Below are 57,671 nucleotides of genomic sequence, written 5' to 3'. Positions count from 1 at the left end.
GACGATGCATGGATTAACTACACCTATAATGATTTTGGTTGGTTAAACAATCAAAACACACTGTATTACCTTTCAGAACAGTCGGGATATAGCCAACTTTACATTAAGCCGCTCAAGGGTAAAGCAAAGGCAATGACCACCGGAAAGTTTGTGGTATCAGAGCCAACCCTTACCGCTGACAATAAATTCGTTTACTACAAAGCTAACAAAGAGCACCCAGGTTTATATGAAATCTATCGTGTAAATCTGGAGACAGGAAAAGACGAGCAAATCACAGATTTAGATGGCCTTACTGATTATCAACTAAGTCCTGATGAACAAAAGCTTTTGCTAACTCATTCGAAGATCATGATGCCACCTGAGCTTTATGTTGCAGATGCAACACCAAAGTCGTCGGTATCGCGTTTAACAAATACGGTTTCCGATGCATTTTTAAATAAAAAGCTGATCGCCCCTAAAATAGTGGCTGTGCCTTCAAGTCATCAAGGTGAGCCTGTCTATGCTAAGGTATACTATCCTGCGGATTATCAAGAAGGGGAAACGGGTAAAAACCGCAAAGCCGTTATTTTTAATCATGGTGCAGGCTACCTACAAAACTCGCACCTTGGTTGGTCTAACTACTTTAGGGAGTTTATGTTCCACTCATTACTGGCCAGCGAAGGTTATGTGGTGATGGACATGGATTACCGCGGCTCAAAAGGTTACGGTCGAGATTGGAGAACGGCTATTTATCGTCATATGGGCAAGCCAGAAATCGAAGATTTAGCCGATGGTGTAGAATGGATGGTCAATAACGTGAATGTTAACCGCGACGCAGTAGGAACCTACGGTGGCTCGTATGGCGGCTTTATGACATTTATGGCACTGTTTACACAACCCGACTTGTTCCAAGCTGGAGCTGCACTACGCCCGGTAACAGATTGGGCTTATTATAATGACCCGTACACCTCGAATATTCTAAACCGTCCAGATATTGACCCTATTGCATATCAGCGTAGTTCGCCGATTTACCATGCACAAGGATTGAAAAACAAGCTACTTATTAACGCCCCTATGGTGGATGATAACGTGTTTTTCCAAGATGTTGTGCGTCTTGTGCAACGCTTAATTGAGCTTGAAAAGGAAGACTTTGAAACGGCTATTTATCCTGTTGAACCTCATGGATTTAGACAGCCTTCAAGCTGGTTAGATGAATACCGTCGTATATACAAGTTGTTTAAAGAAAACTTGTAATGAACTAACCGACATAAAGCCAGCATTATGCTGGCTTTTTTTGTTTAATACTCATGTAAATCAAAGCTAAAATTATGCCGCCAATAGCACCATAAAGGTGTGCTTCAATTGCTACTCTAGAGTCAATGAGTCGGGCGACTTCCTCACTGGCCCCACTGTATTGTTCCCACGCCACTTTTGCCCAAACACCAACAAACAACAAGTAACCTGTCGTCACCTTACGTTTTATGTCTTCAATAGCGCCCCATACAATCAGGCCGTGTAATAAGCCACTTAAACCTGTATATACAACTATATTTGGTGCAAACTGAAAGATCATTCCCCCAGTAAACAGCCCTAAAAACACCACGTTTATCCAGTACTTTTTGGGAGCTGTGTATTCGGCATGTAACAGCCAAATAAATAGGATCCCAAGCAGGTTTAACAGTAAATGATACCAATTACTGTGCGTAAATTGGCCGCTCAGTATGCGCCAAAACTCACCATCGTTAATAGCTGCTCTGTCAAAGTCAAAGAAATAGCCAAGATTAAACAGCATTAAAACCGCAGATAATATAGCCAATGATAAGGGACCTATTAAGTATTCTTTGTTAGTTGGGAGATCAAACATACGATTTCACATTATTATTTTTGCATATTGTGCCTAATTGCTTTTATGATGCCAAATATTAGTAGTAAGCAAAGTGGGTATTATGAAACATACACTTGCATCACTGACCGTGATGGCCGCATTCAGCTTTTCAACAAACACCTTAGCTGAACAACAAACAATCGAGATTAGAGAGCCCGAAGCCGCGACTGGCTTTCAGTCAAAAGAGGCGCGCACTGCCCAAAAGTATATGGTCGTGGCCGCAAACCCGTACGCCAGTAAAGCAGGGCAGTTAATGCTGTCAAAAGGGGGCAGTGCTGTCGATGCAATGATAGCAACCCAGCTGGTTTTGACTTTAGTTGAACCACAGTCCTCGGGAATAGGCGGTGGAGCTTTCATATTACATTACGATAAAGAAACCAATGAACTCATTAGCTTTGATGGTAGAGAAACAGCACCTAAAGGGGCGAGCCCAGAACTTTTCCTTGATCAATCTGGTCATGCTGTAAGATGGATTGAGGCTGTTGTAGGGGGACGTTCAGTCGGCGTTCCTGGCATTTTGCATGCATTTAAGTCAGCCCATGACAAATATGGAAAGTTACCTTGGCAGACCCTTTTTAAGCCAGCAATTGAACTCGCCCGTGAAGGGTTTATCGTCTCTCCACGCTTAAACATGTTGCTTGAGAAGAAGTTAAACCCAGGTTTAACAAAACTAAGCCCGGCAAAAGAATACTTCTATCCCGATGGAAAAGCGTTGAAACCGGGCACACTGAAAAAGAATTTGCCTCTTGCCAACCTGTATTTCAAATTAGCAACACAAGGTATACAGGCTTTTTATGAAGGGCAAAATGCCACTCAACTGGTTGAAGCTGTGCAAAAATCTGAAATTGCACCTGGTAAATTGGCATTAAACGATTTAGCAAACTACAAAAGCAAAACAAGACAAGCAATTTGTACCAGTTACCGGGTCTATAAAGTGTGCTCGATGGCACCACCAAGTAGCGGCGGTATCGCTGTTTTACAAATGATGAAATTGCTCGAACCGTTTGATTTAGGTAAATACAAAGCCAATGACCCTGAAGCGCTACATCTGTTTACGCAAGCTTCAAGGTTAGCATTTGCAGACCGAGATTTTTACGTAGCTGATCCAGACTTTGTTGCAGTACCAACGCGTGAGCTATTGGATGAACAATACTTATCAAGCAGAAGTAAGCTAATAGGCGATATGGATAATCCTCATTTTCCTGTGGGCGACCCAACCGTTGGGAAGCTAGCCTACGCTATGGACGACAGCTACGAATTACCCTCAACGAGCCATGTCTCGATAGTCGATGCCGACGGTAACGCCATTTCTATGACCAGCTCAATTGAAATGGCCTTTGGGTCTACCGTGATGGTAAATGGCTATTTGCTCAATAACCAATTAACTGACTTCGCGCTTTCTCCTAAAGTGGGAGATAAATTGGTAGCAAACAGAGTAGAGGCAAATAAACGCCCCAGAAGCTCAATGGCCCCCGTAATGGTGTTTAATCAAGATGGTTCACTTAAGCTGATTGTCGGCTCTCCAGGCGGAAGTCGGATAATTAACTACGTTGCGCAAACTTTGGTAGGCGTACTGGACTGGGGACTTTCTCCTCAAGCCGCCATAGACTTGCCAAAAATTACTAACCGTAACAAATACACTACGCTTGAAAAAGGAACTGAGCTTGTAGAACAAGTGCCGTTTTTTGAAAAGAAAGGCCATGAAGTGCAAGTGCGCGACTTAAACTCGGGCCTGCATGCCATTGAGCTGAAAGATGGTCACTTGGTAGGAGGCGCAGACCCACGAAGAGAAGGTGTTGCACTTGGTGAAAGTAGTGAATAAGCCATAGTTAAATCAGTGCTTTTAGGCTATAATTTCGCGTTCCAGAAAAATACTTTTTAATGCGCTCTGGAGCGCGTTGATATTGGTCTGATGAGCACTAAATTCATTGTAATTTAATCCTTTTCGACAATAATGAACCCTTAGACTAAAAAAATTAGTGTCAAGCTTGTAAATATGACTAAACAAACCGATCCAAATTATCTCTACATTCCATACTCAGGTCCCACGCTGCTCGAAACGCCGCTACTCAACAAAGGCAGCGCATTTTCACAACATGAGCGTGAAAACTTTAATTTAGCAGGACTACTTCCGCCTCGCTACGAAACCATTGAAGAGCAAGTTGAGCGTTGTTATCAACAGTATTCAAGCTTTAGTGACAATCTAAACAAGCATATTTATCTGCGTGCCATTCAGGATAATAATGAAACCTTGTATTACCGATTAGTACGCGATCATCTAGAAGAAATGATGCCGATCATTTACACACCAACGGTAGGCGATGCGTGTGAGAAATTTTCTGATATTTACCGTAGCTCTCGCGGATTGTTTATTTCTTATGAAGATCGCTATCAAATTGACGACATACTTCGCAATGCAACTAAAGGCAAGGTAAAAGTTATCGTAGTCACTGACGGTGAGCGTATCTTAGGCCTTGGCGACCAAGGCATAGGCGGTATGGGGATCCCGATTGGTAAATTAGCGCTTTACACTGTGTGTGGCGGTATTAGTCCGGCTTACACACTTCCAGTAATGTTAGACGTGGGCACTAATAACGAAAAACTGCTAAATGATCCTATGTACATGGGTGCGAGACACCCACGTATTGGCCAAGAAGAGTATGACGAATTCCTTGATCTCTTTATCAAGGCGGTGAAGCGACGTTGGCCAAATGTGTTGTTGCAATTTGAAGACTTTGCGCAGCCAAACGCCATGCCTTTACTTAAGCGCTACCGTGATGAAATTTGTAGCTTTAACGATGATATTCAAGGTACAGCAGCAGTTACTGTAGGTTCATTGCTTGCAGCTTGCCGTGTTAAAGGGGCGAAACTATCTGAGCAAAAAGTAGTGTTTGTTGGTGCCGGCTCAGCAGGTTGTGGTATCGCCGAGCAGATCATCAGCCAGATGGTATCTGAAGGGATAACTGATGAACAAGCGAGAAGTCAGGTGTTCATGGTTGACCGCTTTGGTCTACTAACTGAAGGGATGGAAGGGTTACGAGACTTCCAAGCAGCCCTTGTGCAGCAACAAGCAAATTTACAAGACTGGACTTACAGCGGCGAATTTGCATCTTTGCTAGACGTGATGCATTGTGCGAAACCAGATATTTTGATTGGTGTATCAGGTCAAGCTGGTCTTTTTACTGAGCAAGTGATCAGAGCAATGCATAGTGGGTGTGAGCAACCTATTATTTTCCCTTTGAGCAATCCGTCACGCCAAGTTGAAGCGCATCCAAAAGATGTGATTGAATGGACAGATGGTCAAGCTATTGTCGCGACCGGAAGCCCATTTGAGCCAGTTGTGCATGGCGAAGAGACAATTATTATACCTCAATGTAATAATAGCTATATCTTCCCAGGTATTGGACTTGGCGTACTGGCCGCCAAAGCCACGCGTATTACAGACAGTATGTTGATGGTATCAAGTGAAATGCTTGCTGAGTCTTCGCCACGAGCCAATACTGGTAAAGGAAGCCTTTTACCTGCGCTTACTGAAATCGAGCCGCTAAGTAAACGCATTGCATTTGCAGTAGCGAAGAAAGCGATGGAAGAGGGCGTTGCTCTTGAAATGGATGACGAAGCGATTTGGACTGCTATCGATAAAAATTATTGGTTACCAAAATATCGCAATTACAAACGCTGTAGTATTTAGTCGCTGACTAACTAACGGATTATTCGTATCTCAACTTGCCCCGCAGCAGTAGGGGCAAGTTTATGTCACTGTTATTGTTCCAACTTAGCTCAACATCCCCACCAAAACTCGGTCTTTAAATTGTTAAAGTTTGTTATCCTGAATTACAATTCAGTAGTTGTTAATTCAAATATGCTTGAATATAGCCGTATCACATTTTAGGAGCAAAAGATGCGAATTATTACTGGCTTACTGGCACTATGTTTATCCGGCTTCAGCTTTGCAGGTGCATTGCCTGATTCTCCACACCTATACGTGAAAGGTACAGCATTTATTCAGGTTCAGCCTGACGTTGCGACCATTCGTGTCGCTATTACTGAAAAACACAAGTCACTACCAAAGGCGAAAGAAACGGTTGACCAGATCATGGCAAAAGCCATTTCAATTGCGAAGCGCTTTGATATTACAGAAGATGATATTCATGCGGATCAACTTAACGTGTACAGACAAACACATTATAACCGTCAAACTAACGAAGAAGAATTTGATGGCTTTCGTGTCAGTCGCAGTTTGACTGTGAAACTGAAAGACATCAAAAAATATCCAGAGTTACTACAAGAGTTTGTAGATAGTGGTATCAACCAGTTTAACAACACCGAGTTTGGCGTTGAAAATGAAGGCAAATATATGCAAAGCCTTAAGAAGGCCGCGATAAAAGATGCAAAAAAAGCAGCAAAAGAGCTGGCTGGCGAATTTGACGTAGAACTTGCAAAATTATACTCAGTGTCATTTCAACCTATGCAGACCCCCATCCAACCCTATGTCCGCTCAGCAGCAATGGCGATGGAGGCCGATCAAGGTTCATATAAAAATGCATATAACACCGGTGCTATTAAGCTAAATGCAGAAGTTTATGCGGTGTACTTAATTGAGTAATACTGGTCGTTGATTAGTTTAACCTATACACTAAACCCTCCTATTGGAGGGTTTTTTAATGATCACTGGATTGTATGGCGCAATACTTACGCTGTTTTACATAAAGCTTAGCTTCAACATTATCGGCTTGAGGCATAAACACAAAGTCTCACTTGGAGACGGGGGCGTTGATACACTGCAAAGTGCCATTCGCATCCATGCTAATTTTATTGAATACACACCGCTTGTGTTACTAATGATGTTCCTACTTGAAACGCAACAGCTTAACCCTCTTGTGCTTCATGCCCTAGGTGCGGCTTTTTTGTTTTCACGAGTGGCTCATTACGTAGCGCTAGGTAAAACTAACTTTGCGATAAGAAAAGTGGCAATGGCAACAACTTATGGAGTACTGCTTATTTTGGCTTTGGCTAATATAGGCTTTTATTTTATTTAAGCGATGACAAAACAAAAAATATTAGTAACCGGCTTACCACGAACCGGAACAACAAGTCTATGCATCACAGCGCTCACTCTTGGCTATAAAACGGCACATACAGCCTATACAAGACAAGCTTTAGATGAAGCTGAATTTATTGCCGACACCCCAGTGTTCGCAGACTTTGAGAAACTATACGCTTTGTATCCCAACGTTAAGATTATTCACTTAACACGCCAATTTGATAACTGGTTACCATCCATTAAAAGGCTAATGTCGGCGATGCAAGCTAACTTGTTATCTCAGCAAGGCGGATTCAATGACACCATAAAGCGCTGTTATCTCGAAACTTTTAGTGACTTTGAGCAGCATTTTGACGATGACAGCTATTGGCACGCTTGCTACCAACGTCATCTGGAAAAAGTGATTAACTTCAGCCAGGCTAATGATATTCCATTTCTTTCTATTGATATAGCAGAGCCCAGTGTAGCATGTAAACTAGCAGAGTTTTTGGCTGTAGAATGTCAGCAAATTGAGATCCCACACGTCAATATAGGTGGTAAAGTTACTGCGTGGAAATGGTTTGCTCACGTCAATAAAGTTGAGTCAACCAGGCAAGGTAAAGCTGATAAAGATGCGATTCTTTATGAACGCCAAATTCAATCTGTAGTTTGAGTTTGCTATACTCAAACTAAGCTGTATATACAAGATAAGATTATGTTTGAACTGAAATTTCACACACCATTTAGTTGGACTGAAAAAGTCCTAGAAGACTTTGATACCTTTTTACAAGATCACGCTGCGGCGGAAAAGAAAGCTGCGGGTATGGCAATGGCTATGCTTGGTCATTACCCTGATCGGATCAAGTTGGTAAAGGCTATGGCAGACCTCGCCATAGAGGAGATGATCCACTTTAAACAAGTTCTTAAGCTGTTAACTGAACGTGGCACTTTGTTGGGTAACGACCAAAAAGATCCTTACATTAAGCAAATGAGAGCACTATTTCGCCAAGGTAGTGATGAGTACTTGATTGATAGGCTACTCATTGGTGCCGTCATAGAGGCGAGGGGACATGAACGTTTTTCTTTGGTCGCAGAGGCGTTACCAGAAGGTAAAGAAAAAGACTTTTATGTCACCATAGCTAAATCTGAAGAAAAGCATAAAAACCTATTTGTAGAGCTGGGATACGAGTACTTTGATAAACAAATAATTGATAAACGACTAGAAGAAATTTTAGTTGCTGAAGGTGAAATTTGTAAGGGTATTCCGTTTACCGCTGCACTGCATTAACAGTCTAAAAACAGGAAAAAATAATAATAATAGGGAGTTTAGCTATATGAACCTAAAAACAAAACTTTATCTGGCCGGTTTTTTTATAAGCTCGGCAGCCTGCGGCAATGAAGCTTTTCAGCCTGCAAAGGCATGGCAAGAACTTAACTCAAATTTGGTTACCCATTACGCGTATCTTGGAGATTTTGAAGGGTATCAGCAGAGCAAGCAACTGTTCGCAGCTAAACTAGAGAATATAAAGACAAAACAGGGCTTTATAGACTTGAGCCAAGCCTATTTACGGCACTTCACAGATCCACATCTGAATATGGGCCCGCTGAACGAAGATGACTATATCGTCTATCCCACGGGTGCCGACTTATATGCTGAGTTTGTAGGCGGCATCGCAGTGATCCAAGATGTTAAGCGTGATAGTGCAGCAGATATTGCTGGTTTGAGACCAGGAAACACGGTCGCGAGTATAAATAATCAAACAGTTACGGCCGCAGTTGAAGATGTAATGCAAGTGCCGTTTAGCTCACTAAGTCATCAACAACGTAATTATGCACTTAATGTTGCGTTAGGTGGAAAGCGCTACCAGCCACGTACAATCGAGCTTATAAAACAGGGAGAAATAACTAAGGTCACACTCGCTGCGAGCTATGATGCCATTAATGCACTCAGTGACGGACCAAAGGTGTCTTTTAACAAGCTCGGAGACTTCGGCTACATTAGATTCAATAATGCCATGGGTAATGAGCAAACGGTCGTTGAGTTTACAAAGGCGTTGCAAGCTTTGGGAAAAGTTACGGGGTATATTTTAGATTTACGTAATACTCCAAGTGGCGGCAATACCGGTGTTGCAGAACCAATCCTTGGTCATTTCACCGATTCCAAAGCTGTATATCAACAATACCGAACACAGACACCGGCAACCAACTATCAATCCGCGGTTCTTGAGCAGGCATTCGCCACGCCTCAGCAACCACAAGTTACTGTGCCATTTGTTGTGCTTGCAGGACGTTGGACAGGTAGCATAGGAGAAGGCATGACGATTGGCTTCGATGCACTCGGGGCAAAAGCAATTATTGGTGCACCAATGGCGGATTTACTTGGTGGTATAAAACGACTTTCGTTAAATGATAGCGGCGCTTGGGTCGAGGTTGGATTTGAACGGCTTTATCATGCCGATGGTAGTTTTCGTGAAGCGTTCGAGCCTGATATGTTAAGACGAGGAGACATGGATAAAAACGGCAATGACGTCGCGCTCGAGACTGCAATAAAAGTTTTAGGCCAAAATATTCAGTAGGATGCAAGAAGCAACTGAATTAACAGTAAATATAATAAGAGGATAACGCGTGTTGTTCTCTTATTTATTCTATTTAACATAATATAAATTATAGGATGTTAAGTATGGTTTGTTATAGCTACACATTTGCCCTCGTTCATCACTATAATATGTCCAATACTAGACGGTATCGGACATTATTAAAAAGTTTACGACTTTTTCTATTGAGCTATGGATTTGGTTTTTATAGTATGTGGTTGAATTTGTAATTTGAAGTATCGACATATGGAATTTGTAAGACCGCTAGAACCAATCTTGATAATAGATGACGCTGTTGAGATTAGAGATTTTCTGACACAGATTTTGGAAAACCTAGGGTTTGAAGAAGTTTATGGCTGTGAAGACTTTGATTCTGCAAAACCGCTCTTAAAACATAAACAACCCAGCGTGGTGTTTTTGGACATTGAGCTTCCTGACACAGATGGCACTGAGATCCTTTCCTACATAAATGAAAACTTTCCTGCTGCACACGTGATTATGTGTTCTGGTCACAACAGCATGGAAAATGTACAAAATACTTGGGAGCTTGGTGCTAAAGGATTTATCGCTAAGCCTTTCAATGCGCATAAAGTAGATTCTGTAATGAAGCGTTTAGAGCTGGTTACATGAATGAAGAAATAAAGAAAATCATAGATGCGCTGTCCAATGTCATATTAGAAAAGCCCGAGCAAATAAAGCTCGCAATTTGTAGTTTGCTTTGTCGGGGTCACCTTTTGATTGAAGATTTACCCGGTATGGGCAAAACGACGCTGTCTCATTCACTTGCCGATGTCTTGGGGTTAACCTATCGCCGTGTGCAGTTTACCAGCGATTTACTACCATCAGATATTACAGGTACGTCGATATTCAATCGCGACCAACAATCTTTTGAGTTTCATCCCGGTCCCATATTTACTCAGGTTTTACTCGCAGATGAAATAAATCGAGCAAGTCCGAAAACGCAAAGTGCGTTACTTGAAGCCATGGAAGAACATCAAGTAACTATTGACGGTGTAAGCCACGAGCTCCCTAGCCCATTTTTTGTTATCGCAACTCAAAACCCCCAACATCAATCCGGTACACATCCGTTACCTGAATCTCAGCTAGACCGCTTTTTTATGCGAATTAGTTTAGGCTATCCCTCAACCGTTGCAGAAGCTCAATTGATAAAGTTTGCAGGAAACGTGCGTAAACAGATCCAAGTTGCTCAGGTTATTGATAGCGAAGCCCTATTACGATATCAAAGCGCAGTTCCTAATATTGTATTGAGTGATGCTATCATTGATTATATTCTTCGTTTGGTGACTCACACTAGGCAGTCAGGACAATTTAGCGATCCCTTATCACCCCGAGCTAGCATAGCCCTTGCAGCTGCAAGTCGTGCTTATGCTTTTATTAGTGGCAGAGAATTTGTGATCCCAGACGACGTTCAAGCTGTGTTTACTTCAGTCTGCGCCCATCGACTTGGAATTCCAACCACAAATGAAGAAGAAGTAGAGACTCAGATTTTTGAGCATGTTCCGGTGCATTGAGCATGATCAAAGGCCTGAAACAGAAAGTTAAGCAGCATATTGTTAAAAGGCATCAGAGTTCTGATATTTGCTTATCTCATAACAATATTTATATATTGCCCTCCAAGGATGGCGGATTTTTTATTGCGGTTGCGCTGCTTAATTTTATTTTAGGGATAAATTATCAAAACAACTTAATCCTCGCGGTCTCTTATTTGATGGTTGTGATGATGATCGCAGCTCTGTTCTTGGGTTTCTTTAATTTAAACAAAACAAATGTCCGATACTTGGGGGTCCACGCAAATTTCAGCCCATATAGTGCCAATATCAAGCTCAAGGTAGCTTCTAATACTGAGATCCAATCTCTGCGTTTATTGAGTCAGTATGATACTTCAGCAATGCACATTCAAACCATCTCTGGTGAAAAAGTGGTTGAGTTAAAAGCGGTGAATTTATCGAGGGGCGTCTATGAAATTGGAGAGATCAAGATACAAAGCTATTTTCCTTTTGGTCTTATACGCACATGGTCATATATAAAACCAGATGACCAATTTCACATCTACCCTACTCCGATCCCAGCTGGTGATCAGCAGCATAATTATGGTCAATCCAATAATAGTGAACAAGGTGCAATAAATAATACACTTTCACCTGAGTTTGATCACTTGTCAGCGTACCAAAACGGCATGAGTTTGAGCCGAGTTTCATGGAAGCACTATGCCAAAACTGAGCAAATGCTTGTGAAACAAAACGCGCCTGAGTCTGCAGATTTAGATGAAGTGATACTCGATTATTCAGCGCTTTCGGGTGGCAAGGAGGAACGCCTCAGTAAACTCTGTACTATGGTACTAGATGCAGATAAACAGCAGGCAAAATATGCTCTCTTGTTGCAGCAGTATCGGATACCGTTTGGTAAAGGTGATGCTCATAAGCTAAGTTGCTTGGAGGCGTTGAGTGAATTTTAGCCCTCCTAAGTGGTACTACAGCACTTCGCTATTCTTATGCTTATTAAGCATTATTCTGATGGATGATTTTGGTCTTGGGTTTGTTGGTCTATGTACTTTACTCACCTGTTGGCAAGGCATTCGCTTGATCAGCAAACCTAATATTATTAGCGTACGACTGATTAATCTCATCACCATATTAGGCGCTATCGCCACAGCAGCGTTGATTGGCATGAAAAACAGCGTAAACGTATTTGTTGCACTGATGCTCATTGCGTCATTATTAAAGCAGCTGCATGCCACACAACCTCGTCAGTTTACACAGGTTTGTATTCTTAACTTTTTTACTTATCCTTGCTTATTTTTGTTTACACAAAGCCTTTTTACCGCACTGCTAGTATTAATGATGCTGGTGGTAAATCTGGCTATCATGGTTAATTTGGAACAACGTTTACGATTAAAAACCGCATTAACAATCAGCGTTAAAAGCCTCGTTATCGTGTTGCCGGCGGCTGCATTAATGGTTGTTTTTTTCCCTAAACTTCCTGCATTTTGGCAGTTGCCTGCGCCACAAAGCCAAGCAAAAACTGGACTTTCAGAAAATGTTGACCCGTTTAATATCGCCAACCTATCGCAATCAAGTGACTTGGTTTTTAGAGCTTCATTTAACAACAGCGAGCAAGTAGGCCCATTTTATTGGCGTGCAATCATTCATGATGAATTTGATGGTAGGCAATGGAAAGTATCAGAGTTTCAAGGCACCAATATAAGTCGCTTTTCCACTGCAATAAATGGCACGGCGACCATTATTGCGCAGCCAAGCCACCTGCCGTGGCTTTATGGTTTTGGGTTCTCAACATCAGACAATCAACAATTAAATACCAATGTCTTTGGCACCGTTTATTTAAAGAACCTGACAGCAAAGCCAATAGAATATCAAATAGAATATCGCAGTTTCGAACCTCAATCTGGGTTAAAAACTTGGCTTTACCGACGCAACACCGCCTTACCCGATAACATAAATAAAAAAGCACGGCTGCTGGCTCAATCATGGGCAAGTCAATCGACCACAGAGCTTGAGTTCATTGAGCAAATGAAGCGATATTTTTTAGAGAATGGATTCGTTTACACCTTAACCCCGAGCCCCACACAATCCACAGACAGAATTGATGACTTCCTATTTCGTTCATTTAATGGATTCTGTGGACATTATGCGTCTGCCGCTGCGTTTTTATTGAGAAGTGCTGGTATTCCAGCACGTTTGGTATCGGGCTATCTAGGCGGAGAAAAAAGCCAGGACCAACAATACTATAGTGTCTATCAATATGATGCTCATGCTTGGGTCGAATATTTTGCACCAGGCAAAGGGTGGCAACGTCTAGATCCAACAGCTTGGATAGCTCCAGAGCGGATGACGGGTAGTCTTTCACAATTCGAACAATTAGCAACCGAATTTAAAAGTGGCTTAGGTTATAGCCTTATTGGGTTATCCAATTGGCAATCGATCAATTGGCTAAGATTGAAGTTGGAGGCGCTTGATTACCAATGGACTCGTATCGTTATAAATTTTGACAAAGACAAGCAGCGCTCTCTTTTTAACGATTTATTCGGTAAATATGGCCAACTATGGGCCGGAGCCTTCTCGCTGTTATTGCTGATTTTGGTATCAATTGCGTTGTTTTACCTCGCTCAGCGATATGCGCGGGACAAACGCCCTATCGAACTTGTCTATTACAGTGCTATAGTGTCCCATTTCAACGGCCAACTATCGGGCACCACGGTCAGACAAAATATAGTGGCCTTAGTTGAATTATTTCCTGAAGTATCAGCGCCACTTTGGCGATTTTATGGACTGATTGAAAAATCACAGTATCAACAAGAACCACTCTCTCAGGCTGAACTTAGAGAGTTGAAGGCGTTGTACAAAGTAATAAAAAGAAAGGCAAGAAAATAATATGAATGCAGTTATTTTGGGCGTCTTGCTCATGCTGGGGTTGACCCTCTTTCGAATTAACGTGATCGTCGCCATGACGGTAAGTGCCATGGCAGCTGGCTTAGTGTCGGGGTTGGATTTAAAAACCACGTTAAATGCTTTCAATGATGGCTTATCTGGAGGCGCAGAAATAGCATTAAGCTATGCCATGCTTGGTGGTTTTGCTGTGGCAATTTCTAAGTCTGGATTAACGCAAATCTTAGCACAAAAACTACTCAAATTGGTAAATGCAAACGATGCGCAAGGGTCAACATTTTTAAGCATGTTTATCATGGTTATTATATTGGCCTGTTCAATTGCGTCTCAAAACCTAGTGCCAGTGCACATCGCGTTTATCCCTATTCTGATCCCTCCTCTTTTGGTTGTATTGAATAAGCTCACGATTGACCGCCGTGCGATCGCTTGTATATTGACATTCGGTTTAGCGACAAGCTACATGGTCCTTCCATACGGCTTTGGGGGCATTTACCTCTATTCGATTTTGCATAAGAACCTGGTAGATAATGGCTTAGCACTCGCGAAGCTTGATGTACCACATGCGATGATTATTCCGGCACTTGGCATGTTAATAGGTTTACTTGTTGCAGTATTTATCACTTATCGAAAGAAACGCACTTATGAAGTCAGTCATCAAATGCAGTCACAAACAACGACCTTACCAGAAGGCAAAGAAGCAACTAAGGTAATGATTGTTGGTGGCGCTGCGGTGTTGGCATCACTTATCGCACAGAATATCAGTGGTTCAATGATCCTAGGTGGCCTCGTCGGTGTGATGATTTTTAGCCTATTCGGAATAGTAAAATGGGAGCAAAACTCTGATGTATTTAGTAAAGGCGTAGCCATGATGGCCATGATCGGCTTTATCATGATCTCAGCCCAAGGCTTTGCTGCTGTGATGAAAGCGACTGGTGATGTTGCAAGCCTAGTTGCAAGTTGTGCCGATTTTGTTGGAGATAATAAACCGCTTGCCGCAGCCATGATTCTACTTGTTGGTTTACTCATCACTATGGGTATTGGCAGCTCCTTCTCTACCGTACCAATCATTGCTACACTGTTTGTACCTTTATCTCTTGAAGTTGGCTTTTCTGCAATGGCAACTGCAGCCCTAGTTGGCACCGCGGGAGCCTTAGGTGATGCAGGCTCTCCAGCTTCAGATTCTACACTTGGGCCGACTTCAGGCCTAAACGCTGATGGCCAGCATGACCATATTTGGGATTCCGTTGTCCCAACCTTCATCCATTTTAATATTCCACTTTTGGGCTTTGGATGGATAGCCGCTATGGTGCTGTAGCCCAATCTGAGGCATCAACCCGAAATTTGGTTTGTTGCCTCTCCTTATTGTACTAACAATTTCCCTCTTTCACATCGCTTTTTCTTCCACTCTTTATTCAGCTTACCTTTCTCTTAAAAATTTAATTTATTGATATTGATATATTTTATCTGCAACTAACAAAAAATAAAAAGTAAGCTAAACTGGAGAAAGGATAACTTTTAAACCAAGCTCACTTGGCTAAGTAAAGTTACAGATAGAAAAATGATGAGTGCAAAGGAATTACGATGCGTTATTTAATCACGTAGCCGCAATGTTTATATCAAACTTTGCTCCTTACAATCTCTTGAGTTTGTTTTCTATCCAAAAATATGAGAGCTAATCAGTAAAACCATGTCATTTTACTGTTTTATGAATAGATAAATGCGCTGATACAGGGGTTGCTATGAATGCACCTATCATGTTGGTTGATGATGAAATCGATATACTAAAATCCTTAAAACGGACATTAAAGCTCCGAGGCTATGATGTGGTTTATACGGAAGACCCACAGCATGCCATAGATCTAATAAATGAACACCAGCCACATGTACTTATTACTGACTTCAGAATGCCAAGCATGAATGGTCAGCAATTAATACAAGAGGTAAAAAGACATAATCCAAATATTGAGTGTATCGTACTCAGTGGACAGGCGGATTATGATGATATGAAAGCACTTATTAACGCGAACAATACGTTCAAGTTCATATCAAAACCTTGGGATAACGAAGAGCTATATGCCACCATAGAGGCAGCACTAACGAACTTTCACAAAAATGAATTAAAAGCCCAAATCTTACGTAGTAATAATGCTCCATTAGTAGAGATAAATACACTTGGCAATGTGATAGATTGCAATTACGCCTATACTGAACTCGTTGTCAATGAGGGCAATAAAGGAAACTTCTTTCAGCTCTTTAATTTTGAGAATAGTAAAAAAATCGAGGACTTTGCCGAGCGCAGTATAGCTACCCTAAACAGTTCTGGTACGCTTTGCCAAGTCGAACTCAAATTAAAAACCGAGTCTAGTTACCTGCTTATTATAAAGCCGCTTTTGAGTGAGCAAGATCAATACCCAAACTTCTATCAAAGTAAACAGCGGTTTATCGAGCATATAAAACCCAGCCATAACGCTGTGATGATTTGCCTTAAGATCCGAGATTTACTCGTTAAGAACATTATTTCGAATACTCCAATATACTCTGAGACATTCAAAAAGGTGATTGACCATGCAACTTTTAAAGCAAGTAGTCGCTTTTCAATGTTAGAAATAAGCTTCGATCAAGCGATTTTTTACTTAGATTCAGTGCAAAATGAGATTGAAGTGCATAAGTTTTTAGATGAGGTGATACACTCAATTCGCCAGTTTTTTATACGAAAAAACATTCAAATAAAATTTTCCGTTTCCTACACTATGATTGAGCCACAGCAGCAACTCTCCGAAGTGATTGATAGTTTAGTGATCTACACGCAATTTGTCAGTGAATCACGTACCGACTTTTATATGCGTTATTCACCCTCTTTACTATCAGAAAAGCTGAATGAGCACAAAGTATCAGAAGCGTTGTTTAACGCTGTAGATAACGATGAATTCTACCTACGGTTTCAACCTAAACTCAGTTTACCCAAGCAATCAATTGACAGCTGCGAAGTTTTAATAAGATGGAAAAACACGGAGTTTGGGGCAAACTCCCCCGATTATTTCATTCCCATCGCCGAAAAAGACGGACAGATAGTCAAAATAGGGACTTGGGTGATAGCACAATCTTGTATAGCGCTATGTGAATGGCGAAATAAAGGACTTGAAGTAAATAAAGTGGCTATTAATGTCTCCCCCTACCAACTAGCAGACCCTAATTTTGTTGAAGTCATGTGTAGTATTTTAAATGAACATAATGTTAGGCCTGAGCAGTTTGAATTAGAGATCACAGAAAACTTTGTATTGGAAAACTTAGAGCAGGCCAGAAGTAAAATTTTGCATCTAAAAGAACTTGGGTTCTCTATTGCGATCGATGATTTTGGTACTGGCTACTCATCCCTTGGTTATATTTCTAAACTACCTGTAGACGTAATAAAAATTGATAAAAGCCTAGTTGAAAACATTGATAGCTCAAAGTCAGCGCGAGACCTAATTCAAAATGTCGTACGCTTAGTTCATGACTTAGACTTAAAAGTGGTTGCTGAAGGCATTGAGACGGTTGAACAGTTGGAGGTTTTAGAGAAGTTAAAATGTGATCAAGTGCAAGGTTACTTAATAGGAAAACCTGTGTCATTAGAGGAGTTTATGCATTATGTCTATTAACAGCACGGCGCCTCGGATTGTACTCGTAGACGACGATGAGTTAATGCTAAAATCTCTGCTACGCTATTTTAAAATCACCATGGCTGATGCTGAAATATCGACTTATTCGTCGCCAAAACAGTTTATAGAAGCGTTAGAAAGCACAGAGCGTATTGATATTTTTGTGACCGACTATTTGATGCCATCGGTAAATGGTACAGAGCTAATTAATACGGTCAGACGTCGTTACTCGCAGGTCATTACAGTTTTATTGAGCGGCGACACAACAGGTCAGATCCTTTCGAAGTCATCAATTTCTGCAACTTTTATTGTTGCCAAGCCATTTCATAAAGCTGAGCTTGATGAGGTGATAGCCGCATATGAGCGGATCAATGCACTACCACTTAGTGACACAATTAAGCGAGCATTAAATGAAACCTTTATTGAGAATGAGCTGCCTATTCTGCTGAGTAAAATTGAAGATATTGACCTTGATTTTCATAAGCTTGAAGCAATGCTGGAGCAAGAGGTACTAATTCAAGCAAAACTATTTCATTTGTGCAACAGCGCTTATGTTGGCTTGCCTACCAAACAATATACACTCACCACCGCATTAAAAACATTAGGGGTGGATTTAGTATCGGCCATCATTGTTTCTGTCTGCTACCACAATATGGTTGCTGCACGTTACGACATTAGTAACTGCGAGACATTAAGTGAAATTAACTTTAGAAAAGTGAAGTTACTAAAAGAGCTAGCGCACAAGCTACATGACCCATCCGTAAACACTGAACGTTTAGTCTTCATTCAATCTTTATTGTTCTTGGGCGAACTTGGTTTTGAGATTGGCCAGCTCATTACCACTAAACATCGGTCATCACCAAAACGCGACTACATAGAAAAGTTGCAAATCGCATTATATACCGCCACTTTAATCGGATATGAACCTGCAATTACAGAGCAACTGTATGAACTAACTACAGCGCTTGAAGAGGATAAGCCAACCAACAGTGCAACAAGGTTGCTCTTATTAGTCGACACAGTTACCAACAATGATATGAACTTTTGGGTGACAAAAACATTTTTTGATTCAGACAATCAACATTGGTTGGAGCATTTCAATGAACTTAGAAGTAAGTACTTCAGCTAGATACAAGGTACTCATTTTAGATGATGAGGTATCTATACTAAACGCGTTAAAGCGCGTATTCCAGCAAAGCGAGCTTGATGTAGCGTGTTTTGACGACCCTTTTGCCGCATTAGAATTTCTAGATAATCATGCGGTTCAGGTTATTATCTCTGACTTTAGAATGCCAAAGATGGATGGTGGTGAGTTTCTAAAGCAAGCGAAAAAGCGCAACCCCGCTGCAGTCGGTTTGATACTCAGCGGTTACACTGATTCAGAGATGCTCATCAATATGATCAACACTAAGGTGGCCCATCGATTTTTGTGTAAACCATGGCAAAATGAACAGTTATTGCAAGAAGTTTATAGCGCAATTGATACTTATAAGGCCCACTATTTTCAAAATGTAATCCAGGCGCAATTAAAAAAGCATGATTGCCCACGCGTTCTTATCAACAGTGATGGTCAAGTATTGGAACATAACTTAAATAAAGATATAGCGCCTCAGATAGTCGAGGAATTTTCCGTTTGCTTTAGTGGCAATGGTGTTTTTGCTACACCGTTTGGCACGTTAAGATGCGATATCGCAAATAGTCCTGAGGCTCCAGAGCTTTATCTTATCACCATTAATAAAGTTGAGGTGGCAAATAGCATAGATCTCTACCAGACGATAAACGAACTGTTATTATGCTATACAATCAATCCAGAAATTGCGCGCTTTACGATTGCAAATAAAGAAACTATGCTGCCAAAACTCACTGTCGCTGCCCAACAGGTATTCCGACATTTTCAAATACTCCCCTCGTCCACACAGTATTATCTTTTTGTTTTAGACAAGATTGAACAAGCGCAGCTACAACGAAAATTAATTGAGCTCGAGATTCAGGTAGAGAAAATGGTTGAAGGCACCCTATCTAATGAAATCACTTGCAACCAAGAGTCTCTTTCTAGTTTTTTTGACTCAGGTGCCTAATAATAGAATTATAAATGAGCACAGAGCTAGCTCAGGCTTTACAATGGGCAGCTCCTACTCAGTGAGAAAATAAATCAAACTAGCTAGCTCTAAATCAGCATCGACTGTCTCAGTGACGAGAATAAACTGAGCGACTGGTTAAATACAATGAATGGAATACACCTATGAAAAAGCTTTTACTGTATGCGGCCGTTTCTGGGCTCTTTATCACTTCTGCATATGCTGACGACTATACGGCTGAGTTAGAAATTGATCGAATGCAGGACACACCGTTTAAACAATGTAGCGACTTCACTTTCCGTCAAGTAATGAAGAACTTTTTTACCAAAGCCTCTTGGTATTATTTTACTAGTGACTGGGGGAGAAACTACATAAATATTGATGGCTATGTAGAAGAAGAAGGCGAGCAGTTTGATTTTATTCTTCAATACGAAGTAAAGTCAGATGGAACATTTGAGCTCAACGCAATGGAGTTTATGGGAGAAGCCAAAGATGACTCGTTTATTATCATGATGCTAGAAAGCATTTGCTATCGTTCGACCGGTGACTAATACCAAACTGTATGTTATCGGACACCGGATTAAAGAAGTGAACAGGTTACTTAAAAGAGCAAGTGAGCGGTTTCGAACCATAACCCCAAATTAATTCAGCGTTATCATGCTTTTTTAGCCTAAGCTGATAATCACCACTGCGATAGCTAGGAGTTTCAGCTTTCTCAATAAACATTATCTTTTCGCTATTGTTAAAATCAGCAACTAGGGTTTGTGGTTGAGTGTCATAGTAGGCAATATTGAGCGCTTGATTACCACATTGATATTGAACTTGCTTAGGGCTCTTTACCAAGGCAAAACGCGCTTGTAGCTCTGCAATGCGTTGAATATAGGATTGTTTTAAGCACTTGGGTTTATCAGACGACTTCCAACATTCATTACGCCCTTTGATCCACCCTCTTTGCTGCGCTTTGAATAATTTTGGATGTGGCTCAGCAATTATTTGTCTATAGATTGCATCAAGCTCTTTGTCTAAGCTTGAAAGCTCGTTACTTCCACAAATAATCGACTCCATACTACCAATTTTAACATCATCGCAGGAAAATGACGGTGAGTTGCTCACTTTGCGGCTGAGGTGCTTATCTATATAGCCACACCAAGCCGTAGAGTTAAGAGCGGGTTTATCTTTATTGTTTCTTATTCCTAGCTTGAACTCTATAACCGACTGCCACTCTGTACTTCCAAGGTCAGGACCATGCCCTTGTCCGTCACCACTGTTTAACACTGTATCGACCTCTTTTACCCATGCACTTCCACAGTGCAATTTTCCAGAATTCTGAGCTACTGGATGTGAAAATTGCTCACTACTATGGGTTGAGCATCCAGATATCAGCAAAACGAACAACATTAATGAAAAGGTAATAGACACGGGTTTCACTTTGGCTTACCTGATAAGTGTATGAAAGTATATGTACTTCAGTCTAATTAGCTCGAACACAAAAAGCAATTATGGGCTTTACTATAGATATTTGTTGAACCTATATTTAGCTAGCCTTTAAAGCTTTGATAAAACAAGAAATAAGTCATCAGTAGCATCAAGATTTAACAGGTGGTGTTGATGCCGAGTTATTAGGTTAAAATTTGTATGATGTGTTCTTTAGGTGTGATTTAATATAGGGCTGAGCCCTATATTAAATTTTCTGTCTGATATCCACTTTACAAGTAAAGCTTTTTTTATACCTAGCTGTCAAAGCCATTTAACATCTTGTCGCATACCACAGGTGTTGGTCTGTGATTGTCATCGACAGCTACAAAGGTGAAGCTACCCGTAATTGCTAAGTGCTTGTCATCTTTATGCATTCTCTCTAGGTAGATTTCAACATCGACCTTTAAGCTGGTATTACCAACATGCACAACCTTAGATACCAACTCTGCAAACGTCCCTGCAGGAATCGCTTCTTTAAAATCAACTCTATCAGAAGAAATCGTTACTAGAGGTTTACGACAAAAACGCGTTGCCGCGATAAAAGCAACTTCATCCATCCATGCTAACGCATCACCACCAAATAAAGTGTTGTGGTGGTTAGTACGGCCAGGAAATACGGTCTTTGTTACGTGTGTAATTGAGCTTTTAATACGTTGCTCAATAATGGCTTGTCTTTGTTCGTCTGTCATTTTGTTACTGCTTTATCCGCTAATGTATCTTTCATAAGAAGAGCTGGGTCAAGTCTTTCCCCAAACCAGTTGAAGCGCCAATCTAGGTGTGGGCCTGTAACCCGACCTGTAGCGCCAATTTCTGCAATTTTGTCGCCTGTTTTTACCGCATCGCCCACTTTAACATCCAACTTACTGAGGTGGATATAAGTCGAAGTTATGCCATGTCCATGATCAAGAATAAGCGTGCCACCACTGTAGTACAAATCAGGATCCGCGAATACAACCTTACCAGATACCGGTGCCAAAACAGGCTCCCCCGTTTTATTCGCTATATCAAGACCAAAGTGGGGTCTTCTCGGTTCGCCATTAAAATATCTTTGACTACCGTAAACGCCCGATATCCTGCCTTTCGCAGGCCTAAATACCGGATCTTTGAAAAATTGCAGCTCAGAGTTTCCTTGCCGCGCTTTAGAAACTGCTTGTGCTTCTTTACGGATACGCTTAAGAACTGATTCAGGCGGCGACACATATTTTTTCGCCACGCCAGTGATCTTGTCGATGTCATAGTCTCTTTTTGTAATCACAAGAGGCTGAGTATGCGCTTTCCCATCTTTAGAGATCCAGCTCAAGGTATGAGTCAATTTCGCGTCGCGACCAAATCCAAATACAAAATATCCGTCTTTTGAACGTTTCAATGCTTTATTATTCAGCTTAATCTCTGTTGCACCTGCAAGTTTTCCAACAATTAGGCCGCCTTGCGTTAAATTGCCCTTAAGCTCCAATGCATTGGCAAAAAGAGAGCTCGTTGCCAGCAAGGTAATTACAAAACGTTTAAGCATAGGCGATAGCTCCTTTCCCTACTCCTTCGTATGCACGAACTTCAACTTTGTCATTCGGGTACTGTCGTTTTATTTGCCCAAGCAAATAGTCAGCAATACATTCAACGGTTGTATCGCAAGGCAATAAATCGCATCGAGATTGGCTAATCGCCAGCTCAAAATAGCCTTGAGACGAAGTATACGCGAACGCATAGTCATCGGCTTTCGCAGCAATATATTTAAGTTCAGTTGCAGGGATAATATCTTCTTCGCTGCCAAGGTAAATGTCTTGCCATTTATCTGCCCACTGTTTTTGTAGTCTTGGCATACTGATATCGTTAAGCTTAATCCCGATTAAGGAGCGATGGCCGTGGATAATACGTTGACAATTGCCATCATGCTTTTTTAAACCATGGCTATAATGATAGTAAAAGCCAGTCGCAGCTTCTGGGCGCAAGGTAATATCCAAATCTTTAACGTTGTCTGGCATATGTGGCATTATCACGGATTTGAGGTAGGCGATGGCATTTTCAGTATTGATTTCATTCCCCTCAATAACACACACAGCTTCTTCCGGCGCACTCATTGCAATGTGGTTATCGCCAAATTGCATGTCAAACTCAAAACGACCTTCTTTTAAGTGGGCATTGCAATTAAGAGAACTGGGCACAGCCAATTTATGATCTAGCTTTTCGTCAATAATTCGTTTTATTTGCTTTTTAACCTTGGCAAAGTCTAACACCATCGACTCTTCGTTCAGTTCGCCATGTAACACAATATCGGTTATCCAGCTTTCACCAACAGCACCACGTCGAGGGCAAAGGTATGAAAAATCAATTACGGTTAGAGAGTCAACAAAAAGGATCATATATTACCTAAATTAGCCTGCTTAAAAATCAACTCCAATTATAGAGATTTTCACCGTATAAATCGCCCCTAATTAGAACTGATTTGCATTTAATCCCTTAAATTTTTTGAAATTTAATTAAATAGACATATCTTTAGCGTAAATTTCACAAACCTACGTACGCTTTTTAACTGTTCGGAGTTGTTTAGCGTACATCTGTACGCTAAAGTAGCGTCAATTTGCAAGTTAAGAAGAAGATTTATGGAACCGAAGAACAGCTATACAAAAGAAGAACTTATTTTATGTGGTCGTGGTGAAATGTTTGGTGAAGGCAACTGTCGTCTTCCAAGTGACAACATGTTAATGATGGATCGCATCGTACAAATTAACGATGATGGCGGTGAACATGGCAAAGGCCAAATCATTGCTGAGCTCGATATCAATCCAGATCTTTGGTTCTTCGATTGTCATTTTAAAGGTGACCCGGTGATGCCTGGATGTTTAGGGTTAGACGCAATGTGGCAACTGGTTGGCTTTTTCCTTGGTTGGTCTGGTGGTCCTGGGCTTGGCCGTGCACTGGGGGTGGGTGAAGTTAAATTTACCGGTCAGATCCTTCCTACTGCTAAGAAAGTAACCTATCGAATTGAAATGAAGCGCGTTATCAAGCGTAAATTATTCATGGGCCTTGCTGATGGTATCGTTGAAGTAGACGGCCGTGTAATTTATGAAGCGAAAGACTTAAAAGTTGGTCTTTTCCAAGACACCAGCACATTCTAATACCAATTTGCTTAATTAAGTGAGCTATTTTGAGGCGAGAAAACCATGTCGATAACACCGCTACCGCATTCTGCTCACGACAGGTAGTGACATCCATATCGGCAAGGCAAAAATTTTGCTATTTAACCTGAGGTTTGGATAAGAAATGAGCTAACTCATTATTTTTAAAATCATATTAAATTATTTCCTTGTCTAGCCAGAGAGTTTTGGGGATAGCTAGGCGAATTTACGCACTAATAGCTGGCTATTGGAAGTGAATTCAACGCAGGTAGCGCTAAAACTGGCTGCTAGAAAGGCATTAATTATCCGAAGCTCAGGTTATTTAGTTTTTCTAAATAAAAATTTTTACCGTAGTTAGCGTCTTATTTGCGCTCTCAAATTGACTAAGTATCTAAACAAAACGTTATAAGCTTTGTGCTTGTCACGTTTTTTTAGCTAAAAAACACACAAAGCCCCATATGGGGCTTTGCTCTCCTAAAAATTCGGTATCAGGTTTTAAAGATGTTGCGATTATCCATCGCTTCTCGCCATCCGCCTAACCATTCTGATCTGTGTTCTACTTGTTGATAGGGACAATTTTCTTTCGACCGCCCGGCTAATCCAGCCTTGAATCCTTGTGAATGTGCTCTTTCTAAACGGTCTCTTTTCTGTCTCTTCATAGGTAATATCCTCACCTTTTTCTCTATCGGTATTAGAATTTTGCTAATACCGCGTAGTTCAAACTTGATTCAAGCAATCTCCAATAAAAACAGCTTACGCTGAAATTAGAAATGCTTTTTACTAAAACACTAAAACTAAGATTTTATTGAGAAAAGTTAAACACTAGCAGCGCCATAATATGATCCGGCGTGCTACGTACCGATGAGATTTGGCCAAACCCATACCTTCAATAAATCACATCTGAGGGAGTCATGCAACGATCATAAATGTAATTATTGTGGCAAGCCAACTAGAAAACATATAAATTTCAATATAATTATTTATATTGCATTTTTAATTTAACGAAGTCAGATTTTTTGTCTTATAACAAAAGAAAGGATTGTAAAAAAACATTCATAATTTAGTCATAAAAAGAGGCTGGACGAATCCAACCTCTTTTCAATAACTTGGGTTTTTCGTTAGCCCAAGGGCCAATCAAGCAACGCAGTATTAGCCTGCTTTGATCACTTCAACGCCACCCATGTATGGCTTTAATGCATCAGGAACAATAATTGAACCATCAGCCTGTTGGTAGTTCTCTAAAATCGCCACTAACGTACGACCGACTGCTAAACCAGAACCATTGAGTGTATGAAGTAGCTCGGGCTTCTTCTCACCGCTACGACGGAAACGTGCTTGCATACGGCGTGCTTGGAAGTCCCACATATTTGAGCAAGACGAAATCTCTCTGTAAGTATTTTGCGCAGGCAACCACACTTCCAAATCGTACGTTTTCGTTGCGCCAAAGCCCATATCCCCAGTACAAAGCACAACCTTTCTGTAAGGTAAGCCAAGTAGCTGCAAAATTTGCTCAGCATGACCGGTTAGTTCTTCTAACGCTGCCATTGAATCTTCAGGTTTCACAAGCTGGACTAATTCCACTTTATCAAACTGATGCTGACGGATCAGGCCACGTGTATCACGGCCATAGCTTCCAGCCTCGCTTCTAAAACACGGCGTATGTGCCGTCATTTTAATTGGTAGCTCTTTTTCATCATAAATCACGTCACGAGCGCAGTTTGTTAACGGTACTTCAGCCGTTGGAATTAAGCTGAAGCCATCTTGATCTTCAGATAGCGCTTCGGTGTGAAATAAGTCTTCAGCAAACTTAGGAAGCTGACCCGTGCCAAACAGACTGGCTTTGTTCACAAGGTATGGCACATACATTTCTGTATAACCGTTTTGCTCTGTATGGGTATTCAGCATAAGCTGAACCAGAGCACGGTGCATACGAGCGATACCGCCACGCATAACGGTAAAACGTGAGCCGCTTAATTTAACACCCGTTTCAAAGTCTAAACCTTTATCTAGTGCCTCACCCAGATCAACATGATCTTTCACTTCAAAATCGAACTGCTTTGGCTCACCCCAAGTGCTGATCTCGACATTTTCAGATTCATCTGCACCCGCCGGAACATCTTCTGCAGGTAAGTTTGGCAAAGACATGGCGTAGTCGTTAAGCTCTGCAAGCACTTTATCTTGCTCTTCTTTTGCTGCGCTCAGTTGGTCGCCCAAGTTAGCAACAGCATCTAGTAAAGGTTGAACGTCTTCCCCTTTCGCTTTAGCTTGACCAATCGCTTTGGAGGAACTGTTACGCTCACTTTGTAATTCCTGAGTCTTGGTTTGTAGCGCCTTGCGCTTTTCTTCTAATTCGGTGATCTTAGCGACATCAAGTTCAAAACCACGCTTTTTCAGGCGCGCAGCAGCTTCCTCGATGTCTTGACGAAAGTATTTAGAATCTAACATTGTTTTTTTAACCTTTTTGCATGATGAGGCAGAGACCAACCCAGGCCATAAAGATACACGCCACCACATTCAGTGTGACGTTAAACGCCATTTTCACATATTGCCCTTGTTGAAGTAACAGCAAGGAATCCATTGAGAATGTAGAAAAAGTAGTCAGCGCACCTAAAAAGCCAATACCTATCAACGTTTTAGATGGTGAAATTGCAATAACTTCTTTTTCAATTAAACCGTAAAGCACACCCATCAATAATGAACCAAGAATATTAACGATCAACGTCCCAAAAGGGAATCCCTTACCTAAGAGTTTTATCGACATATCGCTGATAAAAAACCGTAACATGGCACCAAATGCTCCTCCAAGGGCTATCGTGAGATAATTAATGAGCATTTTTATTTATACCTTTTATTGAGGCTTTGCTGATCTTGTGTTCTCAAATAGTTCAGTTTCTCTGCTATTTGTTTTTCAAGCCCTCTGTCAGATGGCTGATAGTATTGACGGTCTTGAATGGCTTCAGGGAAATAGTTTTCACCTGCAGCAAATGCGCCAGGTTCATTATGAGCATAGCGATACTCTTCCCCAAACCCCATTTCCTTCATTAATTTAGTCGGAGCGTTTCTGAGATGTTCTGGTACAGGATAATTTGGATCAGTCGCGGCGTCCTGCTTTGCTTGATTAAATGCCATATATACGGCGTTGCTTTTCGGTGCACTTGCCAGGTACAAGGTGGCTTGTGCAATCGCACGCTCACCTTCACTAGGCCCTACTCGATGGAAGATATCCCAAGCATTAAGCGCAACTTGCATTGCTCTTGGGTCAGCATTACCGATATCCTCCGTAGCAATTGCAAGCAACCTCCTTGCTACGTATAGCGGATCACCACCGCCGGCTAGGATTTTGCAGTACCAGTACAGTGCTGCATCCGGCGAACTGCCGCGTACCGACTTATGAAAAGCCGAGATCAAATCATAGTAAAGGTCGCCTTTGTTGTCGTAATTTGACAACTGACTTGGAAGTACTTGCTTAAGTACAGCTTGATTAACAACATACTGATTAGCGTCGGGGTCAAACCCTAAGTCTATCGCTTGCTCAAGCAGATTGAGCGCTTTTCTGGCATCCCCAGATGCAGCTTTGGCTATTAGCGTCAATGCGTGAGCCTCTATTTCAATAGCAAGCTTTGTAAGTTGAGTATCGCGGGCCAAGGCATCTTTTTGTACCTCAACTAACTCTGCCTCATTTAGGGGCTGCAATGTGTATACCCGTGCGCGAGATAAAATGGCGTTGTTTAGTGCAAAAGAAGGATTTTCTGTCGTCGCGCCAATAAACGTAAAAGTGCCATCCTCAATATGGGGCAAAAAACCATCCTGCTGTGACTTATTAAATCTATGTACTTCATCGACAAACAAGAGCGTGCGCTTGCCTGATTGAGCGAGACGATTTTTCGCATCAATAACTGCTTCACGCACTTCTTTTATGCCTGCGCTTACCGCTGAAAGCTTAACAAGCTCAGCATCTGCATAGTGAGCAATAATTTGTGCAAGCGTCGTTTTACCTACACCTGGCGGTCCCCAGAGAATAAGGCTATGACAGCGGCCCGATTCTATCGCCCGATACAGCACAGAGCCTGTTGATAAAATATGGCTTTGACCAACGTAATGCGCTAACGAGGTTGCCGCATTCTTGCGGCCAACGGTCTAACATCTGGGGTAAAATCGAAGCCCAAACTAGTCACTGCCTCTTTGGTCGTCAACGACCACTCCTTCAGGAATGACAAATTCAAACATACTGTCTTTAACCGGTACGTTCACTTTGCTTTGCTTAAAACTAAATGTGGAAACTTGGCCAGAGATGTCATTAACCGTTAACTTTGCTAACCCTTCATTGTTGGCATCAAAGCTCAGTGTTAATTGCTCTACCTGAGAATCCACCTTGTTTTTCGGAGTAATTAGATACTGATGACGGTCAAGTTCAACGTTATATTTTGACCATTGACCACTCTCTTGCGTGGTAAGTAACACAAAAGGCGTCGTGTCGATTAGTTTCGTGGTATCTAAAACCGTCACCTGTTCAGCAAATGTATCGTAGTAATACGTAGTCTCGCCACTAGATACAAATAACGTATCATCCGGCATTTCTTGCTGCCAACGAATTTTTAATGGTTGCGCTAAGGTAATACTCCCAGAACCCGTCTGTAATTCATTTCCTTCTTGATCATGAACCACTTGCTCAAATTGACCTTGAAAGCTAGTTAGTTGCGCTAACTTGCCTTTTAAGCTTTGCATTGCCGCTTCATCAGCCCAAACAGGCTGACTAACTAAACTTGATAACATTGCAAGCAAAGCAACTTTATTAACTGTCTTCATTAATTGGCTCCACCTTTTACCAATACTTCTCTCGCGCCGTTGTGACCCGGTGCACTCACTACTCCAGACATCTCCATTTGCTCTACTAATCGAGCTGCTCGGTTATAGCCCACACGTAACTTACGCTGAACACTAGACACTGAAACTTTGCCTGTCTCAATAACAAAACCTACTGCTTCGTCATATAAAGGATCTGATTCATCATCTCCTCCTTCAGGCGCTTCACCCGGAAGTAAAATATCCTCCGTCGCCTCCCCACATAGAATTTCCTCTACATAGTTAGGCTTTCCTCTAGCTTTCCAATCACTGACCACAGCATGAACTTCATGGTCGTCTACAAATGCACCGTGAACACGTACAGGTACACTTGTACCGGGTGGTAAATAGAGCATATCACCCATCCCCAGTAGGTTTTCCGCACCTTGCTGGTCCAATATGGTTCGTGAGTCAATTTTACTCGAGACTTGGAAAGCCATTCGTGTTGGGATGTTTGCCTTGATAAGTCCCGTAATAACATCAACTGATGGACGTTGCGTCGCAAGTACCAAGTGAATACCAGCTGCACGTGCCTTTTGTGCTATACGAGCAATCAACTCTTCAACTTTTTTACCAACAATCATCATCATGTCAGCAAATTCATCTATGACTACAACGATACTCGGTAATTTATCTAGCGCTTCAGGCTCATCTGCCATGCCATCAGTATCTTTAAATAGGGGATCAAGAATGGGGTGTCCCGCCTCTTTTGCCTCTTTAATCTTTTGGTTATAGCCTTTTAAATTCCTCACGCCGAGGGCAGACATCAGTTTATACCGACGCTCCATCTCACCAACACACCAGCGTAGTGCATTGGCCGCTTCTTTCATGTCGGTAACAACCTCACACAATAAATGTGGGATACCTTCATAGACAGAAAGTTCAAGCATTTTTGGGTCTATCATGATCATTCGCACATCTTCCGGCGGAGACTTGTATAACAAGCTTAAAATCATGACATTAACGCCAACTGACTTACCAGACCCCGTTGTACCTGCCACCAGCAAGTGCGGCATTTTTGCTAAATCAGCGACAACAGGTTGGCCAGCGATGTCTTTTCCGAGCACCATAGTCAACGGTGATGGATTCTGCTCAAATTTAGGCGCGTCGATAACCTCTGATAGGCGCACGATTTCGCGATGTTTGTTCGGTAACTCTAGGCCAACATATGTCTTACCAGGGATCACTTCAACAACGCGAACACTAACCGCTGAGAGTGAACGCGCTAGGTCCTTAGCAAGACCCGTGATTTTAGCGACTTTAATACCCGGAGCAAGATCAAGTTCAAATCGAGTAACAACGGGTCCTGGATATACGCCAACAACCTTAGCTTGGACGTTAAAGTCCAATAATTTTGTTTCTACCAAACGAGAAACCTGCTCAAGCTCTTCTTGCGAAATTGGGTTCTTCGCTTTATCTGGTCTATCCAATAAATCAAGCGACGGCAGTGGATCAGTTGGCGGCTCAGCTTCTAGTAGTGCTTCAAATTGTTCTTTTGCACTTGGCGGCGGCTGATACCCATTAGCTGCTGGTTTTTCAGTGGGCTTTGATTTGAGAGGCCTAGCTGGGGAAACCACCTTAGTTTCATGTACTGGCGCTTCGTCTAGAGCATTAAGCGCAGCAACCGTATCGAGTGGCTCATCTTCAATTGCAGAAAAGTTGATTTCTTGCTCTAGAATATCATCAAGCTCATCAAAAACAGACGGCCCATTTGACGGTGCCACTTGAGCATCATTATCTGTCGCAGCTTTTGCAACGCTGGCATCATTTGATTTTTTGAATAACTTATCCTTGAGTTTTCCAAGGCCACTTGGCGTTTCCTCGTCGTCTTCTACTACTGAGTTATCCTTGTTACCTTCACCGTCGTCACTTTCTGCTCGCTCGGTAATAGCCACAGTTTCTTCTTGGACAACACGTAACACGGGTTCTTCTGAGTCAACCTGTTCACTAGCTGTAACAGCGGGCTCAGACTGCTTCGCGTTTACAGGCTCTTGAGGGTCATCTCCTTTGGCTGAAATTTTATCACGCAGCCACCTGAATCCAGCGAGCACCTGCTCCCCTAAATAATCAACAAACTCAACCCAAGACACGCCTGTAAGCAGTGTAAGCCCCGCAAAGAAGAAACAAAGGAGTAATATAGAAGTACCTGTAAAATTAAAGGCAGGCATCATGGCCCCTGCAACTACATCCCCTACTACCCCACCTGACGAAAAGTTATAAATATCGTCAAAATTTATACTGCTGATAGCGCTTGCTGACGTAATAAAGAGTGTGGCACCAATTAAGCGTAAACCTAATGTGGTGTAATCCAGTTGCAGCAATTTGTGCGGTTTTTTAAATATAAGATAACCAAGAAATTGCAGTGCAGCAGGGATCAGAAAAGCTAACCAGCCAAAGCTGAGGAGCATAATATCTGCCAGCCATGCGCCTGCAGCACCCGTTATATTGTTAACTTTTACGTATTCACCGGATTGAGTCCAAGCAGGGTCCGCTGGGTCGAAGCTTATCAACGCACACAACATAAATATTGCCGCTGCCGTGCTTACAATCAAACCTGTCTCTAAGAGGCGTTGCACACCATTTAAGCGCATTGTAATTAAACCTTTTTTCTGTTTCTTTTCTGGGCTAATTAAGCCCAAAACGTCAGCAAATTAGTGATTTGCGTTAGTATTGCTGTATATACTTACACCTTACCAAGAAATACCTCAAGGTGCACAAGGTTTTATTACTTCTCCTTCTTCACCTTTTACCTCTTCCATTACAACAAATGTACGGCTTTCACTTATATTTGGCAGCTTGAGTAATATTTCGCCTAGTACACCTCGGTATTCTGACATATCAGTCACTCGTGTTTTGAGTAAGTAGTCGAAGCTACCCGAGACAAGGTGACATTCTATAATTTCGTCGTGCTGCTTGACGGCTTGGTTGAATCTATCAAATACATCAGGCGAATTTTTATTCACTGTGACTTCTACAAACACCAAAAGCCCTTGCCCAAGCTTAGCAGGATCGACTACCGCTTTATAACCGCGAATAAATCCTTCGCGCTCTAGTTTTTTCACCCGCTCTAAGCAAGGCGTAGCGCTTAATCCGATGCGTTTCGCTAATTCAACATTAGAAATTCTGCCATCCTTCTGAAGTTCTACTAAAATCTTTCTGTCGATTCTGTCTAGTTGTTGATACATAAGTGTAGTTTTTTATCCTGAACGATTCGTTAATTTAGAGTATATCACTACACTTTAATATTAAAACAGTGAGACACACTGGCTATAGGTAAATATAATAGTCAAAAATTTTACCCCGTTCTTATTTTGAGGCGAATATTATGATTATTGGTGTACCTAAAGAGATAAAAAACCACGAATACCGCGTTGGTATGGTTCCTGCGAGCGTTCGTGAACTAATCAATCACGGTCACGAAGTCGTTGTTGAAACAAATGCAGGTATTGGCATTGGCTTCACTGACGAAGATTATGTTCAAGTTGGAGCTAAAGTATTAGACACAGCAGCAGACGTATTTGCTACAGCAGATATGATTGTTAAAGTTAAAGAGCCTCAAGCTGTTGAACGTGCAATGCTACGTGAAGATCAAATTCTATTCACTTACCTTCACCTAGCACCAGATCTTCCACAAACTGAAGATCTAGTGAAAAGTGGCTCTATCTGTATTGCATACGAAACGGTAACTGATGCTCGCGGTGGTCTGCCACTACTAGCACCAATGTCTGAAGTAGCTGGTCGTATGTCAATTCAAGCTGGTGCTCAGGCCCTTGAGAAGTCACGCGAAGGTCGTGGTATGCTACTAGGTGGTGTACCAGGCGTTGAGCCAGCTAAAGTTGTTGTGATCGGTGGTGGTATGGTTGGTCGTAACGCTGCACAAATGGCTGTTGGTCTTGGTGCTGACGTTACTATTCTTGACCGTAACATTGACGTACTACGTTCATTAAACGCTCAGTTTGGTAGCCAAGCTAAAGTAATCTACTCTACTGCTGATGCGCTTGAGAAGCACGTACTAGAAGCAGATCTAGTGATCGGCGGTGTACTTATCCCAGGTGCTGCTGCGCCTAAATTAGTGACTGCTGAACACATCAAAGCAATGAAGCCAGGTGCCGCTATCGTTGACGTTGCAATCGACCAAGGTGGTTGTATTGCAACTTCTAAAGCAACGACACACGCAGAGCCAACTTACATTGTTGATGAAGTAGTTCACTATTGTGTTGCTAACATGCCAGGTGCGGTTCCACGCACTTCAACATTTGCACTAAATAATGCAACGCTGCCTTACATTATCAAGCTTGCTAATTTAGGCTACAAAGAAGCACTTCTTAGCGATAAACACTTTATGGACGGCTTAAACGTTCTTAAAGGTCAAATCACATGTAAAGAAGTAGCTGAAGGTTTCAACATGGAATATGTTGACCCTCGCGCAGCACTAGAAAACGCTTAATTTATAAGTTGAAAAAAGGGCTTCAATTGAAGCCCTTTTTTATTGTCTTTCCACAAGATTAATTGATATCAAAGTTGACTTCAGTATCTTGCGAGACGGTAACTTCCTTAGTTTGATATAGACTGAAGTTTGTATCGTTTGTTTCTACATCATCTAAGTGTCCAAGGCATGAATAACCGAGTTTATAGTCTCCAGCGCCAATAAATGCTAACTCATATTCACTTTCAGCATCTACATTTGCTGTTGCTACCGGTGCAGAGTCTGCTTCACTAATATCACTCGGTACTTCAACATCTGCTTGGTACAAATACACAACATGCTTGTATTCACCAACAGCTGGGACTAGGTCAGCATTATCTGCGATACATGCATTTTTAAGCGCTTCACTCACTGTACCTTCAATTTCAAAGCTAGTTAGTAGGTTTTCCAAACGAACGGCCGTTGGTTTTAAGTAAACTGTGTCGTCATTGCCACGTTTTAAGAGTGCTTTATTCAGGTCAAACTCAAGTACAATTTGGTTCTTCCCTTCATTCAATGAAAAGTCATTAAGTTGAATTTCACCAATGCCATCATTGCCTTTACGAGTTACCGCTAAGGGGGCCTGACTACCATCTAAAAAGCGCACGTTAGACACCATATCAAAATTAGCACCATTACTTCCATTGACAATATCAGCTCTTATCCACTCATAGTTCCCAGCTGCTATTTCTTGATCATTAACCACCAGATAAAAATCATCGCCAGTGTAATCTAACAAATTTATTTTCATTGGGTTACCTTGTGCATCCAAGGTATCAAATGTGACATCATCCTGCCCAGCTCCTCTGAAAGTTAAGCGTTGGATCACTAAATTAACTTCCTCTAAGTTATTGACTGCGGCGTCTGAAACCCCAACACTAACCGTCGTTTTTTGCGCCGGTTCCGTTGTATTGTTGTTGTTTTGATCAGAGCTTGAACCACCGCCACATGCAGCGAGTACCATTGCAGACGCAATAGCCGTTAAAACAGGTTTGTACATCATATTTCTCCTCTTTGAAGTACTAAAGTCTAGGCTAGCCCTCATGAATAAATAATTAATAAAACTGCAATGATAGTGAATAAAAGCTAATTCATAGCTTTAGGTTTGGCATTTTCTTATTAAATGTCATAACTTTAATGTATCAACCACATTGGAGTGCGGCCGTGAAGTTCAAACACAAAGTTGTATCCGTTTCTGCGCTAGTGCTGTTACTGGCATTACTCGTACTGTCTATTATCCAATACTTTTCTGTGCAATCGGCAATTAAAGAACAAGCAGAACAGAGTATTAATGAGATTATTCAAGGGATCAGTAATACTGTCACGGCACAAATGAATGGTGCGACTGAACTGGCCGCCTTGACAACCAATCTTGTGGCGTCAACAGACAACCTCGACGCAGCCTTCCCTATCCTTTCACAGCCCCAGTTGACTTCCTCTTTTTTATTGATTGGCTATGGAGAAGAGCGAACCGGCAAGTATGTCGCTAGTGACCCTAATTGGGACCCGGGTGCTGACTGGGATCCCAGAAAGCGCCCTTGGTATACAGACGCAAAAAATGCCAAAGAGTTAATTATCACCGCGCCCTATGCTGATGCCGTGAGTAATGAAATTGTGGTATCAATCGGCGTCCCCGTGTTTAAACAAAATAACTTTAATGGTGCTATTTTTTACGATGTCAGCTTGGCAAAGCTTGGAGAAATGATTAATTCATTTAATCTACTCGGTGCTGGGTATGCCTTTATGGTAAGCAAAGATGGCTCTACCATTTCTCACCCAGATATAAAATTCAATGGTAAGAGCTCGAGCGCATTTCTTGGCGACATCGGCATTTCTAATAAGCTCCAATATGTAGAGGTAAAAGGTGAAGACAAGTTAGTGCAATTCAAAGCGGTTGACGGGCTCGACTGGTACTTAGGAGTAATGCTTGACGAAAGTACCGTGTTTTCAGCAATTTCAAAGCTGCAAAGAGATGCCACCATTTTTACTTTTATCTCAGTGGCGCTCGCTATAGTAATACTTTCTTTTGTTATCAACTTGCTATTAAAACCTCTTGATGAAATTAATACTGCAATGGCTGCGATAGCTGACGGTAATGCAGACTTAACAGTTCGACTCAATACAGAACATGAGCCGGAGTTTGCCGCACTAGCCAAGAATTTTAACGCCTTTACCGCTAGCCTCCAGTCTCTTATAGCCAATATTCAGAGCTTAGGACATGAAGTCCATAATGATGCACAGCAAACATCCCATGTTGCTAACCAGGCTAAACTATCAATCCAAGAGCAGCTAAATAGCATTAAAGTGCTCGATGAAGCCACGACACACATGTCTACGACTGAGCATCAGGTAACACAATCTGCCCATGAAGCAGCAGAAGCCATTAAGACAACAGATCAAGTTGCAGTTCAAGGTGAGAAGATAGTTGCAGAGACAACTGAAACAATACAAGCCTTATCTGATCAAATTAGCTCCGCAATGACGGTTGTAACCGAGTTGGAAAGCTCTTCAACCGCAATTGAACAAATCCTTTCTGTTATCAATGGCATTGCTGAGCAAACCAACCTGTTGGCATTAAATGCTGCCATCGAAGCGGCCAGAGCAGGTGAATCTGGCCGCGGATTTGCAGTCGTTGCAGATGAAGTCCGCTCACTCGCTCAGCGAACACAAGAAGCAACCACCGAGATCAGAGGTATGATAAGTCAATTACAATCAGGCTCTGAAAGTGCAGTGACAGTAATGAAGCAAAGCCAACACTATGTGGATAAAACCGTAGAAAAGGCAGATCAAACTCGCAACGCCCTAGAAGACATGCGTAGTGCCATCCGCCACATCGTGGAGCTGAATTCTCGCATAGCCGACATGCTGAATGAGCAAAATGACATCGTCAACAATGTTAATAATAGTAGCTCATCAATTAGAGAGATTTCTGAGTCAGTCTACAGTGAAGCGAAAAGCGTAGATGCGACAATGCAGTCACAGGTGGAGAAAATTACCAGCCAAGAACAGCTCCTTGAGCAATTCAAAGTTTGATTATCGCTAAACGAAACCGTTACTATAGAGGCAGTTATAAACGGCGCATTGCCAAGAGACAAAAATGAAAGCGAATTTGCAGGAATTGTTTGAACAGTATTTTCAAATAGCTGAACCGGTTCAGATAAACCTTTATCCCGTTGATGATAATATGGTCCCCGAGAATGAGTTCCAGTTAGAGGCGGCAATTCCCCCTTTATTTAAGCTCGCAAATGAAATTAACGAGCTAGACCTGAATGCGTTGCGCCCGTTACGTAACTTAGGGGATACAGCGAATGAATTAGCCGCATACCTACAAGCTCAGTCACGGAAAATCGATCTTATAATCAGTCATATTTTAGCAACGGAAGAGCCGGAAGATAGCAGTCTCTACTGCGACAGTTATGGCGGCGGTGGCCTGACCGTTACCTTAGACGAAGATTATGAAATAGGCCAAGCGTTACGAACTAAGGTATTTCTTCGCAGCGAAGCCAGCGCTATCTTTTGCTACTCTGAGGTGTTAGCAAAAGAGCAATCAAAGTATACCCTCGCCTTTACGACCATTAGAGAGTCAGATCAAGAGCTTTTGGTCCGTGCAAGCTTACACGCCCAAACAAGGCAACTAAAACAAAAGCAACAAAAAGAGCAGCAGTAACGCTGCAATACGGATACATTTTAGCCTGACTTTCATTAAACACGACAAAACTTACTGACACACCGAAGGTTAATGATAAACTATAGGCTTATTATTATATGGTGATGATTTAATGAGTTTTACTTTACTCCCTGAATGGGCTCAACAAGACGCGATACTTCTTACTTGGCCCCATTCTGATACCGATTGGAGAGACATTCTCAGTGACGTTGAACCTGTGTATGTGGCACTTTGCCAGCATATCACGCAAGTTCAAGAAGTCGTTATCGTAGCGCACGATGAAACGCTAAAACAACATATCGAAAGCTTACTAACTGGCGCTGAAATTGACTTAACTCAGTGCCACTTTGTGGTTACTCCCTGTAACGACACATGGGCACGAGATCATGGTCCTTTGACAACACAATCAGACGATGGAAACTTATGTGTTAAGGACTTTACCTTTACCGGTTGGGGTAATAAGTTTGCCGCAGAGCTTGATAACAATATCAATAAACAAGTTGCCAAACAGGTATTAAACCCAAACTGTGCTTTTGAATCGCTTGATGTCGTCCTTGAAGGTGGTGGCATAGAGATCAATGAGTCTAAGGTATTGCTGACAACATCTGAGTGTTTGCTCAACCCGAACCGTAACCCCCATTTAAGTAAGACCGATTTAGAGCTCCTCCTGAAAAAAGCGCTAGGTGCGACGTCATTCTTATGGGTTGATCATGGTTACCTTGCAGGTGATGATACCGATAGCCATATCGATACCTTAGTTCGCTTTGCACCAAACAACACTTTGGTATACGTGAAATGTGATGACAAGGCGGACGAGCATTATGATGCCCTCAACAAAATGGAGCATCAACTACGTACGTTTCGCACTGCCGATGGTGAACCCTATAATCTGATCAGTTTACCATGGCCAAGCGCTAAATTTGATGAAGACGGAGAACGATTACCTGCAACTTATGCAAACTATCTTATTCTAAATAAAACCGTCTTAGTGCCAATTTACGGCGATGAAAAAGACCAAGAGGCGTTAGACAAAGTCTCACTAGCACATCCAGAAAGAACAGTAATTGGCGTTAATTGTCTGCCAATCATCCATCAATTTGGTAGCTTGCACTGTATCACAATGCAACTACCTAAAGGCTTTTTAAGGTAAGTACCATGGCTGAAAAAAACATTAAAGTCGGTATTGTTCAACATAGCAACTCTAGCGATCTTGCAAGCAACTTCACTAAAACCTGTGATGGTATCCGAGCTGCAGCCAAGCAAGGTGCAAAGCTTATTGTGTTACAAGAGCTACACCGTAGTTTGTATTTCTGTCAAACCGAAGACACTGCGCTGTTTGACTTAGCAGAAACCATTCCAGGCCCAAGCACAGAATCCCTTGGCGCGTTAGCCAAAGAGTTAAGCGTAGTCATCGTTGCTTCATTATTTGAAAAGCGAGCGACAGGGTTGTATCACAACACCGCTGTTGTATTAGATAGCGATGGATCAATCGCTGGTAAATACCGAAAGATGCACATTCCTGATGATCCTGGTTTTTATGAGAAGTTTTACTTCACCCCCGGTGATATGGGGTTCACGCCAATCCAAACTTCGGTTGGCAAACTTGGCGTGTTAGTGTGTTGGGATCAATGGTTCCCTGAAGGCGCCCGCTTGATGGCGATGGCAGGCGCTGAGTTTTTGATTTACCCAACGGCTATCGGCTGGGATCCTCGCGATGACAAAGCCGAGCAAACTCGTCAACGCGATGCTTGGATCATCGCACAACGTGCTCACGCGGTTTCTAACGGTGTGCCTGTTATTAGCGTAAACAGAGTGGGACATGAGTCTGATCCATCGGGGCAAAGCGAAGGTATCCAATTTTGGGGGAATTCGTTTGTAGCAGGGCCTCAAGGTGAAATGCTTACGCATGCACCTGAAGATGCCGAAACAGTCTCAGTTGTTGACATTGATTTGGCGCGCAGTGAATCTGTTCGTCGTATTTGGCCGTACTTAAGAGACAGACGAATTGATCACTATCAGGATCTTTGCAAAATTTATCGCGATTAATAAATAGGAGTAGTAAATGGCGAATGTGCAGTGGAACAACTTACCTTGGGTAAAATCTAACAAAGATAAAATTGCTTGGGGTAATTTGGTGGGCAGCAGCTTATCACTTTGTCTGAGTGAGAGTATTAAGCAGCATAACAATCTTGTTGTGCTTATCACACCCGACACCCCTTCTGCACTTCGTCTAGAGCATGAGCTGGCGTACTTACTAAAGGAAACGCCGGTCATCATGTTTCCTGATTGGGAAACTTTACCCTATGATCACTTTTCGCCCCATCAAGACATTATTTCTCAACGTCTGGCAACGCTAAATACACTCAAACACGAAAAGCAATCTGTACTGATCATTCCGGTAGCAACGCTGATGCTACGTACAGCGCCACCCAGCTTTATTCATGGTATGAGTCTGCAAGTCAAAAAAGGCGATATCATCGATGCCCAGACTCTCCGCGACACACTTACACAAGCTGGTTATCGGCATGTGCAACAGGTAATGGAACATGGCGAGTTTGCCGTACGCGGGTCGATTATCGACCTATACCCAATGGGTAGCCCATTGCCTTTCCGATTAGATTTCTTCGACGATGAACTCGATTCAATTCGTCATTTTGACATTGAAAGCCAACGCTCCAATGACGAAATCGATGCCATTGACCTGCTACCAGCACATGAATTTCCCACCAATGCAGAAGACATAGAGCGATTTAGAATAAACTATCGCGAAGCGTTTGGTGCGAGCAGCGAGAAAGACAGTATCTATATGCAAGTGAGCAGAGGTAACTGGCCTGCCGGCATAGAGTATTATTTACCACTGTTCTTTGACTCGTTAGCAACAGTATTTGATTATCTACCTAATGACGCCGTATTTATGCCATTTGGCGATATTGAGTCGGCGGCACAAACATTTTGGCAAGACGTTTCAAAACGATACGAAAGTCGCAAAGTGGACCCTCTGCGTCCGTTACTTGCACCTGCTGAACTGTACCAACCTATTGAAACCTTGTTTGAAGGTATCAATCAGTTTCCGAGAATAAAACTGAGTCAAGCGACGTTAGGCACCAAGGCTGGTCACCACAACATTGCGGCTAACTTAATCGAAGATATACGTATTGAGCACAAGCACGCGGATCCTTACCGAAAGGTGCTCGATTACATCGCGGCAGAGAAAAAGCAAAAGTCTCGGGTACTGTTTAGTGTCGAGTCTGAGGGCCGTCGCGAGTCGCTACTGACCTTGTTAAAGCCAACCGGGTTAAAATTAAAACCATTTAAGCAAATTAGTGACTTCATCAAGAGTGATTCGGACGTTGGTATTATCGTCACACCACTTGCGACCAGCGTAAAGCTGACAGACAAGCATTCCCTATCTATCATTACCGAGCAAGAGCTGCTTGGTGTAAAAATTTCGCAAAAGCGTCGCCGCAAGCATAAATATGAACAAGGCCAAGATGCACTGATCCGTAACCTTGCGGAGTTAAAAGAAGGCCAGCCAATCGTTCACTTAGATCATGGCGTGGGACGCTACTTGGGACTTGAAACTATCGATGCCGCAGGTATTGCCACGGAGTTCGTCACTATTACCTATGCCAATGACGCTAAGCTATACGTACCAGTGTCTGCGTTACATATGCTTAGCAGATACTCTGGCGGCGAAGAAGCGTCTGCACCGCTTCATAAACTCGGTAATGATGCGTGGGAAAAAGCAAAACGCAAAGCCGCTGAAAAAGTGCGCGATGTCGCCGCAGAACTACTCGATATCTACGCTAAACGACAAAGTAAGCCAGGTTATGCCTTTAAGCTCGATGCCAGTGCTTATAGAGATTTTTCAGACAGCTTCCCGTTTGAAGAAACCGACGACCAACGTAATGCCATTACTGCAGTGCTTGCAGATATGCAATCAGCCCTTGCAATGGATAGACTGGTTTGTGGTGACGTTGGTTTTGGTAAAACAGAAGTCGCCATGCGCGCAGCTTTTGTCGCCGTGAACGACAGCAAACAAGTAGCAGTCTTAGTGCCAACCACCCTACTTGCTCAGCAACACTTTGAAAACTTTAAAGACCGCTTTGCCGATCTACCTGTTGAAGTTGGCGTGCTGTCGCGGTTTAATTCGGCTAAAGAACAAAAAGAGACCTTACAAAAGCTCGAAGAGGGCAAAATCGATATTGTGATAGGAACCCACAAGCTGATCCAAGAAAATATAAAATTTGCCGATTTGGGCCTGTTAATTGTTGATGAAGAGCACCGCTTTGGCGTAAGACAAAAAGAAAAGATTAAACAACTCAGAGCAGATGTGGATATCCTTACACTTACCGCAACCCCTATTCCACGAACCTTGAATATGGCTATGAGTGGCATGCGTGATCTCTCTATTATTGCGACACCACCGGCCAAGCGTCTTGCGGTAAAAACTTTCGTTCGCGAGCGAAACGACGAACTGATCCGTGAGGCCATATTGCGTGAAATTAAGCGAGGTGGCCAAGTCTACTTTTTGCATAACAATGTAGAGACGATAGACAAGATAAGCGCGGATATTTCTGCGTTGGTCCCTGAGGCAAACGTCACTACAGCTCATGGCCAAATGCGTGAAAAGGAACTTGAGCATTTGATGGGCGAATTTTACCATCAAAAGTACAACGTACTTGTGTGTACTACCATCATAGAAACTGGGATTGATATCCCTTCTGCCAATACCATCATCATGGATAGAGCCGATAAGCTCGGTTTGGCTCAGTTACATCAGCTCAGGGGACGTGTTGGCCGTAGTCACCATCAGGCTTATGCCTACTTATTGACTAAAAACACTCAAGCCCTTACCAAAGACGCAGTAAAACGCTTGCAAGCAATAGAGCAGCTAGAAGACCTAGGTGCAGGCTTTGCGTTGGCGACGCATGACTTAGAGATCAGAGGCGCAGGAGAGCTCTTAGGTGATGACCAAAGCGGTCAAATCCAAACGGTGGGCTTTACTTTGTATATGGAAATGCTAGAACAAGCAGTCGAAGCGCTAAAAAATGGAAAGGAACCAACACTTGATAACCTATTACAGCAACAAAGTGAAGTAGACCTCAAGTTCCCAGCACTACTTCCCGATGACTATATTCATGATGTGAATATTCGCTTGAGTATGTATAAACGTATTGCCAGCGCCAAATCTTTACCGGAACTAGATGAGCTGCAAGTGGAATTAATTGATCGCTTTGGATTACTTCCTGACGCTGCGAAAAACCTCTTTGCTGTGCAATCTGTTAAGCTAAAAGCAACGCAATTAGGAATTAACAAAGTTGAGGCTAACCCCAAGGGTGGATTCTTTGAGTTCAATAGCCATACAAAAGTTAACCCAACATTCATCATAGGCTTGATACAAAGTAGCCCGTCAACCTATAGAATGGAAGGCGCAAATAAACTAAAGTTTATGATTGAAGAAAAAAATGGTCAGGAAAGATTAAAGCTTGTGAACGCCATGATTGATGACTTTGAGAAAAAGGCTGTAGCATGAAAATAATAAAAAGTATGGCGATACTAGCAGCACTCGCAAGCAGTTACTCGGCCCATGCCACTCGTTGGTTTGAAGTTGAGCTTATCGCCTTTGAGCAAGCGCCAAGTTATAGCCTCAAAGAAGATTTTAGCATTGAGCCTGACCCCCTTCAGCGCAGGAATATTAAGCCGTTACTGATTGAAGGGTTTAATACAACGGGTTATAAGTTGTGTTTGTCTGGTAGCGAGCAATTTAAAGAGCAAGACTTTATTCGAGCCTTAACACAGGGAGCCGCCTCAAACATTTGCGATCCGGATGCCAATTATATTGAAAAGTTTGCGTCTTTACCTTTGTCGCCACAAGTTGAGCCGCAAGAGCATATGGATTCAATTTATCTTTTAGATAGCACACAGCTTAACTTCACAGATAAAGTCGCAGGATTAAAACGCAAAGGGCTAAAGCCCATTTTGCATACAGGCTGGCGCTTTCCAGAGCAGAGTAAACGACGAGCGCCTAATATTGAGATAGTAGCAGGTGAGCAATTCTCCGCGCCTTCAAGCTACCGGATTGTAGATACTCGCGATGAATTTTCATCCCTATCTCAGGGTTTTGATGTTGAAGCGTCCAAAGGCCAAACACATTGGCAACTAGAAGGACTTATCAAGATCCACGTAAGACATTATCTATACGTAACGACAGAGTTAGATTTAAAGTACGAAGACGGCAACGATACTCGTACTGCGCGTATGTCACAGTATACCCGAGTGTATAGCGGCGACATACATTACTTAGACCATCCCAAGTTAGGGGTGATCTTTCAAATAAGAAAATATAAACATTAGGCGGGCAAACCTATGAAAAAACTATTAACAGCTGCGGTACTATTGACGCTTGTTGGCTGCTCAAAAGTAAGTTTAGAAAACTACAATAAGTTAGAAGTGGGTATGGATAAGGCAGACGTTGAGCAAATTCTTGGTTCAGCAGATAGCTGTGAAGAGAAAACATTACACACTAACTGTATTTGGGGTAGTGACGATAAACACATTAAAGTGACATTGTTGTCAGATAAAGTAACGCTATATTCTAAAAAAGGCTTGAATTAATACCACTTAACTATTGTGAGTAAATATATTCGAGCTCAACTTGTTAAGGCTTAAGCGTACAAACTGCACGCTTAAGCCTTTTTTACTAATTAAAACTTATACTTAAGGTTGGCAAATACCGTGCGGCCCCAAGGGTCATAAATCGACGTATCGATACCTCTACCTGCAACATAATCAGGCAGTAATCTGTCAAACACATTTCTAAACCCAACTTCGATTACAGCGTCGTCTAAACGATAACGCCCAGAAATATCATGGGTAACGAAACTACCAAAATAAGCATACTGTTGGTCTTCGCTGCTATCTCCGCGAGGCTTACCAGATACTGTGAGTGTATCTTCAAGGTTAATCAATGCCGAACGGTCAATAAACCTCGAGTACCACGAAATAGACCAATCGTCTTGAGCATAGGTTGCTCTTAGCGTGCTTTGCCATTCGGGGTCACCTGCTTCTCCATGCTCACGAGAAACTAGTTCAGGGCGATTTTGAAATTGGTATACGTTGCGCTCTATTAAATGACTCACAAACCATTTGGTTGTTAAATCTCCACGCAGACCAATAAAACTTAAATCCGTTTTATATTGGATATCCGCTTCAATTCCCCTTACTTTTAACATTGCCGTATTTAAATAACCGGACTCAATTAACGTAATTGATTTTGTCACTGGGTCACGAGTGATTTGACCACAAAAAGTAGGGTCAAGATCCGGACCATCAACACAGTTAGTCGCTACAACTCTTACATCAATATCGTCAATTGCATCTTTAATTTCAATATCATAGTAGTCAATACTTGCTGAAAGCCCTTCAATAGAAGTAAATACCATACCTAGTGTTAACGATTCAGCTTCTTCCGGTGTGAGATCTGGGTTACCACCAGAAATGGTGTCTTTTGAAACGTTATCTTGCGCATGAAAATTAGCAGGAAGCCCAAGTGCGGCACAGTTTTTAGCTCGGTTAGGATTATCGCCGATATTACTCACATCACAAGGGTCTGAAACATGCCTAAACCCAGGTGAGCGAGGAGAATAAGCCTCGGCAATATTTGGCGCTCGTACAGCTTCACCAAAGGTCCCGCGGAAACTATAACCTTCTAATGGCGACCACAAAAAGCCCACTTTCCACGCATCTGCCTCACCAGTATGAGAGTAATCCGCTCGTCTAAATGCGGCATCAAAAGACAACTCATGTGCTAGGAATACATCTGTCAGAATTGGAATGTTGGTTTCTATAAACCATTCAGATACATCAAACTGCCCATAAGAATTAGGGGTGGCAGAATTAGCTAATACTCCCGAACGGGTAAGCTCATCAGTGAGAGACTCTGACGATTCCCAGCGTTTTTCATAACCGAAAGCAAAACCGATCGCTCCGCCTGGCAACTCTAAGAACTCGCTGGTATCAAATGAGGCTGTACCACCAACATATCGCTGTTTAATAATATCATTTCTGGTAACATCAGCGGTCACAAAGTCCATTGCTTCAGCTGAGGCCCGACCAAAGCCAAAAGGGTTATAGGCTACACACTGACCAATAGTGACGGTCTCAGGGCTTGTATAGCCCTCAGGTTGCATACTAGGTACATTACTGCGACACTCTGCTTTTCCGGTTTCGGGGTCAATTACTGAGTCTAATGCAGCTTCCCAGTTACCTTTTATCAGTGAATTATTGGTGATCCTGTCATTCTCTGTACGACCATAAGAGTAGTACACATCGTAATCAAAATACGTTTCGCTCAGTGTAAAGTTTCCACGTAACCCTGAATTAAAGACAAATGTTTCTCTTTTATTCTTAGCTGTTCGATTGCCAATTTCGTCAAAGAACTTAGAAAACGACACTAAATTGTCTTGCGCACCACCGGCTAAAAACTCTCTATCTGCGTCAGATAAAAAAGCATTTTCGACGATGTTAACGCGGTCCTCTCCGAAGCGAAATCCGGGTTGATATTGTTGGATAATATCGGCTTTTACATACTTAAAGTCACCATAAAAGGTTATATTTTCGTGTAACTCATAGTTGTATATCGCACCTGTGGTCACCTTCTCTCTATCTGGTAACAGGTTGACGTAAAGTAAATCTGAAAAACAATATTTACAGCCATCAGGAAAGCTACCAAATAAAGGGGTTCTGCCATTAAGATCTCTTTGTGGCATTAGCTCACCGATGCCATCATTAGAAAATGTATAATTGGAACTACCTAGTACAGAGTTTGAACCGATAAACTCAGACATGAGCTGAGGTGCCCAAATTTCATCAACAATGCCGTCTTCTTCACCACCATTTAAGGGGTTAGGAACGTGGCTATTCAACGTAAAATTTGGTTTTTCATCTAACATAATTTCATCGATAGAGTCTTTAGTTAAAAAGACTGTAATATTCCCTTTCCCATCGGATGAGTTTGCACCAGCCATGATACTAAATGAACGACTTGCATTATCAACTCCCTCTGTAGAGTTGCTGTAACTGGTACTTAGTTCTACACCTTCAAAATCTTGCTTTAATATAATGTTTACTACACCAGACACTGCATCTGAACCATAAATGGCTGAAGCGCCACCTGTGGTAACCTCAACAGTTTTAATTAAAGAGGCTGGAATGGTAGATAGGTCAACCATCGATGTGCCCTCAACACCGCTGACATGTCGTTTACCGTTGACTAGAACAAGTGTTCTTTCGATACCTAGCCTTCTTAAATCGACAGTACTGACACCGGCAAGACCTCCAGTATTTGAGTTGGCTCGCATCGTACCAGTTGCACCAATCGCCGGTAGTTCCGCAAGTACAGTGGCTAAGTCTGGTATACCTGCTTGCTCAATCTCTTCACCAGTAAGGGAAATTATTGGCGCAGGCTGACTGAGTTCGTAACGCGCAATACGAGACCCTGTAATCTGAATTTTTTCTATTTCATCATCCACATTACTCCCATTCTCATTAGCCAGCGCAGCGCCTGATATTGTGCTTGTGACGAGCAAAGACAATTGAATTGACTGAATAATCCTGTTCTTAGTAAACATCACTATTTCCTATTAGTTGTATTTTTATATGTATAAATAGAGCTGGAAGTCGATATACCATATCGCTCCACTCCGTACCTATATTAATACGCACTTGTACGGATTAAAAGCTTTTTACAAAAATGTTAATTTATTGCTTTTTTAAATCTTTTTGGGAATAAAGGAGATTGCAGACAAAACCGTGCTTAATGGAAACTTGCAAGTTATGAGTAGAATGGACTCTTTATGATAATAGGTAGTAACGAATTAGCATTGTTAGATGACATTAAAAAAGGGCCGTAAAGGCCCTTTACAACAAGTAGAAACTAGCAGAAATAAGGATTAGCGCATCGCCATCATCATTTTAGCCGGCTCCTCTAGGAAGGATTTCCAAAGGTTGTTAAAGCGTGCGATAGTTCCACCATCGATAATACGATGATCACCTGACCAGCTTACTTGCATAATCGAACGTGATACCACGTTTCCTTGTGCATCAAAGCGAGGGAGCTGTTGGACCTTTCCAAGCGCTACAATCGCGACTTCGGGCTTGTTAATGATAGGTGTTGCAACCGTACCACCAATCGCTCCTATATTTGAAATGGAAATGGTACCGCCCTTAAGTGAATCAGGACTAACGCGCCCTTCTCTGGCAGCCTCGGTTAATTCGGTAACCGATTTAGCCACGTCCACAATGGATTTCTGTTGACATGCCTTTATATTTGGCACTAATAGACCAAGTTTACTGTCTACCGCCATACCGATATTATGATCATCAAAATAGGTGATCTCGGTACAATCATCATTCACTTTCGCGTTTAAGATCGGGAACTCATTGATAGCAAGTGATAGCGCTTTGATAAAAAATGGCATCATGGTGAGCTTCACGCCTTGTTTAGCATATTGCTCTTTTAACGCTCCTCGTAATGCGATTAATTCAGTTAAATCAATATCATCGCAATAGGTGAAATGCGGAATGGTTGATACCGATGCAACCATTTGTTTGGCCATGGCAGCTTTCATACCACGTAACGGCTCAACTCTTGTCCCACCTTGTGCCTCAGCAGTTGCTTTGTTCTCATTAACCTGAGCTTGCTGGATGTTGCCTTGGTTAGCGGTTTGTTCACCACTATCGTGTGATAAGAAGTGCTCAATATCTTCTTTATACACTCGACCATTCTTACCAGACCCAGGCACTTGCGATAGGTCAACACCGACTTCTCTAGCCTTTCGACGCACGGCAGGTGACGCAATCGCTTTACCGTTTTTTGGTAAGCTACGGCTTGTATCATTATTGCCATGAACAGCGGTTTGCTCGGCACTCTTTTGTTCTTGAGGCTTATGCACATCTGCTATTGGGTTATCTGATTTACCTGCATGCGCTGCCCCTAATTTCATCTGAAATAGTGGGCTATGCACTTGTGCAATTTCACCTTTTTGATAATACAGTTTTTCAACTACGCCATCATATTTCGCGGGAATTTGCACCAGAGCTTTATCTGTCATTACATCACAAACGGCTTGGTCTTCCTTAATTTCGTCGCCTTCTGCAACCAACCACTCTACAATCTCGCACTCAACGATACCTTCACCAATATCTGGCAAAATAAAGTCTTCAAGAACAGCATTCGCAACAGCTTCATTCGAAGGCTGAGACTCAGACACTTCTACCTGACTGGTTTGCTCCCCTGCTACGTCCATGGCGAATAATGGTTCATGAACTTTTGCAATTTCGCCCTTTTCATAATGCAGCTTAGTGATCACACCATCATGTACCGCAGGTATTTGGACTAAGGCTTTGTCTGTCATTACATCACAGATCGGCTGATCTTCTTTTACCTCATCACCTACTGCAACTAACCACTCAACGATTTCACATTCTACGATGCCTTCACCAATATCTGGTAAGATAAATTCTTTTGCCATAACTTATCCTTAAAACTCCATCGACCGTTTAATCGCCGCAAACACCTTTAGTGCATCCGGTACATATTCTTTTTCTAAAGCCAGTGGATAAGGTGTATCCAATCCACAAACACGCTCGATAGGAGATTCTAAATGTAGGAAACATTCTTTTTGGATAGTCGCCGCGATCTCCGCACCAAAGCCATTGGTAATTGGTGCTTCATGGCTGACAACCAAACGACCAGTTTTAACAACCGATTTTGCAACCGTCTCAACATCCCAAGGAAGAATACTTCTCAAGTCGATAATCTCACAGCTAATACCAGCTTCTTCTGCTTTTTGTGCGGCCTGCTCGATAATTTCCATTTGCGCGCCCCACGCAAGAAGGGTGATATCAGAGCCTTCTTTTATGACCTCGGCTTTTCCAAGTTCAATGCTGTAATCTTCCTCTGGCACTTCACCAACAGAAGCACGATATAAGCGCTTTGGTTCAAAGAACAAAACTGGGTTATCATCTTTGATTGCCGCACGCAGCAACCCCTTTGCTTGGTACGGGTTACGGGGAACAACAATTTTAAGGCCCGGTGTATGAGCAAAATAAGCTTCAGGCGATTGAGAGTGATATAAACCACCTGCTATACCACCACCGTAAGGTGTGCGAATGGTTAGATTACCAACATTAAATTCGTTGCCTGAACGATAGCGGAACTTCGCCGACTCGTTTACGATTTGGTCAAACGCAGGAAAGATATAATCTGCGAATTGAATTTCCGCTAGGGCTGGAGCACCAAATGCAGCGAGACCATTGGCGAACCCTAGAATCCCTTGTTCAGTCAATGGCGTGTTAAATACGCGGTGCTTGCCATATTTTTCTTGAAGGCCTGAAGTAGCGCGAAATACACCACCAAAATAGCCAACATCTTCACCAAAAATACAGGCTTGTGGGTGCTCCGCCATGGTGATATCTAACGCCGAATTAATGGCGTGTAACATATTCATTTTAGCCATTATTTAATTCTCCCTGCTGTCACTGGGTAAGCGTCTGGATAAGCTTTAATATGCGATTTCAATTCTTCATATTGTTGCTGTAGTGAAGGAATTGGTGTGTCGTATACATCCGAAACTAAATCTTCTAGGCCTGGCTTTTGTACTTTTTCAGCTACTTTCAACGCTGCCAAAATATCTTCACGAATTTTCTCTTTTTCTGCGTCGTCTTCAGCCTCATCTAACCAGCCTTGCTTTAGCAGCCATTGCTTGAATCTATTTACTGGACAGCTATTTTTGAATTCCGCTTCTTCATCTTTAGTGCGATAACCTGATGGATCATCAGAAGTAGAATGCGCACCTAGGCGATAAGCAATTGACTCAATCATGACAGGCTCGCCATTTTCAACAGCAATCTTGCGCGCGGCCTGTGTGGCTGCGTACACTGCGAGTGTATCAGCACCATCAACACGAATTGTCTTTATACCATAGCCTACGCCCCGCGCCGCGATACCGTCACCTTTAAATTGCTCATCGGCAGGAGTAGAAATTGCGTAACCGTTGTTACGGGCATAAAAAATAACAGGAGCTCCATGAACAGCAGCCATATTGAGTCCCGCATGGAAATCCCCTTCTGATGCCGCTCCTTCACCAAAATAGCAAATGGTCACATTGTCTATTTCAGAGGTTAGCTTACCGCTTTCTTTATCAATATGTTTTAGCTTCTGACCATATGCATAGCCGGTTGCTTGCGGTATTTGTGTACCAAGTGGTGACGAAATGGTCAGATAATGAAGTGCTTTAGAGCCATAATGCACAGGCATTTGGCGACCTTTACCTAGATCTTTTTCATTTGAAAACAGCTGATTCATGAACTGCTCAAGTGAGAAACCACGGTAGTGAATAGCAGCCTGCTCACGGTACTGTGCCATGATCATGTCATCTTCTTTAAGCGCTGCGGCACTTGCCGTAACAGCGGCTTCTTCGCCAAGACATTGCATGTAGAAGCTAATACGTCCCTGACGTTGAGCACCTTGCATACGCTCGTCAAGTAAACGGATAAAACGCATTGTTGAATAAATTCTTAATGCTGTTTCTTTATCAATATCTGGTGCTGTTGCACCATCTAAAACATCGCCTTGGTCACTTAAAATCTTTAATGTAGGGATATTGAGTGCATGACCATCTATAAATTCCAGCGCATGGCTGATATTTAAGGATATATTATTGGGGTTAGTCATAACCTACCTTCTCTTGTTGTCATAACAAACTTACGGAGTTCAGACTCTGACTTCTTACTCTTTTATCTGGTTTCAGACTGAGTAAATCGACTTAGGTCCTAACTCACCTCGCATTTATGATTGTGGTTACTTGCCTTGTTTCGTAGGTGCTAGCAGGTATAACTGGTCTAACAACTAGGAAAAGACTGAATAATATTTGCGATTTAAGTAAGTAAATTAAATTAAAGCGTTTCAACTTTACGTTAACGTAAACGGTTATTCAACTAATCCTAGATGAATAACGTGAAATGCATCAATGTTTTTGGAAAGATTTCGATACGATGGCAGGTCTAAATTTACGTTATTGATTTATATGAAATTTTCGTCAACTTCTAATGGCACAACCGTTAATAAAGCACGCTGGCCTAGGGCGACGTTCGCATTAGGAAAGATAATTGCCTCTCCTTCTACCTCTGCGAAATACTCCGTATCACCATCCGTAGCTAGCAGTTCTCCTTTACTAAACCCGGTGAAATTCACTGCAGAATCAGAGAATGGGAAAGAAAATGCTTCCTGAGTCCGATTTATCGTGCGGTGTACCGTGAATAACTCGAAGTCACTTGCATTAAAATCCTTATACTCAACACTTTCTTGGCTAATTAATGCGGTTAGTGTTGCCTTAGTTTTCGCAAAGCTCGCCATATTATTTTGACCAAATGGCTTAACTTGCCCTAACTCTATGGTAAAGGCATCAGCACCAAACTGATAAGAAGAAAAATAGCTGAACGTGGTCGCAGCTGAGCGCATCATTAGCACTGTATTTACACCGCAAGACAATAAAAATTGTAGTTGTGATTTTTTCCAAGGCTTGCCATGCAAAAATGGATACACAGCAAACTTTTCATTTTTTGAACCTCTAATTGCGGTGTGAAGGTCATAATGACAACGGTAACGGTCACCTTCTGCTTGCTCAAAGAAATTACGCACATATGCTTCAAGGTTCTGTGCTCTAACTTTTTCAGGGTTGTCAGTTTCGTTATTATGCGCCCCATTAAATAACCGATTTAAGTTTTCATCAACAAAGCGCTGTCCAATATTAATTGACTTTGGGTTGCCAAAAATAAATAGCACTCGCTGCGCTAACGTTAGCTTTCCAAGAATGATTTGCTGGATCAATTCATCACAGATTTCTATCGGTGCCGTTTCGTTACCATGTACCGCACTTGATAGCACGATGTCTTTTGTGGTTGTGATATTCGGGGTAAATTGGATAACACCGGTGTCATGAACTTCCACCAATGTGCCGTTATCAAGCGTAAAGCTAACAGGTTCAAGACTAAATTCGTTTGCTCTGGTAATAGAAAGGAAGTCACCGCTTTGTTTTAATTCTGTTAAGTACGTCATAGTTCCAAATTGAAATAATGTAATAATCTAAGATACAAAAAAGCCATACATTGGTATGGCTTTTCGTCGTGCGTTATCTGATAGCAGCGTCTACTAAGGCTTTGGCTTCCTGTTCAAGCTCAGCTAAATGCGCCTCGCCTTTAAATGACTCTAAATAAATTTTGTAGATGTCTTCAGTCCCAGAAGGACGCGCAGCAAACCAACCATTTTCGGTCACTACCTTCAAACCACCTATTGCTGCTCCATTGCCTGGCGCATTTGTTAATACTTGCGTAATTTTATCACCCGCTAATGTATCAGCTTTAATATTGTCAGCACTTAACGCCTTAAGCTTACTCTTGTGCTCAGTGCTTGCAGGAGCATCAATGCGTTTGTATAGCGGTGCCCCAAAGGCTTGTTCAAATGCCTGATAATGCTGTGAGGGAGATTTACCGGTTACCGCTAAAATTTCTGCAGCGAGTAGCCCCATAATAAAACCGTCTTTATCTGTACACCAAGTAGCGCCATTCTTTCGTAAAAAGGCCGCCCCTGCACTTTCTTCACCGCCAAAGGCAAGTTTTCCAGTCGCTAAACCATCTACAAACCATTTAAAGCCAACTGGCACCTCATAGACCTCACGATCATTCGCGGCACAAACTTTATCAATCATGGCACTAGATACTAATGTCTTGCCAATCTTTATCGATTTATCCCACTCTCTGTGTTTTATAAGATAGTCGATAGCAACCGCTAAAAAGTGATTTGGGTTCATCAGACCTTCTGGCGTAACAATGCCGTGTCGGTCAAAATCGGGGTCGTTGCCAATACCAATATCATAGTCGTCTTTTAACGCAATCAGATTAGCCATTGCATAAGGTGATGAACAGTCCATACGCACTTTTCCGTCTTTATCAAGCGGCATAAATGCAAAGCTTGGATCAACCACATTATTCACTACGGTAAGGTTTAATCCGTAATGCTTAGCTATAACTGGCCAGAAGTTAATGCCTGACCCGCCAAGCGGATCCACACCTATGTTTACGCCCGCTTTGGCAATCGCATCCATATCAATGATATTACCTAAGTCTTCAACATAAGGAGTGATTAAATCTTCATATTTAATGAATCCAGAACGTCTCGCCTTAGCAAATGGGAATAGTTCAACCTCAACAAGATCTTCTTTTAGCAGTTGATTCGCCCTGTCTTCAATCCACTTAGTAACATCAGTGTCTGCTGGACCGCCATTGGGTGGGTTATATTTGAAACCACCATCTTGTGGCGGATTATGTGATGGCGTTACCACAATGCCATCCGCAAGTTCATGAGGATGAGCTAAATTGTGCGATACAATGGCATGGCTGATAACAGGCGTTGGCGTATAGTCGTCATTTTCTTGTGTGATCACTTGCACTTCATTGGCCACTAACACCTCAATAGCCGAATTGAAGGCAGCCTCAGATAGCGCATGCGTGTCTTTACCAAGAAACAGTGGTCCAAAGATATTGTTGTTTTTTCGGTAGTCACAAATCGCCTGAGTCACCGCCAAAATATGGGACTCATTAAATTTAAAGTTAAGTGAACAGCCTCGGTGACCACTGGTTCCAAAAGCAACACAATGCTCTGGGTGCGCTTCTAAATCCGGCTCATTCAAATAATATGAAGAAACCAACTTTGGAATGTTAACTAACAGCTCTTGCGTTACCTTCTTACCAGCTTGCGGGTGGATCGCCATAAGATTTCCTTACTTATAGGTAGTCTCTGATTTTTTCGGCAGCTTCATCTGTGTAACCTAACACCTTAGCTACTTCATGAAGCATCATTTTCTTTCTCGTGGTATTCGAATTAGTCATTACCCAATATTCACTATCTACAATGTTTTTTGGGTTCATACTGCTGCCACTTTCAAGGAGTGCCTCTTTACTCGTTGCAAAATAAATTCTGTCGCGACCTTTAATTTCTAATACATTGCTGAAGTCTGATTTATGCGTGCGATGTAATGCAGACAATATAAATAGAAAACGTCCAACAACCCCTTTTTGCATCGCAAGCTCTTCTTTATTCAAAATATTAAAGACATTTGCAGCTGGCTTTAGCGATTGAGTTGGTGCTTTAGGTTGTGGTTCCGCTTCGGCTTTTTGTATTTTTTCTTCTTCCTGCTGTACGACGGGTTTAGGTTCTGTCCCAGGAGTAAGTTTTAATAAACGACGTAAAATCTGTGAAGCACTTTCTCCAATACTTTGAGTGTTACTTGCAATGTATTGATATAGCTCGTCATCTATTTCTATCTTTTTCATGCGTTTCCTGTCATCTATGCTATTTAACCTGAGGTTTGGATAAGGAATGGACTAACTCATTGTTTTCAAAGTCACATTAAATTATTACCTTATCTAGCCAGAGAGTTTTGGGGTAACTAGGCGAATTTACGTACCAATAGCAGGCTATTGGCAGTGACTTAAACCCGGTTAGCGCTAAAACTGGCTGTTATAAAGGCATTAATTATCCGAAGCTCAGCTTATTTAGGAGCAACTCATTTCAATTGCCACTTAGTATATCCAAATTTAACTTATTACTCTATGGCTTTGCATTTTTCCTCTTCAATGTCACAATTACCGGCAAATTTGGAGGAAGCATGCAGTTAAACTACCAACAAACTGGCGATACCACAAACCCCGCGGTGGTTGTTATACACGGGCTTTTTGGGTCACTTGAAAATTTAAACGGCGTCGCAAAGGCGCTTGCCGCACAGTTTAATGTGATCAACGTCGATTTACGAAACCATGGCCGCTCATTTCATGATACCGAAATGTCCTACCCAGCTATGGCACAAGATATCAAAAACTTAATAGACCAATTGCAGTTAGAAAAAGTAAACCTTGTTGGTCACTCTATGGGTGGTAAGGTCGCAATGCAATTTGCACAGCTATTCACCAAACAGGTTAACAAGTTGGTGGTGTTAGACATTGCACCGGTAGATTACCATTCACGTCATGATGCAATTATTGCGGCACTTAATGAAGTACAAAACAGCAGTATTGCTAGCCGTGGGGATGCAGATAAAATCATGTCTCACTATATTGAGACACAGGGCGTACGTCAGTTTTTACTCAAAAGCTTGGCCAAAAATGAGACAGGTCAATTCGCATGGCGTTTCAATTTAGATGTAATTACAGAAAAGTACGATACAATCACATCAAATATTAATGAAACGCATTCTTGTTTATGCGATACTTTATTTATCAAAGGAAATGATTCAGATTACATCCTTCCCCAGCACAGGGATGCCATCACTCGCTTTTTCCCAAATGCGCGGGCAAAAATCATTCAAGGCGCTGGGCATTGGCTTCATGCAGAAAAGCCAGAAGCAGTAAATCGCTCAATTATTGATTTTCTTCAATAAAACGATTCGATTTTGCCGTTATAAACTTAATTTATGTATTTAGGTTGTGATATAGTAGCCGCCGTTTAAGTATTGAGTAGAGCTCAGATGGTCAGTCAATTTATAAATGAATTTGAAACGCTAGGGCTATGGTTTGCGCTAGCTGGTATATTCTTTTTCATCGGTATGGCAATACAGGACGTACTGAAAAAAGGCGATGTACCAAAGTTCGGACGCTACATCGTTTGGCTAGTGTTGTTCTTGGGCTGTTCTGGATTTATAGCTAAGGGCTTGATCCAAGTATTTTGGCAAGGTGCAGGTGTTGGATAATGGCCAAGGCTGAGACAGATAGAACCACTATTGACCTATTTGAAAACGAAAAACGTCCTGGGCGTCCAAAGACAAACCCACTTCCTAGAGAAGTGCAGTTAAAGGTCAACAAGCGCAATCAGATCAAAAGAGATCGTGCTCGTGGCTTAAAAAGAGTAGAATTTAAGGTTTCATCAGAGTTGTATCAAGCGCTAAGTGATATGGCAGAGTCGCAAAACATTAGTCGAAGTGCACTCATCGAGACCATCTTACAAGAAAAGTTAGCGGTTAATAGATAGAAGGTAAGCAATTAATGGCAAGCGTAGGTATTTTTTTCGGCAGCGATACAGGTAACACAGAACACGTTGCTAAAATGATTCAAAAAGAGCTAGGCAAAAAGCTCGTAGACGTAAAAGACATTGCAAAAAGTAGTAAAGAAGAAATTGCTGACTTCGATTTACTACTTTTCGGCATTCCAACTTGGTACTACGGCGAAGCGCAGTGCGACTGGGATGACTTTTTCCCTGAGCTAGAAGAAATCGACTTTGAAGGCAAGTTGGTTGCTATCTTTGGTTGTGGCGACCAAGAAGATTACGCAGAATACTTCCTAGACGCGATGGGCATGATCAATGATATCGTTACTGAACGTGGCGCAATCGTTGTTGGTCACTGGTCTACCGACGGTTATGACTTTGAAGCGTCAAAAGCGGTTGTTGAAGATGGTAAATTTGTTGGTCTTGGTATTGATGAAGACCGTCAACCAGAGCTAACTGAGCAACGCGTAAAACAATGGTGTGCGCAGGTATATGATGAAATGTGCTTGAGCGAATTGGAAGATTAATTCCATTTGCTTTGCACTTGCTGCCCGAGCAAGTTATTCTTAGGCATAGCGTCGTGAATATTGACCTAAGACAAATTATAACTAACAGATTGAGACAGATTTAATGACTGATCACAACTTAGAGCTTAAAAAGGCTGGTTTAAAAGTAACGCTTCCACGCATCAAGATTTTAGAGATCCTTCAGTCTCCTGATAATCAACACATCAGCGCAGAGGATGTATACAAGATCCTTTTAGACAAAGGTGAAGAAATTGGCTTAGCGACGGTATACCGTGTACTAAACCAATTTGATGATGCTGGCATTGTAACACGTCACCACTTTGAAGGCGGTAAATCTGTTTTCGAGCTGTCTGGCAGCACTCACCATGATCACTTGGTATGTTTAAAATGCGGTAAAGTTGTTGAGTTTGAAGACGACGTTATTGAAACACGCCAAGAAGAAATTGCGACAAGTAACGGCATCAAGCTCACTAACCACTCTCTATACTTGTATGGTGAGTGTGAAGACAAAGAAGCTTGTAAAAAGTTTGCAGAGGAAAACGGTAATTAAACTACCCTTTTCGTTGCCAATTTAAGCATTAAGCCAGCAAATAGCTGGCTTTTTAGTTCGCTAAATTTAGCTGCCAAGACACACCAAACCTGTCATTTAACCAAGCAAATGTTTGGCTAAACCCATAGCTGCCAAGCGGCATCAGCACTTTTCCACCTTCAGCTAGCGTGCTATAAACTTTTTCGATTTCTTCCTGTGATTCACAGTCTACATAAATCGACATAGCAGGAGTAAATCCAAATTTATGGTGGAGATAACTGTCCATCGCCAAAAACTCAACATCATTTAAAGCAAATTTCAAAAGTTTCACT

At 42.0% G+C, this 57,671-nt stretch carries 51 protein-coding genes and 1 pseudogene (1 of these 52 running past the window's edge); 31 read left to right on the top strand and 21 right to left on the bottom strand.

Translation table 11 applies throughout. From position 1 onward, the window contains the following. A protein-coding gene (locus CEX98_RS07765; protein ID WP_099641523.1) for a S9 family peptidase crosses the window boundary here: on the top strand, positions 1 to 1,233 show its 3' end. It extends 1,251 nt beyond the left edge of the window; 1,233 of the gene's 2,484 nt are visible here — the last part of the coding sequence; its start codon lies beyond the left edge, outside the window; it ends in the stop codon at positions 1,231 to 1,233. A gap of 25 nt (positions 1,234 to 1,258) precedes the next feature. Here the strand turns inward: CEX98_RS07765 and rrtA are convergent, their stop codons facing one another. Then, complete coding sequence (gene rrtA, locus CEX98_RS07760) at positions 1,259 to 1,843, bottom strand: rhombosortase (RefSeq protein WP_099641522.1); 585 nt, start codon at positions 1,841 to 1,843, stop codon at positions 1,259 to 1,261. Between the two features lie 82 nt (positions 1,844 to 1,925). Here rrtA and ggt point away from each other — a divergent pair, with 82 nt between their 5' ends. From ggt to CEX98_RS07680, 16 genes are all read left to right on the top strand, one after another. Next, the gene (ggt, locus tag CEX98_RS07755) at positions 1,926 to 3,686 is read left to right on the top strand and encodes a gamma-glutamyltransferase (RefSeq protein ID WP_099641521.1); all 1,761 of its coding nucleotides are present in this window, start codon (positions 1,926 to 1,928) and stop codon (positions 3,684 to 3,686) included. A gap of 174 nt (positions 3,687 to 3,860) precedes the next feature. Continuing rightward, positions 3,861 to 5,555, top strand: coding sequence for an NAD-dependent malic enzyme (locus CEX98_RS07750; RefSeq protein ID WP_099641520.1), 1,695 nt, complete (start codon positions 3,861 to 3,863; stop codon positions 5,553 to 5,555). Between the two features lie 210 nt (positions 5,556 to 5,765). Then, positions 5,766 to 6,470: an SIMPL domain-containing protein gene (locus CEX98_RS07745; RefSeq protein WP_099641519.1), complete on the top strand. Its 705-nt coding sequence runs from the start codon at positions 5,766 to 5,768 to the stop codon at positions 6,468 to 6,470. A 58-nt stretch (positions 6,471 to 6,528) separates the two neighbouring features. Next, positions 6,529 to 6,903 (top strand): MAPEG family protein, encoded by a 375-nt coding sequence (locus CEX98_RS07740; RefSeq protein ID WP_099641518.1) that lies wholly within the window; start codon positions 6,529 to 6,531, stop codon positions 6,901 to 6,903. Between the two features lie 3 nt (positions 6,904 to 6,906). Beyond that, complete coding sequence (locus CEX98_RS07735) at positions 6,907 to 7,560, top strand: sulfotransferase family protein (protein WP_099641517.1); 654 nt, start codon at positions 6,907 to 6,909, stop codon at positions 7,558 to 7,560. A 42-nt stretch (positions 7,561 to 7,602) separates the two neighbouring features. Further along, positions 7,603 to 8,175, top strand: coding sequence for a tRNA-(ms[2]io[6]A)-hydroxylase (locus CEX98_RS07730; RefSeq protein ID WP_099641516.1), 573 nt, complete (start codon positions 7,603 to 7,605; stop codon positions 8,173 to 8,175). 46 nt (positions 8,176 to 8,221) lie between these two features. Beyond that, on the top strand, positions 8,222 to 9,463 hold the full coding sequence (locus CEX98_RS07725) for a S41 family peptidase (RefSeq protein ID WP_099641515.1): 1,242 nt from the start codon (positions 8,222 to 8,224) through the stop codon (positions 9,461 to 9,463). A gap of 264 nt (positions 9,464 to 9,727) precedes the next feature. Continuing rightward, complete coding sequence (locus CEX98_RS07720; RefSeq protein ID WP_099641514.1) at positions 9,728 to 10,111, top strand: response regulator; 384 nt, start codon at positions 9,728 to 9,730, stop codon at positions 10,109 to 10,111. Further along, positions 10,108 to 11,013 (top strand): AAA family ATPase, encoded by a 906-nt coding sequence (locus tag CEX98_RS07715; protein ID WP_099641513.1) that lies wholly within the window; start codon positions 10,108 to 10,110, stop codon positions 11,011 to 11,013. The genes CEX98_RS07720 and CEX98_RS07715 overlap by 4 nt, the downstream gene beginning before the upstream one ends. Positions 11,014 to 11,015: 2 nt before the next feature. Continuing rightward, the gene (locus CEX98_RS07710; protein WP_099641512.1) at positions 11,016 to 11,957 is read left to right on the top strand and encodes a DUF58 domain-containing protein; all 942 of its coding nucleotides are present in this window, start codon (positions 11,016 to 11,018) and stop codon (positions 11,955 to 11,957) included. Continuing rightward, positions 11,947 to 13,890, top strand: a complete 1,944-nt coding sequence (locus CEX98_RS07705) for a transglutaminaseTgpA domain-containing protein (RefSeq protein WP_099641511.1) — start codon at positions 11,947 to 11,949, stop codon at positions 13,888 to 13,890. Before CEX98_RS07710 ends, CEX98_RS07705 begins: the two co-directional genes overlap by 11 nt. Before the next feature lies 1 nt (position 13,891). Then, on the top strand, positions 13,892 to 15,220 hold the full coding sequence (locus CEX98_RS07700; RefSeq protein WP_099641510.1) for a Na+/H+ antiporter family protein: 1,329 nt from the start codon (positions 13,892 to 13,894) through the stop codon (positions 15,218 to 15,220). Between the two features lie 424 nt (positions 15,221 to 15,644). Continuing rightward, positions 15,645 to 17,543: an EAL domain-containing response regulator gene (locus CEX98_RS07695; RefSeq protein WP_099641509.1), complete on the top strand. Its 1,899-nt coding sequence runs from the start codon at positions 15,645 to 15,647 to the stop codon at positions 17,541 to 17,543. Further along, positions 17,533 to 18,672 carry a response regulator gene (locus CEX98_RS07690; protein ID WP_099641508.1) on the top strand — a complete coding sequence of 380 codons (1,140 nt, stop codon included), beginning with the start codon at positions 17,533 to 17,535 and terminating at the stop codon, positions 18,670 to 18,672. The genes CEX98_RS07695 and CEX98_RS07690 overlap by 11 nt, the downstream gene beginning before the upstream one ends. Then, entirely contained in the window at positions 18,644 to 19,621 is a 978-nt protein-coding gene (locus CEX98_RS07685) for a response regulator (protein WP_099641507.1), read from the top strand. The genes CEX98_RS07690 and CEX98_RS07685 overlap by 29 nt, the downstream gene beginning before the upstream one ends. 164 nt (positions 19,622 to 19,785) lie before the next feature. Beyond that, entirely contained in the window at positions 19,786 to 20,172 is a 387-nt protein-coding gene (locus CEX98_RS07680) for a hypothetical protein (protein ID WP_099641506.1), read from the top strand. Positions 20,173 to 20,218: 46 nt separating this feature from the next. Here CEX98_RS07680 and CEX98_RS07675 read toward each other — a convergent pair whose 3' ends face one another. The 4 genes from CEX98_RS07675 to CEX98_RS07660 all read right to left on the bottom strand — a co-directional run bounded on the left by CEX98_RS07675 (position 20,219) and on the right by CEX98_RS07660 (position 23,454). Next, positions 20,219 to 21,040, bottom strand: coding sequence for a lysozyme inhibitor LprI family protein (locus tag CEX98_RS07675; protein ID WP_143484334.1), 822 nt, complete (start codon positions 21,038 to 21,040; stop codon positions 20,219 to 20,221). A 311-nt stretch (positions 21,041 to 21,351) separates the two neighbouring features. Beyond that, positions 21,352 to 21,786 carry an acyl-CoA thioesterase gene (locus tag CEX98_RS07670; RefSeq protein WP_099641504.1) on the bottom strand — a complete coding sequence of 145 codons (435 nt, stop codon included), beginning with the start codon at positions 21,784 to 21,786 and terminating at the stop codon, positions 21,352 to 21,354. After that, positions 21,783 to 22,607 (bottom strand): M23 family metallopeptidase, encoded by an 825-nt coding sequence (locus CEX98_RS07665; protein ID WP_099641503.1) that lies wholly within the window; start codon positions 22,605 to 22,607, stop codon positions 21,783 to 21,785. The genes CEX98_RS07670 and CEX98_RS07665 overlap by 4 nt, the downstream gene beginning before the upstream one ends. Beyond that, positions 22,600 to 23,454, bottom strand: a complete 855-nt coding sequence (locus CEX98_RS07660; protein WP_099641502.1) for a 6-carboxytetrahydropterin synthase — start codon at positions 23,452 to 23,454, stop codon at positions 22,600 to 22,602. The genes CEX98_RS07665 and CEX98_RS07660 overlap by 8 nt, the downstream gene beginning before the upstream one ends. A gap of 240 nt (positions 23,455 to 23,694) precedes the next feature. On the opposite strand from CEX98_RS07660, the gene fabA reads away from it, so the two are divergent. Beyond that, positions 23,695 to 24,210, top strand: coding sequence for a 3-hydroxyacyl-[acyl-carrier-protein] dehydratase FabA (gene fabA, locus CEX98_RS07655; RefSeq protein ID WP_099641501.1), 516 nt, complete (start codon positions 23,695 to 23,697; stop codon positions 24,208 to 24,210). Between the two features lie 488 nt (positions 24,211 to 24,698). Here fabA and rmf read toward each other — a convergent pair whose 3' ends face one another. The 7 genes and pseudogenes from rmf to lrp all read right to left on the bottom strand — a co-directional run bounded on the left by rmf (position 24,699) and on the right by lrp (position 32,237). Then, entirely contained in the window at positions 24,699 to 24,869 is a 171-nt protein-coding gene (gene rmf, locus CEX98_RS07650) for a ribosome modulation factor (RefSeq protein WP_010372771.1), read from the bottom strand. A 490-nt stretch (positions 24,870 to 25,359) separates the two neighbouring features. Then, positions 25,360 to 26,655 carry a serine--tRNA ligase gene (gene serS, locus CEX98_RS07645; RefSeq protein ID WP_099641500.1) on the bottom strand — a complete coding sequence of 432 codons (1,296 nt, stop codon included), beginning with the start codon at positions 26,653 to 26,655 and terminating at the stop codon, positions 25,360 to 25,362. 7 nt (positions 26,656 to 26,662) lie between these two features. After that, a complete protein-coding gene (gene crcB / locus CEX98_RS07640; RefSeq protein WP_099641499.1) occupies positions 26,663 to 27,043 on the bottom strand; it encodes a fluoride efflux transporter CrcB in 381 nt (126 codons plus the stop codon). A gap of 2 nt (positions 27,044 to 27,045) precedes the next feature. Next, a pseudogene (locus CEX98_RS07635) lies at positions 27,046 to 28,385 on the bottom strand (replication-associated recombination protein A). Beyond that, a complete protein-coding gene (gene lolA / locus CEX98_RS07630; RefSeq protein ID WP_099641498.1) occupies positions 28,378 to 29,016 on the bottom strand; it encodes an outer membrane lipoprotein chaperone LolA in 639 nt (212 codons plus the stop codon). Before lolA ends, CEX98_RS07635 begins: the two are co-directional and overlap by 8 nt. Further along, positions 29,016 to 31,643, bottom strand: coding sequence for a DNA translocase FtsK (locus tag CEX98_RS07625; protein WP_099641497.1), 2,628 nt, complete (start codon positions 31,641 to 31,643; stop codon positions 29,016 to 29,018). Before CEX98_RS07625 ends, lolA begins: the two co-directional genes overlap by 1 nt. Before the next feature lie 114 nt (positions 31,644 to 31,757). Further along, positions 31,758 to 32,237, bottom strand: coding sequence for a leucine-responsive transcriptional regulator Lrp (gene lrp, locus CEX98_RS07620; protein WP_010372754.1), 480 nt, complete (start codon positions 32,235 to 32,237; stop codon positions 31,758 to 31,760). 140 nt (positions 32,238 to 32,377) lie between these two features. On the opposite strand from lrp, the gene ald reads away from it, so the two are divergent. Further along, complete coding sequence (gene ald / locus CEX98_RS07615; RefSeq protein ID WP_099641496.1) at positions 32,378 to 33,499, top strand: alanine dehydrogenase; 1,122 nt, start codon at positions 32,378 to 32,380, stop codon at positions 33,497 to 33,499. Positions 33,500 to 33,557: 58 nt separating this feature from the next. On the opposite strand, the gene CEX98_RS07610 is transcribed toward ald, so the two are convergent. Beyond that, complete coding sequence (locus tag CEX98_RS07610) at positions 33,558 to 34,520, bottom strand: DUF4382 domain-containing protein (RefSeq protein ID WP_242441658.1); 963 nt, start codon at positions 34,518 to 34,520, stop codon at positions 33,558 to 33,560. A gap of 161 nt (positions 34,521 to 34,681) precedes the next feature. Between CEX98_RS07610 and CEX98_RS07605 the strand changes: the two genes are divergently transcribed. The 7 genes from CEX98_RS07605 (at position 34,682) to CEX98_RS07575 (ending at position 43,802) form a co-directional block, all read left to right on the top strand. After that, complete coding sequence (locus tag CEX98_RS07605; protein ID WP_172439735.1) at positions 34,682 to 36,550, top strand: methyl-accepting chemotaxis protein; 1,869 nt, start codon at positions 34,682 to 34,684, stop codon at positions 36,548 to 36,550. A gap of 64 nt (positions 36,551 to 36,614) precedes the next feature. Beyond that, the gene (locus tag CEX98_RS07600) at positions 36,615 to 37,184 is read left to right on the top strand and encodes a PilZ domain-containing protein (protein WP_099641493.1); all 570 of its coding nucleotides are present in this window, start codon (positions 36,615 to 36,617) and stop codon (positions 37,182 to 37,184) included. Between the two features lie 112 nt (positions 37,185 to 37,296). Next, positions 37,297 to 38,334 (top strand): agmatine deiminase family protein, encoded by a 1,038-nt coding sequence (locus CEX98_RS07595; RefSeq protein ID WP_099641492.1) that lies wholly within the window; start codon positions 37,297 to 37,299, stop codon positions 38,332 to 38,334. 5 nt (positions 38,335 to 38,339) lie between these two features. Further along, positions 38,340 to 39,230 (top strand): carbon-nitrogen hydrolase, encoded by an 891-nt coding sequence (locus tag CEX98_RS07590; protein WP_099641491.1) that lies wholly within the window; start codon positions 38,340 to 38,342, stop codon positions 39,228 to 39,230. Between the two features lie 16 nt (positions 39,231 to 39,246). Further along, positions 39,247 to 42,720 carry a transcription-repair coupling factor gene (gene mfd, locus CEX98_RS07585; protein WP_099641490.1) on the top strand — a complete coding sequence of 1,158 codons (3,474 nt, stop codon included), beginning with the start codon at positions 39,247 to 39,249 and terminating at the stop codon, positions 42,718 to 42,720. Beyond that, complete coding sequence (locus CEX98_RS07580; RefSeq protein WP_099641489.1) at positions 42,717 to 43,541, top strand: CsiV family protein; 825 nt, start codon at positions 42,717 to 42,719, stop codon at positions 43,539 to 43,541. Before mfd ends, CEX98_RS07580 begins: the two co-directional genes overlap by 4 nt. 12 nt (positions 43,542 to 43,553) lie before the next feature. Further along, positions 43,554 to 43,802: a DUF3862 domain-containing protein gene (locus CEX98_RS07575; protein ID WP_099641488.1), complete on the top strand. Its 249-nt coding sequence runs from the start codon at positions 43,554 to 43,556 to the stop codon at positions 43,800 to 43,802. A gap of 89 nt (positions 43,803 to 43,891) precedes the next feature. Here the strand turns inward: CEX98_RS07575 and CEX98_RS07570 are convergent, their stop codons facing one another. The 7 genes from CEX98_RS07570 to seqA form a co-directional block, all read right to left on the bottom strand. Continuing rightward, on the bottom strand, positions 43,892 to 46,816 hold the full coding sequence (locus tag CEX98_RS07570; RefSeq protein ID WP_099641487.1) for a TonB-dependent receptor domain-containing protein: 2,925 nt from the start codon (positions 46,814 to 46,816) through the stop codon (positions 43,892 to 43,894). Between the two features lie 321 nt (positions 46,817 to 47,137). Further along, on the bottom strand, positions 47,138 to 48,718 hold the full coding sequence (locus CEX98_RS07565; RefSeq protein WP_099641486.1) for a dihydrolipoyllysine-residue acetyltransferase: 1,581 nt from the start codon (positions 48,716 to 48,718) through the stop codon (positions 47,138 to 47,140). A 9-nt stretch (positions 48,719 to 48,727) separates the two neighbouring features. Continuing rightward, the gene (locus CEX98_RS07560) at positions 48,728 to 49,705 is read right to left on the bottom strand and encodes an alpha-ketoacid dehydrogenase subunit beta (RefSeq protein ID WP_099641485.1); all 978 of its coding nucleotides are present in this window, start codon (positions 49,703 to 49,705) and stop codon (positions 48,728 to 48,730) included. Next, positions 49,705 to 50,922, bottom strand: coding sequence for a thiamine pyrophosphate-dependent dehydrogenase E1 component subunit alpha (locus tag CEX98_RS07555; protein ID WP_099641484.1), 1,218 nt, complete (start codon positions 50,920 to 50,922; stop codon positions 49,705 to 49,707). The genes CEX98_RS07560 and CEX98_RS07555 overlap by 1 nt, the downstream gene beginning before the upstream one ends. 348 nt (positions 50,923 to 51,270) lie before the next feature. Further along, a complete protein-coding gene (gene astE / locus CEX98_RS07550) occupies positions 51,271 to 52,305 on the bottom strand; it encodes a succinylglutamate desuccinylase (RefSeq protein WP_099641483.1) in 1,035 nt (344 codons plus the stop codon). A gap of 73 nt (positions 52,306 to 52,378) precedes the next feature. Continuing rightward, positions 52,379 to 54,016, bottom strand: coding sequence for a phosphoglucomutase (alpha-D-glucose-1,6-bisphosphate-dependent) (pgm, locus tag CEX98_RS07545; RefSeq protein WP_099641482.1), 1,638 nt, complete (start codon positions 54,014 to 54,016; stop codon positions 52,379 to 52,381). Positions 54,017 to 54,029: 13 nt separating this feature from the next. Further along, positions 54,030 to 54,578: a replication initiation negative regulator SeqA gene (gene seqA / locus CEX98_RS07540; protein WP_099641481.1), complete on the bottom strand. Its 549-nt coding sequence runs from the start codon at positions 54,576 to 54,578 to the stop codon at positions 54,030 to 54,032. Between the two features lie 335 nt (positions 54,579 to 54,913). On the opposite strand from seqA, the gene CEX98_RS07535 reads away from it, so the two are divergent. From CEX98_RS07535 to fur, 5 genes are all read left to right on the top strand, one after another. Further along, positions 54,914 to 55,681, top strand: a complete 768-nt coding sequence (locus tag CEX98_RS07535; protein WP_099641480.1) for an alpha/beta fold hydrolase — start codon at positions 54,914 to 54,916, stop codon at positions 55,679 to 55,681. Positions 55,682 to 55,768: 87 nt separating this feature from the next. Continuing rightward, complete coding sequence (locus CEX98_RS07530) at positions 55,769 to 55,990, top strand: DUF2788 domain-containing protein (protein WP_010372701.1); 222 nt, start codon at positions 55,769 to 55,771, stop codon at positions 55,988 to 55,990. Then, on the top strand, positions 55,990 to 56,268 hold the full coding sequence (gene ybfE / locus CEX98_RS07525; RefSeq protein ID WP_010372698.1) for a LexA regulated protein: 279 nt from the start codon (positions 55,990 to 55,992) through the stop codon (positions 56,266 to 56,268). The genes CEX98_RS07530 and ybfE overlap by 1 nt, the downstream gene beginning before the upstream one ends. Before the next feature lie 14 nt (positions 56,269 to 56,282). Continuing rightward, complete coding sequence (gene fldA, locus CEX98_RS07520) at positions 56,283 to 56,810, top strand: flavodoxin FldA (RefSeq protein ID WP_099641479.1); 528 nt, start codon at positions 56,283 to 56,285, stop codon at positions 56,808 to 56,810. Between the two features lie 103 nt (positions 56,811 to 56,913). Further along, positions 56,914 to 57,360 (top strand): ferric iron uptake transcriptional regulator, encoded by a 447-nt coding sequence (gene fur, locus CEX98_RS07515; protein WP_099641478.1) that lies wholly within the window; start codon positions 56,914 to 56,916, stop codon positions 57,358 to 57,360. Positions 57,361 to 57,412: 52 nt separating this feature from the next. Here the strand turns inward: fur and CEX98_RS07510 are convergent. Further along, positions 57,413 to 57,671: VOC family protein (locus CEX98_RS07510; RefSeq protein WP_143484333.1), on the bottom strand; the 259-nt coding region annotated here is incomplete at its 5' end.

This window comes from Pseudoalteromonas piscicida (assembly GCF_002744175.1).
Lineage (GTDB): Bacteria > Pseudomonadota > Gammaproteobacteria > Enterobacterales > Alteromonadaceae > Pseudoalteromonas > Pseudoalteromonas piscicida_B.
Note: the sequence above shows the minus strand (reverse complement) of the source record. Positions and strands in the feature narration are given on the sequence as shown.

Excerpts from the sequence above, each read along its gene's own strand:
- CEX98_RS07590 (WP_099641491.1), top strand. The coding sequence starts at position 38,340 with ATGGCTGAAAAAAACATTAAAGTCGGTATTGTTCAACATAGCAACTCT.
- fldA (WP_099641479.1), top strand. The coding sequence starts at position 56,283 with ATGGCAAGCGTAGGTATTTTTTTCGGCAGCGATACAGGTAACACAGAA.
- lrp (WP_010372754.1), bottom strand. The coding sequence starts at position 32,237 with ATGTATCAACAACTAGACAGAATCGACAGAAAGATTTTAGTAGAACTT.
- CEX98_RS07580 (WP_099641489.1), top strand. The coding sequence starts at position 42,717 with ATGAAAATAATAAAAAGTATGGCGATACTAGCAGCACTCGCAAGCAGT.
- CEX98_RS07735 (WP_099641517.1), top strand. The coding sequence starts at position 6,907 with ATGACAAAACAAAAAATATTAGTAACCGGCTTACCACGAACCGGAACA.
- pgm (WP_099641482.1), bottom strand. The coding sequence starts at position 54,016 with ATGGCGATCCACCCGCAAGCTGGTAAGAAGGTAACGCAAGAGCTGTTA.
- CEX98_RS07745 (WP_099641519.1), top strand. The coding sequence starts at position 5,766 with ATGCGAATTATTACTGGCTTACTGGCACTATGTTTATCCGGCTTCAGC.
- astE (WP_099641483.1), bottom strand. The coding sequence starts at position 52,305 with ATGACGTACTTAACAGAATTAAAACAAAGCGGTGACTTCCTTTCTATT.
- CEX98_RS07725 (WP_099641515.1), top strand. The coding sequence starts at position 8,222 with ATGAACCTAAAAACAAAACTTTATCTGGCCGGTTTTTTTATAAGCTCG.
- lolA (WP_099641498.1), bottom strand. The coding sequence starts at position 29,016 with ATGAAGACAGTTAATAAAGTTGCTTTGCTTGCAATGTTATCAAGTTTA.
- CEX98_RS07565 (WP_099641486.1), bottom strand. The coding sequence starts at position 48,718 with ATGGCAAAAGAATTTATCTTACCAGATATTGGTGAAGGCATCGTAGAA.
- CEX98_RS07710 (WP_099641512.1), top strand. The coding sequence starts at position 11,016 with ATGATCAAAGGCCTGAAACAGAAAGTTAAGCAGCATATTGTTAAAAGG.
- CEX98_RS07560 (WP_099641485.1), bottom strand. The coding sequence starts at position 49,705 with ATGGCTAAAATGAATATGTTACACGCCATTAATTCGGCGTTAGATATC.
- fur (WP_099641478.1), top strand. The coding sequence starts at position 56,914 with ATGACTGATCACAACTTAGAGCTTAAAAAGGCTGGTTTAAAAGTAACG.
- CEX98_RS07685 (WP_099641507.1), top strand. The coding sequence starts at position 18,644 with ATGAACTTAGAAGTAAGTACTTCAGCTAGATACAAGGTACTCATTTTA.
- CEX98_RS07695 (WP_099641509.1), top strand. The coding sequence starts at position 15,645 with ATGAATGCACCTATCATGTTGGTTGATGATGAAATCGATATACTAAAA.
- CEX98_RS07680 (WP_099641506.1), top strand. The coding sequence starts at position 19,786 with ATGAAAAAGCTTTTACTGTATGCGGCCGTTTCTGGGCTCTTTATCACT.
- CEX98_RS07730 (WP_099641516.1), top strand. The coding sequence starts at position 7,603 with ATGTTTGAACTGAAATTTCACACACCATTTAGTTGGACTGAAAAAGTC.
- CEX98_RS07570 (WP_099641487.1), bottom strand. The coding sequence starts at position 46,816 with ATGTTTACTAAGAACAGGATTATTCAGTCAATTCAATTGTCTTTGCTC.
- CEX98_RS07625 (WP_099641497.1), bottom strand. The coding sequence starts at position 31,643 with ATGCGCTTAAATGGTGTGCAACGCCTCTTAGAGACAGGTTTGATTGTA.
- CEX98_RS07530 (WP_010372701.1), top strand. The coding sequence starts at position 55,769 with ATGGTCAGTCAATTTATAAATGAATTTGAAACGCTAGGGCTATGGTTT.
- CEX98_RS07660 (WP_099641502.1), bottom strand. The coding sequence starts at position 23,454 with ATGATCCTTTTTGTTGACTCTCTAACCGTAATTGATTTTTCATACCTT.
- CEX98_RS07665 (WP_099641503.1), bottom strand. The coding sequence starts at position 22,607 with ATGCTTAAACGTTTTGTAATTACCTTGCTGGCAACGAGCTCTCTTTTT.
- CEX98_RS07600 (WP_099641493.1), top strand. The coding sequence starts at position 36,615 with ATGAAAGCGAATTTGCAGGAATTGTTTGAACAGTATTTTCAAATAGCT.
- seqA (WP_099641481.1), bottom strand. The coding sequence starts at position 54,578 with ATGAAAAAGATAGAAATAGATGACGAGCTATATCAATACATTGCAAGT.
- fabA (WP_099641501.1), top strand. The coding sequence starts at position 23,695 with ATGGAACCGAAGAACAGCTATACAAAAGAAGAACTTATTTTATGTGGT.
- CEX98_RS07715 (WP_099641513.1), top strand. The coding sequence starts at position 10,108 with ATGAATGAAGAAATAAAGAAAATCATAGATGCGCTGTCCAATGTCATA.
- CEX98_RS07555 (WP_099641484.1), bottom strand. The coding sequence starts at position 50,922 with ATGACTAACCCCAATAATATATCCTTAAATATCAGCCATGCGCTGGAA.
- CEX98_RS07575 (WP_099641488.1), top strand. The coding sequence starts at position 43,554 with ATGAAAAAACTATTAACAGCTGCGGTACTATTGACGCTTGTTGGCTGC.
- rrtA (WP_099641522.1), bottom strand. The coding sequence starts at position 1,843 with ATGTTTGATCTCCCAACTAACAAAGAATACTTAATAGGTCCCTTATCA.
- CEX98_RS07740 (WP_099641518.1), top strand. The coding sequence starts at position 6,529 with ATGATCACTGGATTGTATGGCGCAATACTTACGCTGTTTTACATAAAG.
- CEX98_RS07610 (WP_242441658.1), bottom strand. The coding sequence starts at position 34,520 with ATGATGTACAAACCTGTTTTAACGGCTATTGCGTCTGCAATGGTACTC.
- ggt (WP_099641521.1), top strand. The coding sequence starts at position 1,926 with ATGAAACATACACTTGCATCACTGACCGTGATGGCCGCATTCAGCTTT.
- CEX98_RS07690 (WP_099641508.1), top strand. The coding sequence starts at position 17,533 with ATGTCTATTAACAGCACGGCGCCTCGGATTGTACTCGTAGACGACGAT.
- CEX98_RS07750 (WP_099641520.1), top strand. The coding sequence starts at position 3,861 with ATGACTAAACAAACCGATCCAAATTATCTCTACATTCCATACTCAGGT.
- mfd (WP_099641490.1), top strand. The coding sequence starts at position 39,247 with ATGGCGAATGTGCAGTGGAACAACTTACCTTGGGTAAAATCTAACAAA.
- CEX98_RS07700 (WP_099641510.1), top strand. The coding sequence starts at position 13,892 with ATGAATGCAGTTATTTTGGGCGTCTTGCTCATGCTGGGGTTGACCCTC.
- ybfE (WP_010372698.1), top strand. The coding sequence starts at position 55,990 with ATGGCCAAGGCTGAGACAGATAGAACCACTATTGACCTATTTGAAAAC.
- CEX98_RS07535 (WP_099641480.1), top strand. The coding sequence starts at position 54,914 with ATGCAGTTAAACTACCAACAAACTGGCGATACCACAAACCCCGCGGTG.
- crcB (WP_099641499.1), bottom strand. The coding sequence starts at position 27,043 with ATGCTCATTAATTATCTCACGATAGCCCTTGGAGGAGCATTTGGTGCC.
- rmf (WP_010372771.1), bottom strand. The coding sequence starts at position 24,869 with ATGAAGAGACAGAAAAGAGACCGTTTAGAAAGAGCACATTCACAAGGA.
- ald (WP_099641496.1), top strand. The coding sequence starts at position 32,378 with ATGATTATTGGTGTACCTAAAGAGATAAAAAACCACGAATACCGCGTT.
- CEX98_RS07670 (WP_099641504.1), bottom strand. The coding sequence starts at position 21,786 with ATGACAGACGAACAAAGACAAGCCATTATTGAGCAACGTATTAAAAGC.
- CEX98_RS07595 (WP_099641492.1), top strand. The coding sequence starts at position 37,297 with ATGAGTTTTACTTTACTCCCTGAATGGGCTCAACAAGACGCGATACTT.
- CEX98_RS07720 (WP_099641514.1), top strand. The coding sequence starts at position 9,728 with ATGGAATTTGTAAGACCGCTAGAACCAATCTTGATAATAGATGACGCT.
- serS (WP_099641500.1), bottom strand. The coding sequence starts at position 26,655 with ATGTTAGATTCTAAATACTTTCGTCAAGACATCGAGGAAGCTGCTGCG.